Annotated in this window: 71 protein-coding genes, 1 rRNA gene and 2 other annotated features; of the genes, 71 read left to right on the forward strand and 1 reads right to left on the reverse strand. The window is 39.0% G+C overall.

Translation table 11 applies throughout. The annotated features are described in order from the left end of the window. Positions 1-26: 26 nt before the first annotated feature. The 71 genes from rrf (at position 27) to AC1DMU_RS27710 (ending at position 55,523) form a co-directional block, all read left to right on the forward strand. Positions 27-142 (forward strand): 5S ribosomal RNA (rrf, locus tag AC1DMU_RS27360). A gap of 207 nt (positions 143-349) precedes the next feature. Continuing rightward, complete coding sequence (ctsR, locus tag AC1DMU_RS27365; protein ID WP_001244556.1) at positions 350-811, forward strand: transcriptional regulator CtsR; 462 nt, start codon at positions 350-352, stop codon at positions 809-811. A 173-nt stretch (positions 812-984) separates the two neighbouring features. Beyond that, positions 985-1,533 (forward strand): UvrB/UvrC motif-containing protein, encoded by a 549-nt coding sequence (locus tag AC1DMU_RS27370; RefSeq protein WP_088061472.1) that lies wholly within the window; start codon positions 985-987, stop codon positions 1,531-1,533. Positions 1,534-1,537: 4 nt separating this feature from the next. Continuing rightward, entirely contained in the window at positions 1,538-2,602 is a 1,065-nt protein-coding gene (locus AC1DMU_RS27375) for a protein arginine kinase (RefSeq protein WP_088061474.1), read from the forward strand. 22 nt (positions 2,603-2,624) lie between these two features. After that, the gene (gene clpC, locus AC1DMU_RS27380) at positions 2,625-5,060 is read left to right on the forward strand and encodes an ATP-dependent protease ATP-binding subunit ClpC (RefSeq protein ID WP_000971181.1); all 2,436 of its coding nucleotides are present in this window, start codon (positions 2,625-2,627) and stop codon (positions 5,058-5,060) included. A gap of 96 nt (positions 5,061-5,156) precedes the next feature. After that, positions 5,157-6,533: a DNA repair protein RadA gene (gene radA, locus AC1DMU_RS27385; RefSeq protein ID WP_001085205.1), complete on the forward strand. Its 1,377-nt coding sequence runs from the start codon at positions 5,157-5,159 to the stop codon at positions 6,531-6,533. A gap of 3 nt (positions 6,534-6,536) precedes the next feature. Next, positions 6,537-7,610, forward strand: coding sequence for a DNA integrity scanning diadenylate cyclase DisA (gene disA, locus AC1DMU_RS27390; RefSeq protein ID WP_000392165.1), 1,074 nt, complete (start codon positions 6,537-6,539; stop codon positions 7,608-7,610). Positions 7,611-7,771: 161 nt separating this feature from the next. Beyond that, positions 7,772-8,875 (forward strand): PIN/TRAM domain-containing protein, encoded by a 1,104-nt coding sequence (locus tag AC1DMU_RS27395; protein ID WP_000919686.1) that lies wholly within the window; start codon positions 7,772-7,774, stop codon positions 8,873-8,875. A gap of 16 nt (positions 8,876-8,891) precedes the next feature. Next, positions 8,892-9,572, forward strand: coding sequence for a 2-C-methyl-D-erythritol 4-phosphate cytidylyltransferase (ispD, locus tag AC1DMU_RS27400; protein WP_048562648.1), 681 nt, complete (start codon positions 8,892-8,894; stop codon positions 9,570-9,572). A 115-nt stretch (positions 9,573-9,687) separates the two neighbouring features. Then, positions 9,688-10,164, forward strand: coding sequence for a 2-C-methyl-D-erythritol 2,4-cyclodiphosphate synthase (ispF, locus tag AC1DMU_RS27405; protein ID WP_000488386.1), 477 nt, complete (start codon positions 9,688-9,690; stop codon positions 10,162-10,164). Between the two features lie 89 nt (positions 10,165-10,253). Beyond that, a complete protein-coding gene (gene gltX / locus AC1DMU_RS27410) occupies positions 10,254-11,711 on the forward strand; it encodes a glutamate--tRNA ligase (RefSeq protein ID WP_088061476.1) in 1,458 nt (485 codons plus the stop codon). A gap of 47 nt (positions 11,712-11,758) precedes the next feature. Further along, positions 11,759-12,005, forward strand: a binding site (T-box leader). A gap of 146 nt (positions 12,006-12,151) precedes the next feature. Then, entirely contained in the window at positions 12,152-12,817 is a 666-nt protein-coding gene (gene cysE / locus AC1DMU_RS27415) for a serine O-acetyltransferase (RefSeq protein ID WP_088061478.1), read from the forward strand. Beyond that, positions 12,798-14,195, forward strand: a complete 1,398-nt coding sequence (gene cysS / locus AC1DMU_RS27420) for a cysteine--tRNA ligase (RefSeq protein ID WP_000152265.1) — start codon at positions 12,798-12,800, stop codon at positions 14,193-14,195. Before cysE ends, cysS begins: the two co-directional genes overlap by 20 nt. 2 nt (positions 14,196-14,197) lie before the next feature. Then, positions 14,198-14,605, forward strand: a complete 408-nt coding sequence (locus AC1DMU_RS27425; protein WP_000564263.1) for a Mini-ribonuclease 3 — start codon at positions 14,198-14,200, stop codon at positions 14,603-14,605. Then, positions 14,602-15,345 (forward strand): 23S rRNA (guanosine(2251)-2'-O)-methyltransferase RlmB, encoded by a 744-nt coding sequence (gene rlmB, locus AC1DMU_RS27430; protein ID WP_000093757.1) that lies wholly within the window; start codon positions 14,602-14,604, stop codon positions 15,343-15,345. Before AC1DMU_RS27425 ends, rlmB begins: the two co-directional genes overlap by 4 nt. A 3-nt stretch (positions 15,346-15,348) precedes the next feature. Beyond that, the gene (locus AC1DMU_RS27435) at positions 15,349-15,861 is read left to right on the forward strand and encodes an NYN domain-containing protein (protein ID WP_000997888.1); all 513 of its coding nucleotides are present in this window, start codon (positions 15,349-15,351) and stop codon (positions 15,859-15,861) included. A 67-nt stretch (positions 15,862-15,928) separates the two neighbouring features. Continuing rightward, positions 15,929-16,588: an RNA polymerase factor sigma-70 gene (locus AC1DMU_RS27440; RefSeq protein WP_000387198.1), complete on the forward strand. Its 660-nt coding sequence runs from the start codon at positions 15,929-15,931 to the stop codon at positions 16,586-16,588. A 128-nt stretch (positions 16,589-16,716) separates the two neighbouring features. After that, positions 16,717-16,863, forward strand: a complete 147-nt coding sequence (rpmG, locus tag AC1DMU_RS27445; RefSeq protein WP_002070160.1) for a 50S ribosomal protein L33 — start codon at positions 16,717-16,719, stop codon at positions 16,861-16,863. A gap of 32 nt (positions 16,864-16,895) precedes the next feature. Beyond that, positions 16,896-17,075 carry a preprotein translocase subunit SecE gene (gene secE / locus AC1DMU_RS27450; RefSeq protein WP_001241321.1) on the forward strand — a complete coding sequence of 60 codons (180 nt, stop codon included), beginning with the start codon at positions 16,896-16,898 and terminating at the stop codon, positions 17,073-17,075. A 131-nt stretch (positions 17,076-17,206) separates the two neighbouring features. Next, positions 17,207-17,740 (forward strand): transcription termination/antitermination protein NusG, encoded by a 534-nt coding sequence (gene nusG / locus AC1DMU_RS27455; protein WP_000415794.1) that lies wholly within the window; start codon positions 17,207-17,209, stop codon positions 17,738-17,740. Positions 17,741-17,907: 167 nt separating this feature from the next. Then, on the forward strand, positions 17,908-18,333 hold the full coding sequence (gene rplK, locus AC1DMU_RS27460; protein WP_001085872.1) for a 50S ribosomal protein L11: 426 nt from the start codon (positions 17,908-17,910) through the stop codon (positions 18,331-18,333). Between the two features lie 178 nt (positions 18,334-18,511). Beyond that, positions 18,512-19,204 (forward strand): 50S ribosomal protein L1, encoded by a 693-nt coding sequence (rplA, locus tag AC1DMU_RS27465; protein WP_476941653.1) that lies wholly within the window; start codon positions 18,512-18,514, stop codon positions 19,202-19,204. 49 nt (positions 19,205-19,253) lie between these two features. Continuing rightward, positions 19,254-19,397: a sequence feature (ribosomal protein L10 leader region), on the forward strand. Between the two features lie 39 nt (positions 19,398-19,436). Further along, positions 19,437-19,937 carry a 50S ribosomal protein L10 gene (rplJ, locus tag AC1DMU_RS27470; RefSeq protein WP_000048721.1) on the forward strand — a complete coding sequence of 167 codons (501 nt, stop codon included), beginning with the start codon at positions 19,437-19,439 and terminating at the stop codon, positions 19,935-19,937. 67 nt (positions 19,938-20,004) lie between these two features. Then, positions 20,005-20,364, forward strand: a complete 360-nt coding sequence (rplL, locus tag AC1DMU_RS27475) for a 50S ribosomal protein L7/L12 (RefSeq protein WP_000159737.1) — start codon at positions 20,005-20,007, stop codon at positions 20,362-20,364. A 76-nt stretch (positions 20,365-20,440) separates the two neighbouring features. Beyond that, positions 20,441-21,040 carry a class I SAM-dependent methyltransferase gene (locus AC1DMU_RS27480; RefSeq protein ID WP_048543031.1) on the forward strand — a complete coding sequence of 200 codons (600 nt, stop codon included), beginning with the start codon at positions 20,441-20,443 and terminating at the stop codon, positions 21,038-21,040. A gap of 290 nt (positions 21,041-21,330) precedes the next feature. After that, entirely contained in the window at positions 21,331-24,864 is a 3,534-nt protein-coding gene (gene rpoB, locus AC1DMU_RS27485) for a DNA-directed RNA polymerase subunit beta (RefSeq protein WP_000147550.1), read from the forward strand. A 37-nt stretch (positions 24,865-24,901) separates the two neighbouring features. Continuing rightward, positions 24,902-28,513 carry a DNA-directed RNA polymerase subunit beta' gene (gene rpoC / locus AC1DMU_RS27490; RefSeq protein WP_000567950.1) on the forward strand — a complete coding sequence of 1,204 codons (3,612 nt, stop codon included), beginning with the start codon at positions 24,902-24,904 and terminating at the stop codon, positions 28,511-28,513. Between the two features lie 113 nt (positions 28,514-28,626). After that, positions 28,627-28,875 carry a 50S ribosomal protein L7ae-like protein gene (locus tag AC1DMU_RS27495; protein ID WP_000121828.1) on the forward strand — a complete coding sequence of 83 codons (249 nt, stop codon included), beginning with the start codon at positions 28,627-28,629 and terminating at the stop codon, positions 28,873-28,875. Positions 28,876-28,989: 114 nt separating this feature from the next. Next, positions 28,990-29,412, forward strand: a complete 423-nt coding sequence (gene rpsL / locus AC1DMU_RS27500) for a 30S ribosomal protein S12 (protein ID WP_001142341.1) — start codon at positions 28,990-28,992, stop codon at positions 29,410-29,412. 29 nt (positions 29,413-29,441) lie between these two features. Next, positions 29,442-29,912 (forward strand): 30S ribosomal protein S7, encoded by a 471-nt coding sequence (gene rpsG, locus AC1DMU_RS27505; protein ID WP_001137489.1) that lies wholly within the window; start codon positions 29,442-29,444, stop codon positions 29,910-29,912. A 208-nt stretch (positions 29,913-30,120) separates the two neighbouring features. After that, the gene (gene fusA, locus AC1DMU_RS27510; protein WP_000196381.1) at positions 30,121-32,199 is read left to right on the forward strand and encodes an elongation factor G; all 2,079 of its coding nucleotides are present in this window, start codon (positions 30,121-30,123) and stop codon (positions 32,197-32,199) included. Between the two features lie 117 nt (positions 32,200-32,316). Continuing rightward, positions 32,317-33,504 carry an elongation factor Tu gene (tuf, locus tag AC1DMU_RS27515; RefSeq protein WP_001029617.1) on the forward strand — a complete coding sequence of 396 codons (1,188 nt, stop codon included), beginning with the start codon at positions 32,317-32,319 and terminating at the stop codon, positions 33,502-33,504. 398 nt (positions 33,505-33,902) lie between these two features. Then, positions 33,903-34,211, forward strand: a complete 309-nt coding sequence (gene rpsJ / locus AC1DMU_RS27520; protein WP_001040595.1) for a 30S ribosomal protein S10 — start codon at positions 33,903-33,905, stop codon at positions 34,209-34,211. Positions 34,212-34,245: 34 nt separating this feature from the next. Then, positions 34,246-34,878: a 50S ribosomal protein L3 gene (rplC, locus tag AC1DMU_RS27525; protein ID WP_000160209.1), complete on the forward strand. Its 633-nt coding sequence runs from the start codon at positions 34,246-34,248 to the stop codon at positions 34,876-34,878. A 25-nt stretch (positions 34,879-34,903) separates the two neighbouring features. Continuing rightward, positions 34,904-35,527: a 50S ribosomal protein L4 gene (gene rplD, locus AC1DMU_RS27530; RefSeq protein WP_001127258.1), complete on the forward strand. Its 624-nt coding sequence runs from the start codon at positions 34,904-34,906 to the stop codon at positions 35,525-35,527. Beyond that, positions 35,527-35,817 (forward strand): 50S ribosomal protein L23, encoded by a 291-nt coding sequence (gene rplW / locus AC1DMU_RS27535; protein ID WP_001205558.1) that lies wholly within the window; start codon positions 35,527-35,529, stop codon positions 35,815-35,817. The genes rplD and rplW overlap by 1 nt, the downstream gene beginning before the upstream one ends. 28 nt (positions 35,818-35,845) lie before the next feature. After that, positions 35,846-36,676: a 50S ribosomal protein L2 gene (gene rplB, locus AC1DMU_RS27540; RefSeq protein WP_000511583.1), complete on the forward strand. Its 831-nt coding sequence runs from the start codon at positions 35,846-35,848 to the stop codon at positions 36,674-36,676. 60 nt (positions 36,677-36,736) lie between these two features. After that, positions 36,737-37,015, forward strand: a complete 279-nt coding sequence (rpsS, locus tag AC1DMU_RS27545) for a 30S ribosomal protein S19 (protein WP_000124454.1) — start codon at positions 36,737-36,739, stop codon at positions 37,013-37,015. A gap of 17 nt (positions 37,016-37,032) precedes the next feature. Further along, positions 37,033-37,374, forward strand: coding sequence for a 50S ribosomal protein L22 (gene rplV, locus AC1DMU_RS27550; RefSeq protein ID WP_001148024.1), 342 nt, complete (start codon positions 37,033-37,035; stop codon positions 37,372-37,374). Positions 37,375-37,377: 3 nt separating this feature from the next. Beyond that, a complete protein-coding gene (rpsC, locus tag AC1DMU_RS27555) occupies positions 37,378-38,037 on the forward strand; it encodes a 30S ribosomal protein S3 (RefSeq protein WP_000529958.1) in 660 nt (219 codons plus the stop codon). Between the two features lies 1 nt (position 38,038). Beyond that, positions 38,039-38,473 carry a 50S ribosomal protein L16 gene (gene rplP, locus AC1DMU_RS27560; protein WP_000928969.1) on the forward strand — a complete coding sequence of 145 codons (435 nt, stop codon included), beginning with the start codon at positions 38,039-38,041 and terminating at the stop codon, positions 38,471-38,473. Continuing rightward, positions 38,463-38,663, forward strand: coding sequence for a 50S ribosomal protein L29 (rpmC, locus tag AC1DMU_RS27565; protein WP_000855718.1), 201 nt, complete (start codon positions 38,463-38,465; stop codon positions 38,661-38,663). Before rplP ends, rpmC begins: the two co-directional genes overlap by 11 nt. A gap of 20 nt (positions 38,664-38,683) precedes the next feature. Then, positions 38,684-38,947 carry a 30S ribosomal protein S17 gene (gene rpsQ, locus AC1DMU_RS27570; protein WP_000004106.1) on the forward strand — a complete coding sequence of 88 codons (264 nt, stop codon included), beginning with the start codon at positions 38,684-38,686 and terminating at the stop codon, positions 38,945-38,947. 43 nt (positions 38,948-38,990) lie between these two features. Next, on the forward strand, positions 38,991-39,359 hold the full coding sequence (gene rplN, locus AC1DMU_RS27575) for a 50S ribosomal protein L14 (protein WP_000615912.1): 369 nt from the start codon (positions 38,991-38,993) through the stop codon (positions 39,357-39,359). 38 nt (positions 39,360-39,397) lie between these two features. Next, the gene (rplX, locus tag AC1DMU_RS27580) at positions 39,398-39,709 is read left to right on the forward strand and encodes a 50S ribosomal protein L24 (RefSeq protein WP_000558201.1); all 312 of its coding nucleotides are present in this window, start codon (positions 39,398-39,400) and stop codon (positions 39,707-39,709) included. A gap of 26 nt (positions 39,710-39,735) precedes the next feature. After that, complete coding sequence (gene rplE / locus AC1DMU_RS27585; protein ID WP_001080829.1) at positions 39,736-40,275, forward strand: 50S ribosomal protein L5; 540 nt, start codon at positions 39,736-39,738, stop codon at positions 40,273-40,275. A gap of 33 nt (positions 40,276-40,308) precedes the next feature. Then, positions 40,309-40,494, forward strand: coding sequence for a 30S ribosomal protein S14 (rpsN, locus tag AC1DMU_RS27590; protein ID WP_001085700.1), 186 nt, complete (start codon positions 40,309-40,311; stop codon positions 40,492-40,494). A 29-nt stretch (positions 40,495-40,523) separates the two neighbouring features. Then, positions 40,524-40,922, forward strand: a complete 399-nt coding sequence (gene rpsH, locus AC1DMU_RS27595; RefSeq protein WP_000245511.1) for a 30S ribosomal protein S8 — start codon at positions 40,524-40,526, stop codon at positions 40,920-40,922. A 32-nt stretch (positions 40,923-40,954) separates the two neighbouring features. Beyond that, positions 40,955-41,494, forward strand: coding sequence for a 50S ribosomal protein L6 (rplF, locus tag AC1DMU_RS27600; RefSeq protein ID WP_000086550.1), 540 nt, complete (start codon positions 40,955-40,957; stop codon positions 41,492-41,494). A 31-nt stretch (positions 41,495-41,525) separates the two neighbouring features. Further along, positions 41,526-41,888, forward strand: a complete 363-nt coding sequence (rplR, locus tag AC1DMU_RS27605) for a 50S ribosomal protein L18 (protein ID WP_000628818.1) — start codon at positions 41,526-41,528, stop codon at positions 41,886-41,888. Positions 41,889-41,909: 21 nt separating this feature from the next. After that, positions 41,910-42,410, forward strand: coding sequence for a 30S ribosomal protein S5 (rpsE, locus tag AC1DMU_RS27610; RefSeq protein ID WP_000554646.1), 501 nt, complete (start codon positions 41,910-41,912; stop codon positions 42,408-42,410). Between the two features lie 13 nt (positions 42,411-42,423). Further along, positions 42,424-42,606 carry a 50S ribosomal protein L30 gene (gene rpmD / locus AC1DMU_RS27615; RefSeq protein WP_001085232.1) on the forward strand — a complete coding sequence of 61 codons (183 nt, stop codon included), beginning with the start codon at positions 42,424-42,426 and terminating at the stop codon, positions 42,604-42,606. A gap of 33 nt (positions 42,607-42,639) precedes the next feature. Beyond that, positions 42,640-43,080, forward strand: coding sequence for a 50S ribosomal protein L15 (rplO, locus tag AC1DMU_RS27620; RefSeq protein WP_000766083.1), 441 nt, complete (start codon positions 42,640-42,642; stop codon positions 43,078-43,080). Beyond that, entirely contained in the window at positions 43,080-44,381 is a 1,302-nt protein-coding gene (secY, locus tag AC1DMU_RS27625) for a preprotein translocase subunit SecY (protein WP_088061480.1), read from the forward strand. Before rplO ends, secY begins: the two co-directional genes overlap by 1 nt. Positions 44,382-44,437: 56 nt before the next feature. Beyond that, complete coding sequence (locus AC1DMU_RS27630) at positions 44,438-45,088, forward strand: adenylate kinase (protein ID WP_001048998.1); 651 nt, start codon at positions 44,438-44,440, stop codon at positions 45,086-45,088. Further along, positions 45,088-45,834, forward strand: a complete 747-nt coding sequence (map, locus tag AC1DMU_RS27635; protein WP_000582534.1) for a type I methionyl aminopeptidase — start codon at positions 45,088-45,090, stop codon at positions 45,832-45,834. Before AC1DMU_RS27630 ends, map begins: the two co-directional genes overlap by 1 nt. 68 nt (positions 45,835-45,902) lie before the next feature. After that, positions 45,903-46,121 carry a translation initiation factor IF-1 gene (gene infA / locus AC1DMU_RS27640; protein WP_001029884.1) on the forward strand — a complete coding sequence of 73 codons (219 nt, stop codon included), beginning with the start codon at positions 45,903-45,905 and terminating at the stop codon, positions 46,119-46,121. Positions 46,122-46,156: 35 nt separating this feature from the next. Beyond that, positions 46,157-46,270, forward strand: a complete 114-nt coding sequence (gene rpmJ, locus AC1DMU_RS27645) for a 50S ribosomal protein L36 (RefSeq protein ID WP_000868344.1) — start codon at positions 46,157-46,159, stop codon at positions 46,268-46,270. Positions 46,271-46,291: 21 nt separating this feature from the next. Then, entirely contained in the window at positions 46,292-46,657 is a 366-nt protein-coding gene (gene rpsM / locus AC1DMU_RS27650; RefSeq protein ID WP_000090790.1) for a 30S ribosomal protein S13, read from the forward strand. A 24-nt stretch (positions 46,658-46,681) separates the two neighbouring features. Further along, positions 46,682-47,071, forward strand: coding sequence for a 30S ribosomal protein S11 (gene rpsK, locus AC1DMU_RS27655; RefSeq protein WP_000101797.1), 390 nt, complete (start codon positions 46,682-46,684; stop codon positions 47,069-47,071). Between the two features lie 180 nt (positions 47,072-47,251). Then, positions 47,252-48,196 (forward strand): DNA-directed RNA polymerase subunit alpha, encoded by a 945-nt coding sequence (locus tag AC1DMU_RS27660; protein ID WP_000569644.1) that lies wholly within the window; start codon positions 47,252-47,254, stop codon positions 48,194-48,196. Between the two features lie 35 nt (positions 48,197-48,231). Beyond that, positions 48,232-48,594, forward strand: coding sequence for a 50S ribosomal protein L17 (gene rplQ, locus AC1DMU_RS27665; RefSeq protein WP_000331490.1), 363 nt, complete (start codon positions 48,232-48,234; stop codon positions 48,592-48,594). A 103-nt stretch (positions 48,595-48,697) separates the two neighbouring features. Beyond that, complete coding sequence (locus AC1DMU_RS27670) at positions 48,698-49,540, forward strand: energy-coupling factor ABC transporter ATP-binding protein (RefSeq protein ID WP_142291660.1); 843 nt, start codon at positions 48,698-48,700, stop codon at positions 49,538-49,540. Further along, entirely contained in the window at positions 49,516-50,397 is an 882-nt protein-coding gene (locus AC1DMU_RS27675; protein ID WP_000406519.1) for an energy-coupling factor ABC transporter ATP-binding protein, read from the forward strand. Before AC1DMU_RS27670 ends, AC1DMU_RS27675 begins: the two co-directional genes overlap by 25 nt. Next, entirely contained in the window at positions 50,385-51,179 is a 795-nt protein-coding gene (locus tag AC1DMU_RS27680) for an energy-coupling factor transporter transmembrane component T family protein (RefSeq protein ID WP_087983922.1), read from the forward strand. The genes AC1DMU_RS27675 and AC1DMU_RS27680 overlap by 13 nt, the downstream gene beginning before the upstream one ends. A gap of 14 nt (positions 51,180-51,193) precedes the next feature. Continuing rightward, entirely contained in the window at positions 51,194-51,937 is a 744-nt protein-coding gene (gene truA, locus AC1DMU_RS27685; RefSeq protein WP_088061486.1) for a tRNA pseudouridine(38-40) synthase TruA, read from the forward strand. A 152-nt stretch (positions 51,938-52,089) separates the two neighbouring features. Next, positions 52,090-52,527, forward strand: coding sequence for a 50S ribosomal protein L13 (rplM, locus tag AC1DMU_RS27690; RefSeq protein WP_001260795.1), 438 nt, complete (start codon positions 52,090-52,092; stop codon positions 52,525-52,527). A 21-nt stretch (positions 52,528-52,548) separates the two neighbouring features. Continuing rightward, complete coding sequence (gene rpsI, locus AC1DMU_RS27695; protein ID WP_000079986.1) at positions 52,549-52,941, forward strand: 30S ribosomal protein S9; 393 nt, start codon at positions 52,549-52,551, stop codon at positions 52,939-52,941. Positions 52,942-53,103: 162 nt separating this feature from the next. Next, complete coding sequence (locus AC1DMU_RS27700) at positions 53,104-53,532, forward strand: YbaK family protein (RefSeq protein ID WP_001101006.1); 429 nt, start codon at positions 53,104-53,106, stop codon at positions 53,530-53,532. 66 nt (positions 53,533-53,598) lie between these two features. After that, the gene (cwlD, locus tag AC1DMU_RS27705) at positions 53,599-54,312 is read left to right on the forward strand and encodes an N-acetylmuramoyl-L-alanine amidase CwlD (protein WP_000822446.1); all 714 of its coding nucleotides are present in this window, start codon (positions 53,599-53,601) and stop codon (positions 54,310-54,312) included. A 143-nt stretch (positions 54,313-54,455) separates the two neighbouring features. Further along, positions 54,456-55,523: an Mrp/NBP35 family ATP-binding protein gene (locus tag AC1DMU_RS27710; RefSeq protein WP_000256609.1), complete on the forward strand. Its 1,068-nt coding sequence runs from the start codon at positions 54,456-54,458 to the stop codon at positions 55,521-55,523. A 56-nt stretch (positions 55,524-55,579) separates the two neighbouring features. Here AC1DMU_RS27710 and gerD read toward each other — a convergent pair whose 3' ends face one another. Further along, positions 55,580-56,197, reverse strand: coding sequence for a spore germination protein GerD (gerD, locus tag AC1DMU_RS27715; RefSeq protein WP_087983920.1), 618 nt, complete (start codon positions 56,195-56,197; stop codon positions 55,580-55,582). Positions 56,198-56,322: the final 125 nt, after the last annotated feature.

The following is a 56,322-nucleotide window of genomic DNA, read 5'->3' on the forward strand; positions in this document are numbered from 1 at the left end:
AGTTTTGAAGGAATATGCCTTCATAGTTTGGTGATGATGGCAGAGAGGTCACACCCGTTCCCATACCGAACACGGAAGTTAAGCTCTCTAGCGCCGATGGTAGTTGGGACCTTGTCCCTGTGAGAGTAGGACGTCGCCAAGCAACTAAACACGAGTCAAATGACTCGTGTTTTTTCGTATTTTCTTTTATAATCCATAGTAATTAAAAAATGTGTTTAAATAATTATTATTTTGATTAAATACAGGGGAATGTGGCTAGGATAGTGAATAAGCAAAAGAGTTGCAAATTTTATTAATACGTATATAATTAAAGTCAAAGATAGTCAAAGTCAATAAAGGTGGCGGATAAATGAGAAATATATCTGATATCATTGAGCAATATCTAAAGCAAGTTATTGACTTAAGTAATAATAATGTGATTGAAATCAAAAGAAATGAGATTGCGGATCGATTCGAGTGCGTACCATCTCAAATCAATTATGTAATCAATACCCGTTTTACGATAGAAAGAGGATTTGTAGTAGAAAGTAAACGTGGTGGAGGAGGTTACATTCGCATTATAAAAGTCAAACTGCATGACGATATAGACATGATTGATCAAATGCTTCATATGATTGATCATAGCGTTGCGCAAGGGAATGCAGAGAGTATGATTATACGTTTAATAGAAGAGGGAATCATAACAAATCGTGAAGCTAAACTTATGTTAAGTGTACTAGATCGTTCTGTATTATCAATGGATGTTCCTTCTCGAGATGAACTTAGGGCTCGAATATTATGCGCAATGTTAAGAACACTGAAATATAAATAAATATAGCTTTTGTAAAAGAATAATAACTAAGAGATAAGGCAGTTAAATATTGTAGAGGTTTTGAAAAAAGAACACGCACTTTTATTTAAACAAGTAAAGGAAAGTGAACAATCTAGTAATGTATGAAAATTACTATCAGATAGATCGTTCCTATTGTAAAGGTGGGGATAGTGATGACTTGTCAAAACTGTAATATAAGACCAGCAACTTTACATTATACAAAAGTAATCAACGAAAAGAAGACGGAAGTTCATCTTTGTGAGCAATGTGCAGAACAAAGTGGCTATACGTCTTTCTTTCAATCACCGCAGTCTAACTTTTCATTCCATGATTTATTTGCTGGGTTATTACACGGTGAATCAACAATGTTTGAAGAAGGACAAAACGGGCTTTCGAATACAAGTATATTAAGGTGTCCAGATTGTAAGATGACATATGAGCAATTTACAAAGGTGGGACGGTTTGGATGTGCTTCTTGTTACGATACATTTAAGGAACATTTAAAGCCATTATTAAAACGTCTGCACGGCGGACATACAGATCATTGTGGAAAAATTCCGGAACGTATAGAAGGAAATCTTCACTTAAAGAAAGAATTAGATGAACTAAAACTCATTCTGAAACAATACGTACAGAAAGAGGAGTTTGAGAAAGCTGCTGAAGTAAGGGATGATATTCGAGGTCTTGAAAATCAGCTTAGTGAGCATAGAGAGGGGGAATAGTTCTATGTCACTGGACAAAATTATGAATGAAGCGATTAGTCCATGGATGAAGGGGGATGGCCCTGATTCTGATATTGTTTTAAGTAGTCGAATTCGTTTGGCTCGTAATTTTAAAAAATATCAATTCTCTACTATGCAAAACGAAGAAGAAGCTAGACAGATTCATGAATTATTTAAAAAGGAATTTATAAATAAAACGGTAGAACCTTTTGGAGAGTTTGAACTATTAAAAATGAATGAATTAACGCCTCTTCAAAGGAGAGTATTAGTTGAAAAGCATTTAATTAGTCCTAACCTTGCAGGAACAGAATATGGAGCATGTCTATTATCAGAAAGCGAACATATTAGTGTTATGCTTAATGAAGAAGACCACATTAGGATACAGTGCTTATTTTCAGGGTTACAGTTATCAGAGGCTATTCAAAGTGCCAATCAAATAGATAATTGGATAGAGGAAGAGGTTGAATATGCTTTTGATGAATCACTTGGATATATAACGAGCTGCCCTACTAACGTTGGTACAGGATTGAGGGCTTCCGTAATGATTCACTTACCGGGACTCGTTTTAACGAAAAGAATTAGCCGCATTATACAAGTAATTCAAAAATTAGGGTTAGTAGTAAGAGGAATATACGGTGAAGGTAGCGAAGCGTTAGGTAATATATTTCAAGTGTCAAATCAAATGACGCTAGGAAAATCTGAAGAAGATATTATTGCAGATTTAAAAAGTGTCATTCAACAAATCATACAGCAAGAAAAAATAGCTAGAGAATTAATTGTACAAAATTCAAGTATTGAGCTTGAAGATAAGGTTTATCGCTCTTATGGCATACTAGCAAACAGTCGGTTAATTCAATCTGCAGAAGCGGCCACTTGCTTATCAGATGTACGACTTGGTATTGATTTAGGATATATAAAAGGTGTATCGAGAAATATTTTGACTGAGCTAATGGTTCTTACACAACCAGGCATTTTACAACAATATGCAGGCGGACCTTTAGGACCAGAAGAAAGAGATTATCGAAGAGCAACCTTAATCCGTGAGCGATTACGTATTGAAAAAAACTAAGCGCAAGTAGGAGGCGATTTCTATGATGTTTGGAAGATTTACAGAAAGAGCACAGAAAGTATTAGCTTTATCTCAAGAGGAAGCAATTCGTATTGGGCATAATAATATTGGAACAGAACACATTTTACTTGGGCTTGTACGCGAAGGGGAAGGAATTGCAGCAAAAGCGTTAATTGCTCTTGGATTAAGTCCAGAGAAGGTTCAAAAAGAGGTAGAAGCGTTAATTGGACGCGGAACAGAAGCTTCTCAAACTGTACATTATACACCGCGTGCTAAAAAGGTTATTGAGTTGTCTATGGATGAAGCTCGTAAATTAGGTCATTCTTACGTTGGAACAGAACATATCTTACTTGGTTTAATCCGTGAAGGTGAAGGTGTAGCAGCACGTGTTTTAAATAACTTAGGTGTTAGCCTAAATAAGGCAAGACAACAAGTATTGCAACTCCTTGGAAGTAATGAAGCAAGTTCAGGTCACCAAGGTGGTTCTTCAACGAATGCAAATACACCGACACTGGATAGCTTAGCACGTGATTTAACAGTTGTTGCACGTGAAAATCGTCTAGATCCTGTTATCGGTCGTGGTAAAGAAATTCAACGTGTAATTGAAGTTTTAAGCCGTAGAACAAAAAACAATCCTGTATTAATTGGAGAACCTGGTGTAGGTAAAACGGCAATTGCAGAAGGATTAGCACAACAAATTGTAAATAATGAAGTTCCTGAAACATTAAGAGATAAGCGTGTTATGACACTAGATATGGGTACAGTTGTAGCTGGAACGAAATATCGTGGTGAATTTGAAGATCGTTTAAAGAAAGTTATGGATGAAATCCGTCAAGCTGGAAACATTATTCTATTTATTGATGAACTTCATACATTAATTGGTGCAGGTGGAGCAGAAGGTGCAATTGATGCATCTAACATTTTAAAACCATCTTTAGCACGCGGAGAGTTACAATGTATTGGGGCGACAACCTTAGATGAATATCGTAAATATATTGAAAAAGACGCGGCTTTAGAAAGACGTTTCCAACCAATTCACGTTGATGAGCCAAGTTTAGACGAATCAACTCAAATATTGAAAGGTTTACGTGATCGTTACGAAGCGCATCACCGTGTATCTATTACAGATGATGCAATTGATGCAGCTGTAAAGCTTTCAGACCGCTATATTACAGATCGTTTCTTACCAGATAAAGCAATTGATTTAATTGATGAAGCTGCTTCAAAGGTTCGCTTACGCTCTTATACAACACCACCAAATCTAAAAGAGCTTGAAGTAAAACTTGAGGAAATTAGAAAAGAAAAAGATGCAGCTGTGCAAAGTCAAGAATTTGAAAAAGCTGCTTCCTTACGTGATATGGAACAACGCTTACGTGAAAAGTTAGAAGATACGAAGCGTCAATGGAAAGAGCAACAAGGAAAAGAAAACTCAGAAGTGACAGTAGAAGATATTGCAAATGTCGTTTCTACGTGGACTCGTATACCGGTTTCTAAACTTGCACAAACAGAGACTGATAAATTATTAAACTTAGAATCCATTCTTCACAACCGTGTTATTGGTCAAGATGAAGCGGTAGTAGCTGTAGCGAAAGCTGTTCGTCGTGCTAGAGCAGGATTGAAAGATCCGAAACGTCCGATTGGTTCATTTATTTTCTTAGGACCAACAGGTGTAGGTAAAACAGAACTAGCAAGAGCATTAGCAGAATCTATGTTCGGTGATGAGGATGCAATGATTCGCATCGATATGTCTGAGTACATGGAGAAGCATTCGACTTCTCGTTTAGTTGGATCTCCTCCAGGATATGTTGGATATGAAGAAGGTGGACAATTAACAGAAAAGGTTCGCCGTAAGCCATATTCAGTTGTCCTATTAGATGAAGTAGAGAAAGCTCATCCTGATGTGTTTAACATTTTACTACAAGTATTAGAAGATGGTCGCTTAACGGATTCCAAAGGGCGTACAGTTGATTTCCGTAATACAATTGTTATTATGACATCTAACGTTGGTGCAGATGCGTTAAAACGTAATAAACATCTTGGATTTAACGTACAAGATGAGAGCCGCGATTATTCAGATATGAAAGGTAAAGTAATGGATGAACTGAAAAAGGCATTTCGTCCAGAATTCTTAAACCGTATTGATGAAATTATCGTGTTCCATATGCTTGAGAAAAAACATATTCAAGAGATTGTAACACTTATGGTGAATCAGTTAGTGAAGCGCTTAAAAGAGCAAGAGATTGAATTGCATTTAACAGAAGGAGCGATTTCAGCCATTGCTGATAAAGGATTTGACCGAGAATACGGTGCTCGTCCGCTTCGTAGAGCAATTCAGAAACATGTAGAAGATAGACTATCGGAAGAACTTTTAAAAGGTGCTATTGAGAAAGGACAAAAAGTTATCTTTGATGTTGAAGGGGAATCATTTGTCATTCATAGTGCTGAAAAGGTAAAATAAGTATAGACAAACTAAGAGGGCTACGAGATAGCCCTCTTTCTTGTACGAGAAGGATAAACTGTTTATAGATGAAAGTGAAGTGAAATATAAAACGATATGGCTAAAAAGAAAACAAAATTCACATGTCAAGAGTGTGGTTATCAGTCACCAAAATATATGGGGAAATGCCCTGGTTGTGGTCAATGGAATACGCTTGTTGAAGAGATGGAACCGGTTGTATCATCAAGACGCCTTAATTATGCCAATGCAATTCAATCGGAAGTAACAAAACCAAGACGCCTAACAGAAGTAGAAACAAAATCTGAGGCACGTATTGAAACGAAATTCCAAGAGTTTAACCGTGTACTTGGTGGTGGGATTGTAGATGGATCCTTAGTACTTATTGGTGGAGACCCTGGGATTGGGAAATCAACATTGTTATTACAAATTTCATCGCAATTAGCAGATTCTTCATATGATGTACTATACATATCGGGTGAGGAGTCAGCAAAGCAGATTAAACTTCGTGCAGATCGTTTGCATGTAAAGGGTAGTAATCTATTTGTTGTAGCAGAAACTGATCTACAGCGAATTGCAGCGCACATTGAAGAAATGAATCCAGCTTTTGTTGTTATTGACTCTATTCAAACGATACATTTACCTGAAGTGACGTCAGCCCCAGGAAGTGTAGCGCAAGTACGTGAATGTACAGCGGAATTAATGAAACTTGCAAAAACGAAAGGAATTCCTATTTTTATCGTCGGACATGTAACAAAAGAGGGGGCAATTGCAGGACCTCGTATGTTAGAACATATGGTCGATGCAGTTCTTTACTTTGAAGGAGATCGTCATCATACATATCGTATTTTGCGAGCTGTGAAGAATCGTTTTGGCTCCACGAATGAAATGGGTATTTTTGAAATGAAAGAGCTCGGTCTTGCGGAAGTCTTAAACCCTTCTGAAATTTTTCTTGAGGAAAGACCCGTTGGAGTCGCAGGATCAACAGTAGTTGCCTCAATGGAAGGAACAAGACCGGTTTTAGTAGAAATACAAGCATTAATCTCCCCTACTAGTTTTGGAAACCCTCGAAGAATGGCGACGGGAATTGATCATAACCGTGTATCGCTTATTATGGCAGTGCTAGAAAAAAGAACAGGTTTATTATTGCAAAACCAAGACGCATATTTAAAAGTAGCAGGTGGTTTGAAATTAGATGAACCAGCAATTGATTTAGCTGTGGCTTTAAGTATTGCTTCGAGTTTTAGAGATAAATCTACGACACCAACTGATGCAGTAATAGGAGAAGTAGGATTAACTGGAGAAATAAGAAGAGTATCAAGAATTGAACAACGTGTACAAGAAGCAGCTAAATTAGGATTTCAACGTGCTATTATTCCTAGAAAAAATTTGGGAGGATGGACAATTCCGGATGGGATTGAAGTAGTAGGTGTATCTAATTTAGGGGAAGCGCTTCGTTTGACATTAGGAGGCTAGGCTATGGAAGAAAACAAGCAACGTGTCAAAAGTATGATTAATATTTTACAGCTCGTGGCCCCAGGAACACCACTGCGCGAAGGGATAGATAATGTGCTTCGCGCACAAACAGGGGGACTAATTGTTCTTGGATATAATGAACAAATTAAAAGTATTGTTGATGGGGGATTTCACATTAATTGTGCATTCTCTCCTGCTAGTTTATACGAATTAGCAAAAATGGATGGGGCACTTATTTTAAATGAAACTGGAAGTAAAATTTTAATTGCAAATGCACAGTTAGTTCCAGAGGCATCTATTGATTCTATTGAAACAGGTATGCGCCACCGGACGGCAGAGCGTGTAGCAAAGCAGACAGGTAGTCTCGTTGTGGCTATTTCACAAAGACGTAACGTAATTACACTATATCAAGGGAATTTACGTTATACACTAAAGGATATAGGTGTTATTTTAACAAAGGCAAACCAAGCTATTCAAACGTTAGAAAAATATAAGGCTGTATGGAATGATGGTATTACGAATTTGGGCATTCTAGAATTTGAAGAAGTCGTTACAATGTCCGAGGTGGTTCATGTGTTACATAGTGTTGAAATGGTACTGCGGATTAAAAATGAAATATTGAGCTATATTCATGAGTTAGGAACGGAAGGTAGGTTAATTCGTTTACAACTTACAGAACTACTAGCTGATTTAGAGGCAGAGGCAGCGTTATTAATTAAAGATTATTATCAAGAAAAAACACAAGACCATCATCAAATTTTGAAAAAGTTACAAGATCTTGCGAATACACAACTTCTAGAGGATAGCGATTTAGTTAAATTGCTTGGCTATCCAGGACAAATGAGTTTAGAAGAAAGTGTGACGCCGAGAGGATACCGAATCACAAGCAAAATTTCGCGCGTTCCGCCACTTATCATTGAAAATTTAATTAATCGATTTAAGACTTTGCAAGGTGTTTGTCGAGCAACTATTAATGAATTGGATGATGTGGAAGGAATTGGAGAAGTAAGGGCGAAGAAAATACGAGAAGGCTTAAAAAGAATCCAAGAGCATCTCTATATGAGTAGACACAATTAAGAATATTACATTGATTCCATAATATAACGACACTAGAACATTTTTGGTATAAGATATGGTATATTGGTAAATAAAACTATTTATAAAAAAAACACGTCCGCTTTTGCATTCGGCGTTTTGATTAGCGAAACAATGGTTAATAATGAGTAGGAGGTGGTTGGATGTTAAAACGGATTGTACAGCTCTTCTTTCTAGTAATTGGCGGAGCGTTAGGGATTTACTTAATCCCAAAAGTTATTAATGTATTAGACATCGGTGCCGTTCCTTTATTGGAAGGATCGTATGTTCGTGCAATTATTGGTGCAATTATTTTATTTTTAACAACATTTTGGCTTGTAGATTATATTGTTCAACTTATTAAGCATATTGAAGAGGCTCTTGTAAAGGCGCCTGTAGCGGATGTTTTATTTGGTACATTAGGGTTAATCTCTGGTCTTATTGTTGCATATTTAATTTTAATACCAATTCGTGAATTTACAATTCCAGTTATTAGCACAGTGTTGCAAGTGTTCTTTACTCTTTTACTTGGATATTTAGGATTCCAAGTAGGGTTTAAAAAGAGGAATGAATTGCTAGGATTATTTACATTACCACAACGTGGGAAGAAGAAAAATAATAATAGTGAGAACGAAGAAACTGAGGTAGAAGAATCTACAACTCATTGGAAAATTCTCGATACGAGTGTAATTATCGATGGGCGTATTGCTGATATTTGCCAAACAAAGTTTTTAGAAGGAACAATTGTGATTCCACAATTCGTGTTAGAAGAACTTCAGCACATTGCCGATTCTTCTGATGCTTTAAAGCGTAATCGTGGTCGCAGAGGATTAGATATTTTAAATCGTATTCAAAAAGAGATGCCGATTCCGGTAGAAATTTATGAAGGCGATTTCGATGATATTCAAGAAGTGGATAGCAAACTTGTAAAGTTGGCGAAAATCACTGGTGGAACGGTAGTAACGAATGATTTCAATTTAAACAAAGTTTCTGAATTACAAGGGGTAACGGTGTTAAATATTAACGATTTAGCTAATGCAATTAAACCTGTTGTACTCCCAGGTGAAGAACTGAGTGTTTATGTTGTCAAAGATGGAAAAGAACAAAATCAAGGTGTTGCATATTTAGATGATGGCACGATGATTGTAGTAGAAGATGGTAGAGAATATGTAGGTTCACAACTCAATGTGCTTGTTACTAGTGTGTTACAAACATCGGCTGGGCGTATGATTTTCGCCAAACGTAAATTATTAGAAAAAGCATTATAAGTAGAGGATTATTAATATGTATACATTAATTATTCCAGCAGCTGGTCAAGGTAAGCGGATGGGTGCTGGTAAAAATAAGTTGTTCTTACTTATTAATGAAGTACCGATTATTGTGCATACGTTACGTGCTTTTGAAAAAGATAAAGCGTGCAAAAGTATTATTATGGCAATTAACGAAGAAGAACGTCCGTATTTTGAAGAATTAATGCAGAAGTATCCAATTGAAAAGCCAGTACAATTTATTCAGGGCGGAGCCGAAAGACAAGATAGTGTATATAACGCCATTCAGCATACTAGTGATGTTGAGTATGTTCTTGTACATGACGGCGCGCGTCCATTTGTAACGAACAAAGTGATTCAAGATGTATTAACTGCAGCGGAAAAATATGGAGCGTCCATTTGTGCGGTACCAGTGAAAGATACAGTTAAGAAAGTAGAGCAGGGTATCGTTGTCGAAACGGTAGAAAGATCTCAGCTCAAAGCTGTACAAACCCCACAAGGGTTCGCTGTTTCTCTTTTGTTAGAAGCTCATAGAAGTGCAAAACAGGGTTGTTTCCTTGGTACAGATGATGCAAGCCTCGTAGAACGTATCGGGAAGCAAGTAGGTGTAGTAGAGGGGAGTTACTATAATATTAAAGTGACGACTCCAGAGGATTTATTAATTGCTGAAAGTTTCCTTCATGTTCAAAAGAAATGAAAGTGATGATTATAGCGAAAAAAAGCTCGGCAACAGCCGGGCTTTTCTTTATAAGGATAGCGATATAATATAGAATCATAAAGCTCTGTAGTTTAGCTTGAGGAGGATGTAAAAAATGTTTCGAATTGGACAAGGTTTTGATGTACATGAGTTTGCGGAAGGTAGACCGTTAATTATTGGTGGAATTACAATTCCTCATGAGAAAGGATTAATTGGTCATTCAGATGCAGACGTATTGTTACATACGATTGCGGATGCATGTTTAGGTGCAATTGCAGCTGGGGATATTGGAAAGCATTTCCCTGATACAGATCCTGCTTTTAAAGATGCTGATTCAGCTGTATTGCTGCAAAAAGTTTGGGAATTTGTACGTGAACAAGGTTACGAGTTAGGGAATCTAGATTGTACAATTATTGCTCAAAAGCCAAAGATGGCACCGCATATTGAAAGTATGCGTAAACGTATTAGTGAACTATTAGAAACGTCTATTGACAATATCAATGTAAAAGCAACAACAACAGAAAAATTAGGATTTACAGGTAGAGAAGAAGGAATTGCTTCTCAAGCAGTTGTTTTATTACAGAAAAAATAATGGTTTTTAATTCGTAAGATGGATAATCACATTTTTTTGGTGTACAATTATAGAATGTGTTGACATTAAGAATGGAAGGTGTACCAATTATGGAAAAGCAAGTGAGAGTGCGCTATGCGCCAAGTCCAACAGGACACTTACATATCGGAAATGCGCGTACGGCATTATTTAATTATTTATTTGCTCGTCATCAAGATGGTAAGTTTATTATTCGTATTGAAGATACTGATGTGAAACGTAATGTTGCTGGTGGAGAAGAAAGCCAATTAAAATACTTGAAATGGCTCGGTATGGACTGGGATGAAGGTGTTGATGTTGGTGGTGAATTTGGACCATATCGTCAAACAGAGCGTTTAGATATTTATAAAAAATTATATGAAGATTTATTAGAACGCGGTTTAGCTTACAAATGTTATATGACAGAAGAAGAGCTAGAAGCAGAGCGTGAAGGACAAATCTCTCGTGGTGAAACACCGCGTTATGCTGGAAACCACCGTGATTTAACTGAGGAGCAAATGAAGGGATTTGAGGCTGAAGGCCGCATTCCGAGTATTCGTTTCCGTGTACCGGTTGATCGCGACTACACGTTTAAAGATATCGTAAAAGATGAAGTTGCATTCCATTCAAATGATTTCGGTGATTTCGTTATCGTGAAAAAAGATGGAATTCCAACTTATAACTTTGCGGTAGCAGTAGATGATCACTTAATGGAGATTACACATGTACTTCGTGGTGATGATCATATTTCAAATACGCCAAAACAAATGATGATTTACGAAGCTTTCGGTTGGGATATTCCGCAATTTGGTCATATGACTTTAATTGTAAACGAAAGCCGTAAAAAGTTAAGTAAGCGTGATGAATCTATTATTCAATTTATTGAGCAATATAAAGAGCTTGGATATCTTCCAGAAGCGATCTTTAACTTTATTGCACTACTAGGTTGGTCGCCAGTAGGAGAAGAAGAAATCTTCTCTCAAGAAGAATTTATCAAAATGTTCGATGCAGCTCGTTTATCAAAATCACCTGCATTATTTGATTCTCAAAAACTAAAATGGATGAACAACCAATATATGAAAAAGCAAGATTTAGATACGGTGGTAGAATTAAGCTTACCGCATCTAGTGAAAGCTGGACGTATAGGTGAAACTTTAAGCGAACAAGAACAAGCTTGGATTCGTGATGTAATTGCGTTATATCATGAACAAATGAGTTTTGGAGCTGAAATTGTAGAGCTTTCTGAAATGTTCTTCAAAGATCATGTTGATTATGAAGAAGAAGGACAAGAAGTATTAAAAGGTGAACAAGTACCAGAAGTACTTCGTGCATTTGCGGGTCAAGTAGAAGCACTAGAAGCGATGGAACCAGCAGCAATTAAGGCGGCTATTAAAGCAGTGCAAAAGGAAACAGGTCATAAAGGTAAAAACTTATTTATGCCAATCCGTGTTGCAACTACTGGTCAAACACATGGCCCAGAGCTTCCTAATGCTATTGCACTTCTTGGAAAAGAAAAAGTTTTAAATCGTCTTCAAAAAGTAATTGGTTAACATTTTCTAGATTTAGAAATATAATAAGTATACTTAAAACCTAATAAGGAAAAGCGACGAGAAGGAGAAGTAGAAAATCAGGCTTTTTACAGAGAGAACCACCTTTAGGCTGGAAGTGGTTTATAAGCGGATTTTTGAAATGCCCCTTCGAGTCTTCTGCTGAACAGCGAATTGTTTTGTGAAACGTCTTAGGGCGTAAAGTAAGCAGAAGCGGTGTACACCGTTATCATAGATGAGTTTGAGGCTTTCTTTAGCCTAAACAGAGTGGAACCGCGCTTATAAGGCGTCTCTGTCAATATGACAGAGGCGTCTTTTTTATACCGTAAAAATGGGTATGAGTATAAGTTTTATCCCCGTGTATAAAGATTTAGGGGGATAAGTAGGGAGTTAAGGGAGTTAGTTCACTCGAAAAAGCAGCCCATAAAGGGGAGGGAGCGTCGATGTTTAAGAGGCTTCGGGAAGATATTGAAGTCGTTTTTGAACAGGATCCAGCGGCAAGAAGTTATTTCGAAGTCATTTTGACTTACTCTGGATTACATGCAGTTTGGGCCCATCGAATTGCACATGCTTTTTATAAAAAGAATTTCTTCTTTATTGCACGTTGGATCTCACAAGTTAGTCGTTTTTTTACCGGTATTGAGATTCATCCAGGAGCAACAATTGGTCGTCGTTTTTTCATAGACCATGGAATGGGGGTTGTAATTGGAGAAACGTGCGAGATTGGTGATAATGTAACGATCTATCAAGGTGTTACATTAGGTGGTACGGGTAAAGAAAAGGGGAAGAGGCACCCTACAATTCAGGATAATGTATTAATTGCAACAGGTGCTAAAGTACTAGGTTCTATTACAGTTGGAGAGAATTCTAAAATTGGAGCAGGGTCTGTCGTATTAAAAGAAGTGCCTGCACATTCTACAGTTGTAGGTATACCTGGCCGAGTCGTTATTCAAAATGGAGTAAAGATCGGTCAAGAATTAAATCATTCTGACCTTCCAGACCCAATTTTTGATAAGTTAAAGGTCATGGAAGTAGAACTTGATAAATTGAAAAAACAACTTGAAGCAAAGGTAGAAAGGAAGGATAAAAATGACTATTCACATTTATAATACGTTAACGCGTCAAAAGGAAGAGTTTACTCCATTAGAAGAAAATAAGGTAAAGATGTATGTGTGTGGACCTACAGTTTATAACTATATTCACATTGGGAATGCAAGACCACCTATGGTATTTGATACGGTACGCCGTTATTTAGAATATAAAGGGTATGATGTGCAGTATGTATCTAACTTTACTGACGTAGATGATAAATTAATTAAAGCAGCAAATGAATTAGGTGAAGATGTGCCGACAATTGCTGACCGTTTCGTTGAAGCGTATTTTGAAGATGTAACGGCACTAGGTTGCAAACATGCAACAGTTCATCCGCGTGTAACGGAAAATATGGATATCATTATTGAATTTATTCAAGAACTTGTGAATAAAGGATATGCATATGAATCAGAAGGTGATGTGTACTTTAGAACGAAGGAATTTGAAGGATACGGTAAATTATCGCATCAACCAATCGCCGACTTACGTCACGGTGCACGCATTGAAGTAGGAGAAAAGAAACAAGATCCTCTTGATTTTGCTCTATGGAAAGCTGCGAAAGAAGGAGAAATCTTCTGGGAAAGCCCTTGGGGGAAAGGTCGTCCAGGCTGGCATATTGAATGCTCAGCAATGGCGCGTAAATACTTAGGAGATACAATCGATATTCATGCTGGTGGTCAAGACTTGGCATTTCCTCATCATGAGAATGAAATTGCGCAGTCTGAGGCATTAACAGGAAAAACATTTGCACGTTATTGGATGCACAATGGATATATTAATATTAATAATGAGAAGATGTCTAAGTCACTGGGGAACTTCATTTTAGTTCACGATATCATTAAGCAATATGATCCACAGCTAATTAGATTCTTTATGCTATCGGTACATTACCGTCACCCAATTAATTTCAGTGAAGATTTACTACAAAGTACAAATAACGGACTGGAAAGAATTAAAACGGCTTACGGTAATTTAAAACACCGTATGGAAAGTAGTACTGATTTAACAGATCATAATGAGAAATGGTTAGCGGAACTGGAAAAATTCCAGACTGCATTTGAAGAAGCAATGAATGATGACTTCAACACTGCTAATGCAATCACTGAGTTATATAATGTAGCAAATCATGCAAATCAATATTTACTGGAAGAACATACGTCTACAGTTGTAATTGAAGCATACGTAAAACAACTTGAAACATTATTTGATATTTTAGGGTTAGAATTAGCGCAAGAAGAGTTGCTTGATGAAGAAATTGAGGTACTTATTCAAAAGCGCATTGAAGCTCGTAAAAATCGTGATTTTGCGTTATCGGATCAAATTCGCGATGATTTAAAAGACCGTAATATTATTTTAGAAGATACCGCTCAAGGTACAAGATGGAAAAGAGGATAAGAATGATTGATGCAAAGCAATTAAACAGCTTAGCGTTAGCATATATGGGTGATGCGGTATATGAACAATATATCCGCTATCACCTACTTCAAAAAGGGAAAGTTCGTCCTAATCAATTGCATCGATTAGGGACAAGCTTTGTTTCGGCAAAAGCGCAGGCGAAAGTTGTTTATCATTTATTAGAGACAGCATTTTTAACAGAGGAAGAAGAGGCGGTACTAAGAAGAGGGCGTAATGCAAATTCAGGTACTGTCCCGAAAAATACTGATGTACAAACATATCGATATAGTACAGCCTTTGAAGCGCTAATTGGCTATCATCACTTATTAAATAATCGTGAAAGATTAGACGAAATTGTATATAAGGCAATTGCTGTTTTAGAAGAAAAGGAAGGGGGCACATCATCATGAGTAGTGAATATATTATCGGACGTAACCCTGTAATTGAAGCGTTACGCTCAGGAAGAGATATTAATAAAATTTGGATCGCGGAAGGTGCTGCCAAAGGACAAATACAAATTGTACTAGCACTAGCGAAAGAAAATAAGATTATTTTACAACATGCACCAAAGAAGAAGTTAGACCAGTTAGTTGAGGGGAACCATCAAGGTGTAATTGCTCAAGTGGCTGCATATCAATATGCTGAGCTAGAAGATCTATTTAAAGTGGCAGAGAAGCGTAACGAAGATCCGTTCTTCTTAATTTTAGATGAAATCGAAGACCCGCATAACCTAGGTTCTATTATGCGTACTGCGGATGCAACAGGAGCTCATGGAATTATTATTCCGAAAAGAAGAGCTGTGGGACTTACTGCATCAGTTGCGAAAGCATCGACTGGAGCAATTGAATATATTCCTGTTGCACGTGTAACGAATTTATCTCGTACAATCGATGAATTAAAAGAACGTGGACTTTGGATTGCTGGTACAGATGCAAAAGGGAAAACGGATTACCGTAATTTAGATGGTAAAATGCCAATTGGATTAGTAATTGGAAGTGAAGGAAAAGGTATGAGTCGTATTATTGGTGAAAAATGTGATTTCTTAATTACTTTACCGATGGTCGGTAAAGTTACATCCTTAAATGCTTCAGTAGCCGCAAGTTTGTTAATGTATGAGGTATATCGTAAGCGTCACGAAATTGGTAAATAAAAAATGAACGATATTTTAATCGTTGACGGTTACAACATTATCGGAGCTTGGGGAGACTTGAAGAAACTACGGGATGTAGATTTGCAATCATCAAGAGATGCACTGATTGATAAGATGGCGGATTACCAAGGATACACAGGTACAAAGGTAATGATAGTTTTTGATGCTTATACAGTCCAAGGTATTGAAAAAAAGATGAAACAATCGCGTGTGGAAGTCATATTCACGAGGAAGAATCAAACTGCAGATGAAAAGATAGAGCAGCTTGCGATTGAGCTTAGAAATATAAATACGCAAATATATGTTGCGACTTCTGATTATACGGAACAATGGGTTATATTTGCGCAAGGTGCTCTTCGGAAATCTGCACGTGAATTGGAGTTGGAAGTACAAGCGATGGAGCAACAAGTAAGAAGGCGTACACAAGACACAAAAGAAAAGCAACCCGCCATGCGAAAGATATTTAGTAAAGATATTACAGAAAAATTAGAAAAATTAAGAAGAGGAGAGCGTTGAAGCATTGACGCTCTTTATCTTTTTACTGTATAATATTGCTAAATAAATAGCGGTCGGAGGGATCAAGGTGGAAGCAGGCTTCGTAAGTGTAGGCGACGTTACATTTCGTGATTTAGAGGATGAGGCAATCGTTGAGTTAGTTCGAAAAGGTAATACTGACGCTCTAGAATATTTGATTCACAAATATAAGAACTTTGTTCGCGCGAAATCGAGATCTTATTTCTTAGTGGGTGCCGATCGAGAAGATATTGTTCAAGAAGGTATGATTGGATTGTTTAAAGCGATTCGTGATTATAAAGAGGACAAGCTGTCTTCATTCAAAGCATTTGCTGAACTGTGTATCACTCGGCAAATTATTACCGCTATTAAAACAGCAACAAGGCAAAAACATATTCCGTTAAATTCATATGTGTCTTTAGATAAGCCGATTTATGATGAGGAATCTGATCGGACATTATTAGATGTTATTTCGGAAGCGAAGGTAACGGATCCTGAAGAAATGATTATAAGTCAGGAAGAATATACAGACATAGAATCTAAAATATCTGAATTATTAAGCGATTTAGAAAGAAAAGTGCTTTCTTTATATCTAGATGGTCGTTCTTATCAAGAGATTTCGGAACAGTTAAATAGACATGTGAAATCTATTGATAACGCTTTACAGAGGGTGAAGCGGAAATTGGAACGATATATGGAAATGAGAGAGAGTACCACTTTAAATTCATAACAAATGCTACAGGTGTAAAAAATCACCTGTTTTCTTTTTGTAGAGAGTGCAAAAGGCATGTCATTGACATTGTCTTTTGTTGTATGATACATTTTTAGGGACATAATGTTACAAGGTTGGTGTAACTAATGAGGAAAAAAGTTGTACTCTCATGTGAAGAGTGTAAAAATCGAAACTACTCTACGATGAAAGATACGAGCTCAGTAGAGCGACTTGAAATAAAGAAGTTTTGTAAAACATGCAATCAGCATACAGTTCACAAGGAAACAAAATAAATAATTGAAATAATACACTGGAGGTCCCGTAGATGCGTTTAACGAACTTTTTCGGCGATGTAGGTCGCGAAATGAAAAAAGTAAGTTGGCCTAAAAAAGATGAATTACTCCGTTCAACAGCGACTGTTATCGCTACAGTTGTCTTCTTTGCGATTTTCTTCGCAGTGGTTGATATGGGCATTTCTTCTTTAATTCGGTTAATTCTTGGTTAATTCTTGAATAAGAAGCACTTATCCATGATATAATGTTATTTATAAGAACTGTGTAAAGGCCCGGTGAACGGGTTTTTTCATTTGCGCAAAAAAATGTACGTCAGGGAGGGAAGGACGCTCGTCCTAAATGAATGGAAAAAAGTTGGTATGTTGTCCATACTTATTCTGGATATGAAAATAAAGTAAAAGCAAACCTAGAGAAACGTGTAGAATCAATGGGTATGCAAGATAAAATTTTCCGTGTTGTTGTCCCGGAAGAAGTAGAAGTAGAAATGAAAAACGGTAAAGAAAAATTAATGAAAAGAAAAGTGTTCCCAGGTTATGTATTAGTAGAATTAATCATGACTGATGACTCTTGGTATGTTGTACGTAACACGCCAGGTGTAACTGGGTTCGTTGGTTCTTCTGGTTCTGGATCTAAACCATCACCTCTATTAGAAGAGGAAGTGGTTACCATTATGAAGCATATGGGAATGGACAACGAAGTGGTTGATTTCGACTTTGAACTTCATGAGACAGTGCGTGTAAATGAGGGGCCATTCGCAGATTATACAGGTGCTATTGAAGAAATTGATGTGGAGAAGAAAAAGGTTAGCGTGCTTGTGGACATGTTTGGTCGCGAGACTCCAGTTGAGCTTGACTTCCATCAAATTGAAAAATTATAAAATGAAACTTGAAATGAATTGTAAAAAGTGATAATATCTTTTAAGTCAGTACGTCTTCGTTATCGGAGACGTTTTTTGAAAGATTTTATCCTTACAGATAAAATATGACGTGGGAGGGCAAATCACTGTCCAATTGACCACATCACGGACTTAAGGAGGTGTGTCTCGTGGCTAAAAAGGTAATTAAAATGGTAAAGCTTCAAATTCCTGCAGGTAAAGCTAACCCAGCTCCACCAGTTGGTCCAGCATTAGGACAAGCAGGTGTTAACATCATGGGCTTCTGTAAAGAGTTTAACGCTCGTACAGCTGATCAAGCTGGTCTTATCATCCCTGTTGAAATTACGGTATTTGAGGACCGTTCATTCACTTTCATTACTAAAACTCCTCCTGCTGCTGTTCTTCTTAAGAAAGTAGCTGGTATTGAGTCTGGTTCTGGTGAACCAAACCGTAATAAAGTGGCAACTGTTAAGCGTGATAAAGTACGCGAAATCGCTGAAACTAAAATGCCTGACCTAAACGCTGCTAGTGTAGAAGCTGCAATGCGTATGGTTGAAGGTACTGCACGCAGTATGGGCATCGTTATCGAAGACTAATTCGATTTGTTTTTTTTAAAAAGGTTGCGGGTCTGGAATTCCAATTCGCAACCTTTATTATCGTAAATGATTATCGTTTTTAAATAAATGGATGGCGCGCATCCTCAGGTTATACCTGAAAATAAGCGTAAACGTGGGAGGTTATTCCGCTAAAACCACATTCGAGGAGGAAATAAAAATGGCTAAAAGAGGTAAAAAGTACGTAGAAGCTGCAAAGCTTGTTGATCGTGCAACTGCTTACTCTGYAACAGAAGCAGTAGAATTAGTAAAGAAAACAAACACAGCTAAATTTGATGCGACTGTAGAAGTTGCATTCCGTTTAGGTGTTGACCCTAAGAAAGCTGACCAACAAATCCGTGGTGCAGTTGTTCTTCCACACGGTACTGGTAAAGTACAACGTGTATTAGTATTCGCTAAAGGTGAAAAGGCTAAAGAAGCTGAAGCTGCTGGAGCTGACTTCGTAGGCGATGCTGATTACATCGGTAAAATCCAACAAGGTTGGTTCGATTTCGATGTAGTAGTAGCAACTCCTGACATGATGGGTGAAGTTGGTAAACTTGGTCGCGTATTAGGACCTAAAGGTTTAATGCCAAACCCTAAAACTGGAACAGTTACTTTCGATGTAACTAAAGCTGTTAACGAAATCAAAGCTGGTAAAGTTGAATACCGCGTTGATAAAGCTGGTAACATCCACGTTCCAATCGGTAAAGTATCTTTCGAAGATGCTAAATTAGTAGAAAACTTCGGAACAATTGCTGACACTTTACAAAAAGTTAAGCCAGCTGCTGCAAAAGGTACTTACATGAAGAACGTAACAGTTGCTTCTACAATGGGACCTGGCGTACGTGTAGACGTTTCTACATTAGCGTAAAATTTGGAAGTTGACTTCATAAAGAAGTTTTTATATAATCATTTATGTTGTGAATTTAATTAGTGTACCGTAGACAGTAGGTGTCAATAGACTTAATTTCCTACCTAGGTGTTAATATACGAAACGGAATTTTTTTCTGTGACTATATGCCTCCATGTCTACAAGTTGGGCATGGAGGTTTTTAGTGCACTTTCGGTACATCTTCTATATAATCTACAGGAGGTGTAATAACATGAGCAAAGTAATCGAAACTAAACAACAAGTTGTAACTGAAATCGCGGACAAACTTCGCGAAAGTAAATCTACAATCGTTGTTGACTACCGTGGTTTAACAGTTTCTGAAGTAACAGAATTACGTAAAAACTTACGTGAAGCTGGCGTTGAGTTCAAAGTTTACAAAAACTCTTTAACTCGTCGTGCTGCAGAGTCTGCTGAAATGGCTGAGTTAAACGAATTCTTAACAGGACCAAACGCAATCGCGTTCAGTAACGAGGATGTAGTTGCTCCTGCGAAAGTATTAAACGACTTCGCTACAAAACATGAAGCTTTAGAAATTAAAGCTGGTGTAATCGAAGGTAAACTTGTAACACTTGATGAGGTTAAAGCTATCGCTACTCTTCCATCACGTGAAGGCTTACTTTCTATGCTTCTTAGCGTTCTTCAAGCTCCAATCCGTAACCTTGCACTTGCTACTAAAGCAGTTGCAGAACAAAAGGAAGAGCAAGGCGCTTAATTTTTTAAAAGATAATTACTTGTTATCTATAAAACAATACAAACCTATTTAAGGGAGGATATTTACAATGACTAAAGAACAAATCATTGAAGCAGTTAAATCTATGACTGTATTAGAACTTAACGACTTAGTAAAAGCTATCGAGGAAGAATTCGGCGTAACTGCTGCTGCTCCTGTAGCTGTAGCTGGTGGCGCTGGTGAAGCTGCTGCTGAGAAAACTGAATTTGACGTAGTACTTGCAAGTGCTGGCGCTCAAAAAATCAAAGTTATCAAAGCTGTACGTGAAATCACTGGTCTTGGCTTAAAAGAAGCTAAAGAATTAGTTGACAACACTCCAAAAGCAATCAAAGAAGGCGTTTCTAAAGAGGAAGCTGAAGAAATGAAAGCTAAACTTGAAGAAGTTGGCGCTGCTGTAGAAGTTAAGTAATTAACTTTTGATGCTTTAAAAAAAGCTCGCTCTCATGCGAGCTTTTTTTTTAACTGTAAAGAAAAGAGGTGGCCATATGGCAGACCATTATTTTTCTAACGACCCTTCTAGTAAAAGTGATCGTAAACGATGGGAATTTACACTTCGTGGATCTCAATTTACTTTCTTATCTGACCGTGGGGTGTTCTCGAAAAACGAAGTGGACTTTGGTTCTCGTCTTTTAATTGAAGCGTTTCAAGTGCCAGATATTAAAGGTGATATATTAGACGTAGGTTGTGGATATGGACCAATTGGTTTATCGTTGGCGAAAGAGTTTCAAGACCGTAAAGTTCACATGGTGGATGTGAATGAAAGGGCGCTTGAGCTTGCGAAAGAAAATGCCGCTAACAATAGAATTGGAAATGTACGCATTTTTCAAAGTAGCGTCTATGAAAATGTAGATGGTATGTATGCTGCTATTCTATCTAATCCTCCAATTCGTGCAGGTAAAGATATCGTGCATGAGATTTTAGAAAAGGCTGTAGAGTATTTAGTTCCAGGTGGAGAGTTGTGGATTGTTATTCAAAAGAAGCAAGGTGCACCATCTGCACTGAAGAAACTAGAGGAAGTATTTTCTGAAGTCGAAGTTGTAGAAAAGAAAAAAGGATATTATATCATAAAATCAAAAAAACGTTGACGGTTATTTTTGGCTATGTTAACATTATACAATGCCAATATATGATTTTCTGCGTTGAGAAAGATGTATATTTTTGTTTCTCTTGGAAAAGATAGTAAAATCAGCAGATTATGAAACAGAATGATGGTTTTCTTATAGAAGCCATTTTTCTTTTTTGAGCAGGTAGAAAGACTCAACGTATTTATCTTTAAGAGAAAAAACTACGCTAATAGCAGTAGTTGTATTTATTTGTGATTTTGCACAAATTTTTTTGTGCATTTATAATACTCATGATTTGAGGGGTGAAGCAGTTGACAGGTCAACTAGTTCAATACGGACGCCACCGCCAACGAAGAAGTTATGCCCGTATTAGTGAAGTATTAGAGTTACCAAATCTTATCGAAATTCAAACCTCTTCTTATCAGTGGTTTCTTGATGAGGGTTTGCGAGAAATGTTCCAGGACATTTCTCCGATCGAAGACTTTACGGGAAATCTATCGCTTGAATTTATCGACTACAGCTTAGGTGAACCTAAATACTCTGTAGACGAATGCAAAGAGCGTGATGTGACGTATGCAGCACCACTTCGTGTAAAAGTGCGTCTAATCAACAAGGAAACTGGTGAAGTAAAAGAACAAGATGTGTTCATGGGAGATTTCCCACTCATGACAGAGACTGGAACATTCGTAATTAACGGTGCAGAACGTGTTATCGTTTCCCAGTTAGTTCGCTCTCCAAGCGTATACTATAGTGGCAAAGTGGATAAAAACGGAAAACGTGGTTTTACTGCTACTGTAATTCCAAACCGCGGAGCTTGGTTAGAGTATGAGACAGATGCTAAGGATGTTGTATATGTGCGTATTGACCGTACGCGTAAACTTCCTGTAACTGTTTTGTTACGCGCATTAGGGTTTGGCTCTGATCAAGAAATCACCGAGCTTTTAGGTGATAACGAATACTTAAGCAACACATTAGAAAAAGACAACACAGATAGCACAGAAAAAGCATTGCTTGAAATTTATGAGCGTCTACGTCCTGGTGAACCACCAACAGTAGAAAATGCTAAGAGCTTACTTGTGTCTCGTTTCTTCGATCCAAAGCGCTACGATTTAGCAAATGTAGGTCGCTATAAGATCAACAAGAAGTTACACATTAAAAACAGATTGTTTAATCAACGTTTAGCTGAAACATTAGTGGATCCAGAAACTGGTGAAATTTTAGCGGCGGAAGGAACAATCTTAGATCGTCGTACACTTGATCGCATTTTACCTTACTTAGAGAAAAACATTGGATTCAAAACAGCGAAACCAATGGGTGGAGTGGTAGAAGGCGATGTTGAGCTGCAATCTATTAAGATTTATGCTCCTGAGTCAGAAGGCGAACGCGTAATTAATGTAATTGGTAATGCAAATATTACTCGTGATGTAAAACACATCACACCAGGTGATATCCTTGCTTCTATCAGTTACTTCTTCAACCTACTATACAAAGTGGGGGATACAGATGATATCGACCATTTAGGAAACCGTCGTCTGCGTTCTGTTGGAGAACTATTACAAAATCAATTCCGTATCGGTCTTTCTCGTATGGAACGTGTTGTTCGTGAGAGAATGTCGATTCAAGATACAAATGCAATTACACCACAAGCGTTAATTAACATTCGCCCGGTTATTGCATCTATTAAAGAGTTCTTCGGAAGTTCTCAGTTATCTCAGTTCATGGATCAAACAAACCCATTAGCAGAGTTAACTCACAAACGAAGACTATCTGCATTAGGACCCGGTGGTTTAACGCGTGAGCGCGCAGGCTTTGAAGTACGTGACGTTCACTACTCTCACTATGGTCGTATGTGTCCGATTGAAACGCCAGAGGGACCAAACATCGGTTTGATTAACTCATTATCATCGTTCGCGAAAGTAAATGAGTTTGGTTTCATTGAAACACCATACCGTCGTGTTGATCCAGAATCTGGTCTTGTAACAGGGCAGGTTGATTACTTAACAGCAGATGAAGAAGATAATTATGTTGTAGCCCAAGCGAATATGAAATTATCTGAAGAAGGAGAATTCCTTAGCGAAGATATCGTAGCTCGTTTCCGTGGTGAAAACATTGTCACAAATAAAGAACGCATCGACTACATGGATGTATCTCCAAAACAAGTAGTGTCGGCAGCGACAGCTTGTATTCCGTTCTTAGAAAACGATGACTCTAACCGCGCACTTATGGGAGCGAACATGCAACGTCAGGCGGTTCCGTTAATGAATCCGGAATCTCCGATTGTAGGTACAGGTATGGAGTACGTATCAGCAAAAGACTCAGGTGCTGCAGTAATCTGTAAACATCCTGGTGTTGTTGAACGCGTAGAAGCACGTGAAGTTTGGGTACGTCGCTATGTAGAAGTTGACGGTCAAACAGTAAAAGGCGACTTAGATCGTTACAAAATGCAAAAATTCATTCGTTCTAACCAAGGAACTTGCTACAACCAACGTCCAATCGTAAGTGTTGGAAATGAAGTTGTAAAAGGTGAGATTCTTGCGGATGGTCCTTCTATGGAATTAGGTGAACTAGCACTTGGACGTAACGTGCTTGTTGGCTTCATGACTTGGGACGGTTATAACTACGAGGATGCGATCATTATGAGTGAGCGCCTTGTAAAAGATGATGTGTACACTTCTATTCATATTGAAGAATATGAGTCAGAAGCTCGTGATACGAAGCTTGGACCAGAAGAAATTACACGTGACATTCCAAACGTTGGGGAAGATGCATTACGCAACCTTGACGAGCGCGGTATCATTCGCGTTGGTGCGGAAGTAAAAGATGGAGATTTACTTGTTGGTAAAGTAACACCTAAAGGTGTAACAGAATTAACAGCTGAAGAACGTCTATTACATGCTATCTTTGGAGAAAAAGCACGTGAAGTACGTGATACATCACTACGTGTACCACACGGTGGTGGCGGTATTATCTTAGACGTAAAAGTATTCAACCGTGAAGATGGCGATGAATTGCCACCAGGCGTGAATCAACTTGTACGTGCATATATCGTTCAAAAACGTAAAATCTCTGAAGGTGACAAGATGGCCGGACGTCACGGTAACAAAGGTGTTATCTCTCGTATTTTACCAGAAGAAGATATGCCTTACTTACCAGACGGTACGCCAATCGATATCATGTTAAACCCATTAGGGGTACCATCTCGTATGAATATCGGTCAGGTATTAGAGCTTCATCTTGGTATGGCAGCAAGATACCTTGGTATTCACATTGCAACACCAGTATTCGATGGTGCTCGTGAGGAAGATGTTTGGGGCACGATTGAAGAAGCTGGTATGGCAAATGACGCGAAAACAATCCTGTATGACGGACGTACTGGTGAACCATTCGATAACCGCGTATCTGTTGGTGTCATGTATATGATCAAACTTGCGCACATGGTTGACGATAAACTTCATGCTCGTTCTACTGGACCATACTCACTTGTAACGCAGCAGCCTCTTGGAGGTAAAGCTCAGTTCGGTGGACAGCGTTTCGGTGAGATGGAGGTTTGGGCACTTGAAGCTTACGGTGCTGCTTATACTCTTCAAGAAATCTTAACAGTGAAGTCTGATGATGTTGTTGGACGTGTTAAGACGTATGAAGCAATTGTTAAAGGTGAAAATGTTCCAGAACCAGGCGTTCCTGAATCATTCAAAGTATTGATTAAAGAGCTGCAAAGTTTAGGTATGGACGTTAAAATGATGTCTAGCGACGATAAAGAAATTGAAATGCGTGATACAGAAGATGACGATGATCATCAATCAGCAGATAAATTGAATGTCGAAGTTGAGACAACTAAAGAATAATTGGGATAACCTGTAGACTAAAAGGGAGGTAGGCCCCTTGATAGATGTAAATAACTTTGAATATATGAAGATTGGACTTGCTTCACCTGACAAGATTCGTTCTTGGTCATACGGTGAAGTTAAGAAACCAGAAACAATTAACTATCGTACGTTAAAGCCTGAAAAAGATGGCTTGTTCTGTGAGCGTATTTTCGGACCACAAAAGGACTGGGAATGTCATTGCGGAAAATACAAACGTGTACGTTATAAAGGTGTAGTTTGTGATCGATGTGGCGTTGAAGTAACGCGTGCAAAAGTTCGTCGTGAACGTATGGGTCATATCGAATTAGCTGCTCCTGTATCTCATATTTGGTATTTCAAAGGTATCCCGAGCCGCATGGGACTTGTCTTAGACATGTCCCCTCGCGCGCTTGAAGAAGTAATTTATTTCGCTTCTTATGTTGTAACAGAAAGTGGAGATACACCACTTGATAAGAAGCAATTACTTTCTGAAAAAGAATACCGTGCATATCGTGATCGATATGGTAGCACATTCCAAGCTGCTATGGGTGCGGAAGCGATTAAAAAGCTACTACAAGACATCGATTTAGATAAAGAAGTAGACTTCTTAAAAGAAGAATTAAAAACAGCGCAAGGACAACGCCGTACTCGTGCTATTAAACGTCTAGAAGTATTAGAAGCATTCCGTAACTCTGGAAATCACCCATCTTGGATGATCCTAGATGTTCTTCCAGTTATCCCGCCAGAACTACGCCCAATGGTACAGTTGGATGGTGGACGTTTTGCTACTTCTGACTTAAACGACTTATACCGTCGTGTAATTAACCGTAATAATCGTTTAAAACGTCTATTGGACTTAGGTGCACCAAGCATCATCGTTCAAAACGAAAAACGTATGTTACAAGAAGCTGTAGACGCATTAATCGATAATGGTCGCCGCGGCCGTCCAGTTACTGGACCAGGTAACCGTCCATTAAAATCACTATCTCACATGCTTAAAGGTAAACAAGGACGTTTCCGTCAAAACTTATTAGGTAAACGTGTTGACTACTCTGGCCGTTCTGTAATCGTTGTAGGACCGAACTTAAAGATGTACCAATGTGGATTACCGAAAGAAATGGCGCTTGAATTGTTTAAGCCTTTCGTTATGAAAGAGTTAGTTGGAAAAGGTTTAGCACACAACATTAAGAGTGCTAAACGTAAAATTGAGCGTGTACAACCTGAAGTTTGGGACGTTTTAGAATCTGTGATCAAAGAGCATCCAGTACTTCTAAACCGCGCACCAACACTTCACCGTCTTGGTATCCAGGCGTTTGAACCTACATTAGTAGAAGGTCGCGCAATTCGTCTTCACCCACTTGTATGTACTGCATACAACGCGGACTTTGACGGTGACCAAATGGCAGTTCACGTACCGTTATCATCAGAGGCACAAGCAGAAGCTCGTATTCTTATGTTAGCGGCACAAAACATCTTGAATCCAAAAGACGGAAAACCAGTTGTTACTCCATCTCAGGATATGGTATTAGGTAACTACTACTTAACACTTGAGCGTGAAGGCGCAATCGGTGAAGGTATGGTCTTCAAAGATGCAAACGAAGCAATACTTGCATACCAAAATGGATATGTACATCTGCACACACGTGTTGCAGTTGCTGCAAGTTCGGTAAATAATGTAACGTTTACTGAAGAGCAAAAGAGTAAGCTTCTATTAACAACAGTTGGTAAATTAATATTTAACGAAATCTTACCAGAGTCGTTCCCTTATATTAATGAACCAACAAACTCAAACCTTGAAAAAGAAACACCAGCGGAATATTTCGTTGAAAAAGGTGCGAACATTAAAGAAATTATTGCTAGTCGCGAAGAAGTGGCGCCATTTAGCAAGAAGATTCTTGGTAACATCATTGCGGAAGTATTCAAACGTTTCCAAATTACGGAAACATCTCGCATGCTTGACCGTATGAAAAACTTAGGATTTAAGTACTCTACAAAAGCTGGTATTACAGTTGGGGTATCTGACATTCTTGTATTAGGCGAAAAAGATGAAATTCTCCATGAAGCACAAGCAAAAGTAGATAATGTAATTAAACAATTCCGTCGCGGTTTAATCACGGAAGAAGAACGTTACGATCGCGTTATCTCTATTTGGAGTAATGCAAAAGATGTTATCCAAGGAAAACTGATGAAATCCTTGAATAAACGCAACCCAATCTTCATGATGAGTGATTCAGGTGCCCGTGGTAACGCATCGAACTTTACTCAGCTTGCTGGTATGCGTGGTCTGATGGCCAATCCATCTGGTCGTATTATCGAACTTCCAATTAAATCAAGTTTCCGTGAAGGTTTAACAGTACTTGAGTACTTCATCTCTACGCATGGTGCGCGTAAAGGTCTTGCCGATACAGCACTTAAAACTGCCGATTCTGGTTACTTAACACGTCGTCTTGTAGACGTTGCACAAGATGTAATTGTCCGTGAAGATGATTGTGGAACAGATCGTGGTCTATTAATTGGTGCGATTAAAGAGGGTAATGAAGTAATTGAGTCATTATATGATCGTCTTGTTGGACGTTTTGCAAGAAAAACTGTAAAACATCCTGAAACAGGTGAAGTATTAGTTAGTGAAAACCAACTAATTACTGAAGATATCGCGCATATCGTTGAAAATTCGGGTGTTGAAACTGTAAACATTCGTTCAGCGTTCACGTGTAACACTCGCCACGGTGTATGTAAGAAGTGTTACGGTCGAAACTTAGCAACTGGTACAGACGTAGAAGTAGGAGAAGCGGTAGGTATTATCGCAGCTCAATCTATCGGTGAGCCAGGTACACAGTTAACGATGCGTACGTTCCATACAGGTGGGGTTGCCGGAGATGATATCACTCAAGGTTTACCTCGTATCCAAGAGATCTTCGAAGCTCGTAACCCGAAAGGTCAGGCAGTTATCAGTGAAATTGATGGTGTTATCGCAGCGATTAACGATGTTAAAGATCGCCAAGAAGTAGTTGTACAGGGTGAAGTTGAAGCTCGTACGTATGCTATTCCTTACGGTGCACGTCTGAAAGTAACTCTAGGACAGCCAATTAGCCACGGTAAAGAGTTAACAGAAGGTTCTATTGATCCGAAAGAATTACTAAAAGTAACGGACATTACGGCGGTTCAAGAATACTTACTACGTGAAGTTCAAAAAGTATACCGTATGCAAGGGGTAGAAATTGGTGACAAACACGTAGAAGTAATGGTACGTCAAATGTTACGTAAAGTTCGTGTAAGTGATGCGGGTGAAACAGATGTATTACCAGGAACACTACTAGATATCCATCAGTTTACTGATGCGAATGCGAAGGTGTTACTGAAAGGTAAACAACCAGCAACGGCTAGACCTGTTCTACTTGGTATTACAAAAGCTTCACTTGAAACTGATTCATTCTTATCTGCAGCATCGTTCCAAGAAACGACACGTGTCTTAACTGATGCAGCGATTAAGGGTAAACGCGATGAGCTTCTAGGATTGAAAGAAAATGTTATTATCGGTAAACTTGTTCCTGCTGGAACAGGTATGAATCGTTATCGCAAAGTGGATCTTGTAAAAACAACACAAGGTGACATGAATGTAGAAAACGATGAAGTTTATGTGGAACAGTAAAATTTTCCGTCGTAAATTTTGTATAAAAACAGTTAATCCTAGTTGACATTGTATGAGTCAAAATGTTACTATAATCAAGGTTGCTCCTGAACGATGCTTTGGAGGATATTTATATGTCTTATCAAAAAGTGTCAAATGCTGAAAATGTAGTCGTTGGTCATAAACGCACATTGGAGGCAATCAAAAATGGTATAGTTAAAGAAGTTGTTATTGCGGAAGATGCTGATATGCGGTTAACCCATATGATCATTCGTACCGCCTTGCAACATAACATACCCATAACCAAAGTTGAATCAGTTCGTAAGCTTGGAAAAGTTTCGGGGATTCAAGTGGGAGCTTCAGCAATAGGAATAATAAGTTAAAACTGTTTTTGTGAGGAGAGAGCATTTGCTCTTCCTTGCAAAAACTTTGTTTTCAACTAATAATGAACCACCTGGATATGTGGTCATACAAACATGCGAAGGGAGGATAATCAAATGCCTACTATTAACCAATTAGTGAGAAATGGTCGTACTGATAAAGTATGGAAATCTAAATCACCTGCGTTAAACAAAGGGTTCAACTCTTTAAAGAAAAAATCAACTGATATCTCTGCACCTCAAAAACGTGGTGTATGTACTCGTGTTGGTACAATGACTCCAAAGAAACCTAACTCAGCGTTACGTAAATACGCTCGTGTACGTTTAACAAACGGTATCGAGGTTACAGCTTACATCCCAGGTATCGGTCATAACCTACAAGAGCATAGCGTAGTATTAATTCGCGGTGGTCGAGTAAAGGATTTACCAGGGGTACGTTACCACATCGTTCGTGGTGCGCTTGATACAGCTGGTGTTGACAAACGTATGCAAGGACGTTCTAAATATGGTACTAAGCGACCAAAACCTGCTAAAAAATAATAAACTTATAATGAAAGGAGGAACTCAATATGCCTCGTAAAGGACCTGTTGCGAAACGTGACGTGTTACCAGATCCAATGTACAAGTCTAAGCTAGTAACACGCCTTATCAACAAAATGATGGTTGACGGTAAAAAAGGTAAATCTCAAACAATTCTTTATAACGCTTTCGATATCGTTCGTGAACGTTCAGATAAAGACCCTATGGAAGTATTCGAGCAAGCTCTTAAGAACATCATGCCTGTTCTTGAAGTACGTGCTCGTCGTGTTGGTGGTGCTAACTACCAAGTTCCAGTTGAGGTTCGTCCAGAACGCCGTACAACTTTAGGTCTTCGCTGGTTAGTAAACTATGCTCGTCTTCGTGGTGAAAAAACTATGGAAGAGCGTCTAGCTTACGAAATCTTAGATGCAGCTAACAATGCTGGTGCATCTGTTAAGAAACGTGAAGACACTCATAAAATGGCAGAAGCTAACAAAGCATTTGCTCATTACCGTTGGTAGGATTCAACGTAAAATAAATGTAAGCATAAACCGCTTTATTTGTCGCTTATGGAAGTGTGGAGAGGGAGAATGCCTCTCCCTTTCGTTGGGCGCTCGTTTTACATAATGAGGGTACTGGACATACTGACATGTGTAACAATATAAAGTGGCTTTTTTGCTACTTAAAATAAAAAAATCCAATCCATATATGGAAGGAGCAAGACACCAAATGACAAGAGAGTTCTCTTTAGAAAACACTCGTAATATTGGTATCATGGCTCACATCGATGCTGGTAAAACAACAGCAACTGAGCGTATTCTGTATTATACAGGACGTATTCATAAAATCGGTGAAACTCATGAAGGTGCATCTCAGATGGACTGGATGGAGCAAGAGCAAGAGCGTGGTATCACAATTACTTCTGCTGCAACTACAGCTCAATGGAAAGGTCACCGTGTAAACATCATTGACACTCCAGGACACGTAGACTTCACAGTAGAAGTAGAACGTTCTTTACGCGTACTTGATGGTGCGGTAGCAGTACTTGATGCACAATCTGGTGTAGAACCACAAACAGAAACTGTTTGGCGTCAGGCTACTACTTACGGTGTACCTCGTATCGTATTCGTTAACAAAATGGATAAGATTGGTGCGGATTTCTTATACTCTGTAGGAACAATCCACGATCGTTTACAAGCAAACGCACACCCAATTCAGTTACCAATTGGTGCTGAAGATGAGTTCAATGGTATCATTGACCTTGTTGAGGAATGTGCTTACATGTACGGTAACGATTTAGGAACAGACATCGAGCGTGTTGAAATTCCTGAAGAGCATAAAGAATTAGCTGCAGAATACCGTGGAAAACTTATCGAAGCGGTAGCTGAGCTTGATGAAGAAATGATGATGAAGTACCTAGAAGGTGAAGAAATCACTGTAGAAGAGCTTAAAGCTGGTATCCGTAAGGCTACAACTTCTGTAGAATTCTTCCCAGTAATCTGTGGTTCTGCATTCAAAAATAAAGGTGTTCAAATTCTGTTAGACGCAGTTATCGACTACCTACCATCTCCATTAGACGTACCAGCTATTAAAGGTACTCTTCCGGATACAGATGAAGAAATCGAACGTAAGTCTAGCGATGAAGAACCATTCGCAGCTTTAGCATTCAAAATCATGACTGACCCTTATGTTGGTAAGTTAACGTTCTTCCGTGTGTATTCTGGTGTGTTAAACTCTGGATCATACGTGAAAAACTCAACTAAAGGTAAGCGTGAGCGTGTAGGTCGTATCCTACAAATGCACGCTAACAGCCGTGAAGAGATTTCAACAGTTTACGCTGGTGATATCGCTGCTGCTGTAGGTTTAAAAGATACTACTACTGGTGATACTCTTTGTGATGAGAAGAGTCTTGTTATCCTTGAGTCTATGGAATTCCCAGAGCCAGTTATCTCTGTAGCTATCGAACCAAAATCTAAAGCTGACCAAGATAAAATGGGTACAGCATTATCTAAGCTTTCTGAAGAAGATCCAACATTCCGTGCTCACACTGACCAAGAAACTGGCCAAACAATCATCGCTGGTATGGGTGAACTTCACCTTGATATCATCGTTGACCGTATGCGCCGTGAATTCAAAGTGGAAGCAAACGTTGGTGCTCCTCAGGTAGCATACCGTGAGACTTTCCGCGCTGCTGCGAAAGTTGAAGGTAAGTTCGCTCGTCAATCTGGTGGTCGTGGACAATTCGGTCACGTTTGGATTGAGTTTGAACCTAATGAAGAAGGTAAAGGTTTTGAATTCCAAAACAAAATCGTCGGTGGTGTAGTTCCACGTGAATACATCCCAGCTGTTGGAGCGGGTCTTGAAGACTCACTTAAAAATGGTGTACTAGCTGGTTATCCACTAGTTGACATCAAAGCTGCGTTAGTTGACGGATCTTACCATGATGTCGATTCATCTGAGATGGCGTTCAAAATCGCTGCATCTATGGCACTTAAAGCTGCAGTTTCTAAATGTAGCCCAGTAATTCTTGAGCCAATGATGAAAGTTGAAGTTGTAATTCCTGAAGAGTACATGGGTGACATTATGGGCGACGTAACATCTCGTCGTGGACGTGTAGAAGGTATGGAAGCTCGCGGTAACGCACAAGTTGTTCGTGCTATGGTTCCACTTTCTGAAATGTTCGGTTATGCAACGGCATTACGTTCTAACACTCAAGGACGCGGAACATTCTCAATGACATTTGATCATTATGAAGAAGTACCGAAGTCTGTTTCTGAAGAAATTATTAAAAAAAATAAAGGTGAATAATTGATTTTTATCGATTGTTCAAGTATAACTACTTATGTAAGCTTAGAAAGTGGGACGTAAGTTTCACTTTCTAGTCTAAATATAAAATAACCTATATAAACTAAGGAGGAATTTAGAATGGCTAAAGCTAAATTCGAACGTTCTAAACCCCATGTTAACATCGGTACAATCGGCCACGTTGACCATGGTAAAACTACATTAACTGCTGCGATCACTACAGTTCTTGCAAAAGCTGGTGGTGCTGAAGCACGCGGATACGATCAAATCGACGCTGCTCCAGAAGAAAGAGAGCGCGGAATCACAATCTCAACTGCACACGTTGAGTACGAAACTGAAACTCGTCACTATGCACACGTTGACTGCCCAGGTCACGCTGACTATGTTAAAAACATGATCACTGGTGCTGCTCAAATGGACGGCGGTATCTTAGTAGTATCTGCTGCTGATGGCCCAATGCCTCAAACACGTGAGCACATCCTTCTTTCTCGTCAAGTAGGTGTTCCTTACATCGTTGTATTCTTAAACAAATGCGACATGGTAGACGACGAAGAATTATTAGAATTAGTAGAAATGGAAGTTCGCGACCTATTATCTGAATACGGATTCCCAGGCGACGATATTCCTGTAATCAAAGGTTCTGCTCTTAAAGCTCTTCAAGGAGAAGCTGATTGGGAAGCAAAAATCATTGAATTAATGACTGAAGTTGATGCTTACATCCCAACTCCAGAACGTGAAACTGACAAACCATTCTTAATGCCTATCGAGGATGTATTCTCTATCACAGGTCGTGGTACAGTTGCAACTGGTCGTGTAGAGCGCGGAATCGTTAAAGTTGGTGACGTAGTAGAAATCATCGGTCTTGCTGAAGAAAATGCTTCTACAACTGTAACTGGTGTAGAGATGTTCCGTAAACTTCTTGACCAAGCTCAAGCTGGAGACAACATCGGTGCTTTACTTCGTGGGGTTGCTCGTGAAGACATCCAACGTGGACAAGTTCTTGCTAAAACTGGCTCTGTAAAAGCTCACGCTAAATTCAAAGCTGAAGTTTTCGTATTATCTAAAGAAGAAGGTGGACGTCACACTCCATTCTTCGCTAACTACCGTCCTCAGTTCTACTTCCGTACAACTGACGTAACTGGTATCATCCAATTACCAGAAGGTACTGAAATGGTAATGCCTGGTGACAACATCGAAATGACTATCGAACTTATCGCTCCAATCGCTATCGAAGAGGGAACTAAATTCTCTATTCGTGAAGGTGGACGTACAGTAGGTTACGGTGTAGTTGCTACTATCGTTGAGTAATCTTAACTGATATAAAAAAACCAAGGGATTTTCCCTTGGTTTTTTTGTTTGTATTTATATAAGGAATGAAATGATTTTTTTATGTTTTGACGAGTTTCTTCTATAGTAATACAAAATCAATAAACTAAAATCCAGAAACTGTAAAACAGATTCTGTGAGATGAAAACTTGAAATTCTTTAAAGTGCCATGTATAATAGCAAAAGTAGAGAAAAGCAGATGCAAACAAAAAGATGCTTGCATCTAGACGAATAACATTGTATAATAGACAATGTTGGTCTTTGACTGCGATGAAGTGGAAGGTTGCTGACACACCCGGCCGCTTTGCCATGGCATGGTGTGGGGAAATTTCCATGGAGAAGGTCTATTTTAGAAATAGGCGAACGAAGGAGGGAAAATAATGGCAAAAGAAAAAATTCGTATCCGTTTAAAAGCTTATGATCACCGTATTCTTGATCAATCAGCTGAGAAAATTGTAGAAACAGCTAAGCGTTCTGGGGCAACAGTTTCTGGTCCGATCCCATTACCAACTGAGAAGACTATTTACACAATTCTTCGTGCTGTTCATAAGTACAAAGATTCTCGTGAGCAATTCGAAATGCGCACACACAAACGTTTAATCGATATCGTGAGTCCTACTCCACAAACAGTAGATTCATTAATGCGTTTAGACTTACCGTCTGGTGTAGATATCGAAATCAAACTATAATTCATATAACTTAAAAATGTAGGAGGTGTAACTCATGACCAAAGGAATCTTAGGAAGAAAGATCGGTATGACTCAAGTATTTGCTGAGAACGGTGAGTTAATCCCAGTAACAGTTATCGCTGCTAATCCAAACGTTGTTCTTCAAAAGAAAACAACTGAAACTGATGGCTACAATGCAATCCAGTTAGGATTTGAAGATAAACGTGAAAAGTTAACTAACAAACCTGAACAAGGCCACACTGCTAAAGCATCTACAACTCCTAAGCGCTTCATTCGCGAAATCCGCGATGCAGACGTGGACGGATTAGAGGTTGGTCAAGAGGTAAAAGTTGAAGTTTTCGCTGCAGGTGAAATCGTTGACGTAACAGGAATTTCTAAAGGTAAAGGTTTCCAAGGTGTTATCAAACGCCACGGACAATCTCGCGGACCTATGTCTCATGGTTCTCGCTATCACCGTCGTCCAGGTTCAATGGGCCCAGTTGCTCCGAACCGTGTATTCAAAGGCAAAAAACTTGCTGGACGTATGGGTGGAGACCAAGTTACTATCCAAAACTTAGAAATCGTTCAAGTTGACACTGAGCGCAACTTATTACTAGTAAAAGGTAACGTTCCAGGTGCTAAGAAATCTCTTGTAGTTGTTCAAGGCGCTGTGAAGGTTAGCAAATAATTCACAATAGGAAGGAGGAATTCCAATGCCAAAAGTTACTGTATATAACCAAACTGGTTCACAGGTTGGTGAAATCGAATTAGCTGAAGCTATTTTCGGTATCGAACCAAATGAAGCTGTACTTTTCGAAGCTGTAATGATGCAACGTGCATCTTTACGTCAAGGTACACACAAAGTAAAAACTCGTTCTGAAGTTCGTGGTGGTGGTCGTAAACCATGGCGTCAAAAAGGAACTGGACGTGCTCGTCAAGGGTCTATCCGCTCTCCTCAATGGCGTGGTGGTGGTACGGTATTCGGACCTACACCAAGAAGCTATGCGTACAAACTTCCTAAGAAGGTTCGTCGTTTAGCAATCAAATCTGCATTAGCTACTAAAGTAGTTGAGAACAACATTGTAGTTCTTGAAGACCTAGTGTTAAATGCACCAAAAACAAAAGACATGCTAGCAGTACTTAAAGGATTAACTGTTGAGAAGAAAGCTCTTATCGTAACTGCTGATGCAAACGAATCTGTAGAGTTATCTGCTCGCAATATCCCTGGAGTAACAGTAATCACTGCTGATGGCGTAAACGTTTTAGACGTGCTTCATCATGATAAGCTAATCATGACAAAAGCGGCAGTGGAAAAAGTAGAGGAGGTGCTTGCATAATGAGAGATCCTCGTGATATCATTAAGCGCCCAGTTATCACTGAACGTTCTATGGAAATGATGGCTGAAAAAAAATACACGTTCGATGTGGACGTTAAATCTAATAAAACAGAAGTTAAAGATGCTCTTGAAGCGATCTTTGGTGTTAAAGTAGAAAAAGTGAACATCATGAACTACAAGCCGAAAGCAAAACGCGTTGGTCGTCACGCTGGTTTTACTAGCCGTCGTCGTAAAGCAATCGTTAAGCTAACTGCTGACAGCAAAGAAATCGAAATCTTCCAAGGTGTTTAATTCTTACTAAAGAAGGAGGGAAATTGAGATGGGAATTAAAAAGTATAATCCAACTACTAACGGTCGTCGTAATATGACTACGAATGATTTCGCTGAAATCACGACTGACAGACCAGAAAAGTCATTACTTGCTCCTTTAAGCAAGAAGGCTGGTCGTAATAACCAAGGTAAAATTACTGTACGTCATCAAGGTGGCGGACATAAGCGTCAATACCGTATCATCGACTTTAAGCGTAACAAAGATGGAATTCCAGGACGCGTTGCTACGATCGAATACGATCCAAACCGCTCTGCGAATATCGCATTAATTAACTACGTTGACGGTGAAAAACGTTACATTCTTGCTCCTAAATCTTTAGAAGTAGGTATGGAAGTTATGTCTGGCCCAGAAGCTGACATCAAAATCGGTAACGCATTACCATTAATCAACATTCCAGTAGGTACTGTTGTTCATAATATCGAGCTTAAGCCTGGTCGTGGCGGACAATTAGTTCGTTCTGCTGGTACTTCTGCTCAAGTACTTGGTAAAGAAGGTAAATACGTACTTGTACGTTTAACTTCTGGTGAAGTACGTCTTGTATTATCTGCTTGTCGCGCTTCAATCGGTCAAGTAGGTAACGAACAGCATGAACTTATCAAAATCGGTAAAGCAGGTCGCTCTCGCTGGTTAGGTAAACGCCCAACAGTTCGTGGTTCTGTAATGAACCCGGTTGATCACCCACACGGTGGTGGTGAAGGACGTTCTCCAATCGGACGTAAGTCTCCAATGTCTCCATGGGGTAAACCAACTCTTGGATTCAAGACTCGTAAGAAAAACAAAGCGTCTGACAAATTCATCGTTCGTCGTCGTAAAAAATAATGGGATTGTAGTACGGTTCATTTCTAGAACCGTACGCCAATCACGAAGGGAGGCACCAAAATGGCTCGTAGCTTAAAAAAAGGACCATTTGTCGATGATCACTTAATGAGCAAAATGGAAAAATTAGTTGCATCTGAGCAAAAACAAGTTGTTAAAACTTGGTCTCGCCGTTCAACAATCTTCCCTCAGTTCATCGGACACACAATCGCTGTATATGATGGTCGTAAACACGTACCTGTGTACATCACTGAGGATATGGTTGGCCATAAGTTAGGTGAATTCGCACCAACTCGTACGTATAAAGGTCACCTTGCTGACGATAAGAAAACTAGAAGATAATGAGAGGAGGCACTTCAATGCAAGCTAAAGCAGTAGCGAGAACAGTTCGTATTGCTCCTCGTAAAGTTCGTTTAGTAGTAGACTTAATCCGAGGTAAGCAAGTGGGTGAAGCGATTGCTATCCTTAACCACACACCAAAAACTGCTTCTCCAGTTGTAGAGAAAGTTTTAAAATCTGCAATCGCAAATGCAGAGCACAATTATGAGATGGATATTAACAACCTAGTTGTTGAAAAAGTTTTCGTTGACGAAGGTCCAACGTTGAAACGTTTCCGTCCACGTGCAATGGGTCGTGCAAGCCAAATTAACAAACGCACAAGCCACATTACAGTTGTGGTATCAGAAAAGAAGGAGGGATAATCGATGGGTCAAAAGGTTAATCCAATTGGTCTTCGTGTCGGCGTTATCCGTGACTGGGAATCTCGTTGGTTCGCAGAGAAAGATTATGCTACATTACTACATGAAGACATCAAAATCCGTGAGTACATTACTGTACGCTTAAAAGATTCTGCTGTTGCTAAAGTAGAAATCGAACGTGCAGCAAATCGTGTAAATGTTACAATTCACACTGCAAAACCTGGTATGGTAATTGGTAAAGGTGGTACTGAAGTTGAAGCACTTCGTAAAGCTCTTAACCAATTAACAGGCAAGCGTGTACACATCAACATTTTAGAAGTTAAGAGAGCTGATCTTAACGCTAAATTAGTAGGCGAAAACATCGCTCGTCAATTAGAAAACCGTGTATCATTCCGTCGTGCACAAAAGCAAGTTATTCAACGTGCTATGCGTGCAGGTGCTAAAGGTATTAAAACACAGGTTTCTGGTCGTCTTGGCGGAGCTGATATCGCTCGTGCAGAATCTTACAGTGAAGGAACTGTTCCACTTCATACACTTCGCGCTGATATTGACTATGCAGCAGTTGAAGCTGATACAACATACGGTAAATTAGGCGTAAAAGTATGGATCTACCGTGGAGAAGTCCTTCCTACAAAAAAGAAAGCTTCTGAGGAAGGAGGAAAATAATATGTTAATGCCAAAACGCGTAAAATATCGTAGAGAGCATCGTGGTAAAATGCGTGGTCGTGCAAAAGGTGGAACTGAAATTGCTTTCGGTGAATTCGGTTTACAAGCACAAGCTGCTTCATGGATTACAAACCGTCAAATCGAAGCTGCTCGTCGTGCAATGACTCGTTACATGAAACGTGGCGGTAAAGTATGGATTAAAATTTTCCCTTCTAAACCTTACACTGCAAAACCTCTAGAAGTACGTATGGGTTCCGGTAAAGGGGCACCAGAAGGCTGGGTAGCAGTAGTAAAACCTGGGAAAATTATGTTCGAAATCGCGGGTGTATCTGAAGAGGTAGCACGCGAAGCATTACGTCTTGCAGCTCACAAGTTACCTGTGAAATGTAAATTCGTAAAACGTGAAGAAAATGGTGGTGAATCTAATGAAAACTAATGATATTCGTGAATTAACCACTGCCGAAATCGAAACAAAAGTTAAAGCTTTAAAGGAAGAATTGTTCAATCTTCGCTTCCAACTTGCTACAGGACAATTAGAGAATCCAACTCGCATTCGTGAAGTGCGTAAAGCAATTGCTCGTATGAAAACTGTAGTTCGTGAAAGAGAGATCGGAATTAATCGATAAATTGAGGGGAGGTTTGCATAGTGAGCGAACGTAACCAACGCAAAGTTTATACTGGTCGTGTTGTGTCTGACAAAATGGACAAAACGATTACAGTTTTAGTTGAAACTTACAAAACTCATTCCTTGTACGGAAAACGTGTTAAGTATTCTAAGAAGTACAAAGCCCATGATGAGCAAAACCAAGCGAAACTTGGCGATATCGTTAAAATCATGGAAACTCGCCCGCTTTCTGCTACTAAGCGTTTCCGTTTAGTTGAAATCGTTGAAGAAGCGGTTATTATCTAAATAGACGAATCGGAATTTTTAGTCCGAAGGGAGGTTTCATAACATGATCCAACAAGAATCTCGTTTGAAAGTTGCTGACAACTCTGGTGCACGTGAACTTTTAACAATTAAAGTATTAGGCGGCTCTGGTCGTAAATATGCTAACATTGGTGACATTATCGTTGCTACGGTAAAACAAGCAACACCAGGTGGCGTTGTTAAAAAAGGTGACGTTGTTAAAGCAGTAGTGGTACGTACGAAGAGCGGAGCTCGTCGTCCGGACGGTTCTTATATCAAATTTGATGAAAACGCAGCGGTTATCATCAAAGACGATAAGAGCCCACGTGGTACTCGTATCTTCGGACCAGTAGCTCGTGAATTACGTGATAGCAACTTCATGAAGATCGTTTCTTTAGCTCCAGAAGTTCTATAATTTAAGGTATTGCCTTGCTAAGGAGGTGCAGAATTAAGATGCATGTAAAAAAAGGTGATAAAGTACAGGTAATCACTGGAAAAGACAAAGGAAAACAAGGCGTTATCCTTGTGGCTTTCCCAAAGCAAAACCGTGTTATCGTTGAGGGTGTTAACATCGTTAAAAAACACTCTAAGCCATCTCAATTAAATCCACAAGGTGGAATTATTACTAAAGAAGCACCTATTCACGTTTCTAACGTTATGGTTTTAGATCCGAAAACAGGTGAACCTACTCGCGTAGGCTTCAAAGTAGAAGATGGTAAAAAAGTTCGTATTGCAAAAAAATCTGGTGAATTATTAGATAAATAATTTTCTTAAGAAAGGAGGTCACTTCATTGAATCGCCTTAAAGAGAAGTTCCAAAAGGAAATTACTCCTGCTCTAGTGAGCAAGTTTAACTATAAATCTGTGATGGAAGTACCGAAAATCGAAAAGATCGTAATCAACACTGGTGTTGGTGACGCGGTATCTAACTCAAAAGCTTTAGACAATGCAGTAGAAGAATTAACACAAATCGCAGGTCAAAAACCTGTTGTAACTCGTGCTAAAAAATCAATCGCTGGTTTCCGTCTTCGTGAAGGTATGCCAATCGGTGCGAAAGTAACTTTACGCGGCGAGCAAATGTATGAGTTCTTCGACAAATTAGTATCAGTTTCTTTACCACGTGTACGTGATTTCCGTGGTGTTTCTAAGAAATCATTCGATGGTCGTGGGAACTACACATTAGGTGTTAAAGAGCAACTTATCTTCCCTGAGATCGATTATGATAAAGTAAGCAAAGTCCGCGGTATGGACATCGTAATCGTTACTACAGCGAAAACTGATGAAGAAGCTCGTGAACTTTTAACACAATTCGGTATGCCATTCCAAAAATAATGGAAACCAACGCTAAGTAGAGGAGGCGAAAACGTGGCTAAAAAATCTATGATAGCGAAACAAAAGCGTACTCCTAAGTTTAAAGTACAAGAGTATACACGTTGCGAACGCTGCGGTCGTCCGCATTCTGTATACCGCAAATTTAAGCTTTGCCGTATTTGTTTCCGTGAACTTGCATATAAAGGTCAAATTCCTGGTGTTAAAAAAGCTAGTTGGTAAAACCCACAAATGGGAAGGAGGTAAAACACATGGTGATGACAGATCCAATTGCAGACATGCTTACTCGCATCCGTAATGCGAACATGGTACGTCATGAGAAATTAGAGGTTCCTGCTTCTAAAATCAAAAAAGAGATCGCTGAACTTTTAAAACGTGAAGGTTTCATTCGTGATGTAGAATACATCGAGGATAACAAACAAGGTATCCTTCGTATTTTCCTGAAATATGGTGCAAACAATGAACGTGTAATCACTGGATTAAAACGTATCAGTAAACCTGGCTTACGCGTTTACGCTAAAGCTGATGAAGTACCACGTGTACTTAACGGATTAGGTATCGCTCTTGTTTCTACATCTAAGGGAGTAATGACAGACAAAGACGCTCGTCAATTACAAACTGGTGGAGAAGTAGTAGCATACGTTTGGTAATATATATTTAAAACGAACGGAGGTGTGACCACATGTCTCGTATTGGTAAAAAGATTCTTGAAATCCCTGCAGGTGTTACTATTACAATTGCAGAAGACAATACTGTAGCAGTAAAAGGCCCTAAAGGTGAATTAACTCGTAAATTCAATGCTGATATGTCTATCAAAATTGAAGAAAATACACTAACAGTTGAGCGTCCATCTGAACAGAAGGAACACCGTGCATTACACGGTACAACTCGTGCTTTAATCGGAAACATGGTTGAAGGTGTAACTACAGGTTTCGCACGCGGACTTGAATTAGTCGGTGTTGGTTACCGTGCTCAAAAACAAGGAGATAAACTTGTATTAAGCGTAGGTTATTCTCATCCAGTAGAAATGACTCCGGAAGCAGGTCTTGAAGTTGAAGTACCTGTACCAACTAAAATCGTAATCAAAGGTATCGACAAGCAACGTGTTGGCGAATTTGCTGCTAACATCCGTGCTGTACGTGCTCCTGAGCCTTATAAAGGTAAAGGTATTCGTTACGAAGGCGAAGTTGTTCGTCGTAAAGAAGGTAAAACTGCTAAGTAAACCCGTTAGGTGAGAGAAAGGAGTGACAAGAATGATCACTAAAGCTGATAAAAATGCGACTCGTAAGAAAAGACATGCACGTGTACGTGCTAAACTTACTGGTACTGCAGAACGTCCACGTTTAAACGTGTTCCGTTCTAACCAACATATTTACGCTCAAGTTATTGATGATGTAAATGGTGTAACGTTAGTAAGTGCATCTACTCTTGATAAAGACCTTGCTCTTAACGGTACTAGCAATACTGAAGCTGCTACGAAAGTAGGAGAATCAGTTGCTAAGCGTGCTGTAGAGAAAGGCGTTAAAGAAGTAGTATTCGATCGCGGTGGTTACTTATACCATGGCCGTGTTAAAGCTCTAGCTGAGGCTGCTCGTGAGGCTGGATTACAATTTTAATGGTCAAAGGAGGGAAAATTGATGCATCGCATTGACCCAAGTAAATTAGAACTTGAAGAACGTGTAGTTACGATAAATCGTGTCGCGAAAGTTGTTAAGGGTGGTCGTCGTTTCCGCTTTGCTGCACTAGTTGTAGTTGGCGATAAAAACGGTCATGTTGGATTCGGTACTGGTAAAGCACAAGAGGTACCAGACGCAATCCGCAAAGCTATCGAAGACGCTAAGAAAAACTTAATCGCTGTACCATTAGTTGGTACAACAATTCCACACACAATCAACGGTCATTTTGGAGCTGGTGAAGTATTCTTAAAACCTGCTGCTGAAGGTACTGGTGTTATTGCTGGTGGACCTGTTCGTGCGGTACTTGAATTAGCTGGTGTACAAGATATTCTTTCGAAATCTCTTGGTTCTAACACACCAATCAACATGATTCGCGCTACTGTGAACGGATTAAGCGAACTTAAGCGCGCTGAAGATGTTGCAAAATTACGCGGTAAATCTGTAGAAGAGCTACTAGGTTAAGGAGGGAAAACAAATGGCGAAAAAGTTAGAAATTACCCTCACTCGTAGTGTAATTGGTCGTCCACAAGATCAACGTGCGACGGTAGAAGCTTTAGGTCTTAAAAAGTTGAATTCAACTGTAGTTAAGGAAGAAACTCCTGCTATTCTTGGTATGATCAACAAAGTTTCTCACCTTATAACTGTAACAGAAGCTTAAGGATAACTCATTAATATAAGGAGGTGCCTGGGAATGAAACTTCATGAATTAAAACCTGCAGAAGGTTCTCGTAAAGTACGTAACCGTGTCGGTCGTGGTATCGGTTCTGGTAACGGTAAAACTGCTGGTAAAGGTCATAAAGGACAAAACGCACGTTCTGGTGGCGGTGTTCGTCTTGGCTTCGAAGGTGGTCAAACTCCATTATTCCGTCGTTTACCAAAACGCGGCTTCACAAACATTAACCGTAAAGAGTTTACTATTGTAAACTTATCAACGTTAAATCGTTTTGAAGATGGTACAGAAGTAACACCTGAATTATTGCTGGAAACTGGCGTTATCAGCAAGTTAAACGACGGTGTTAAAATTCTTGCAAGCGGCGCAGTAGAGAAAAAATTAACTGTTAAAGCGCACAAGTTCTCTTCAAGTGCTAAAGAAGCAATTGAAGCAGCTGGCGGATCAGTTGAGGTGATCTAATGTTTCGTACAATCTCCAACTTTATGCGCGTTGCTGAGATAAGACGTAAAATATTATTCACTTTAGCGATGTTAATCGTATTCAGAATTGGCACGTTTATCCCAGTGCCATTTACAAATGGAGACGTACTGAAAGCACAAGATCAATTAAATGCCTTAGGTATCCTAAATACATTTGGCGGTGGCGCCTTGAAAAACTTCTCCATCTTCGCGATGGGAATCATGCCGTATATTACAGCATCCATCATCGTGCAATTATTGCAGATGGATGTTGTTCCTAAATTTTCGGAATGGTCGAAGCAAGGTGAAATGGGCCGTCGTAAACTAACGCAATTCACGCGTTACTTTACAATTGTTCTTGCGTTTATTCAGGGGTTTGGTATGTCAATTGGTTTTAACGGTATGGTAGGTGGGCAATTAATTTTGAATCCTGGTTGGAGCACTTATTTATACATTGCTACGGTACTGACTGCTGGTACTGCATTTTTAATGTGGTTAGGTGAACAGATTACAGCTAAAGGTGTAGGTAATGGTATTTCCATCCTTATCTTTGGCGGTATTGCCGCAGCGATCCCAAGTGTTATATCTCAAGTGTATCAACAACAGTTTCAAAATATCGGAGATCAATTGTTCATGAGTATCGTTAAAGTTGCATTGATCTTACTAGCTGTGCTAGCGGTTATTGTTGGTGTTATTTTCATTCAACAGGCTGTTAGAAAGATCCCAATTCAATATGCGAAGCGTGTAACAGGAGGGAATGGGAATCATGCTGGAGCACAAAACACACATTTACCCCTTAAGGTAAATAGTGCGGGTGTTATTCCAGTCATTTTTGCTGTTTCATTCTTAATTACGCCTCCAACTATTGCACAGTTCTTCCCGAATCATGATATATCGCAGTGGATCATTGCAAACTTTAACTATTCTCACCCAGTGGGAATGATCATATATGTTGCGCTCATTGTAGCCTTCACATATTTCTATGCGTTTGTTCAGGTTAATCCAGAGCAAATGTCAGAGAATCTAAACAAACAAGGTGGATATGTTCCAGGTATTCGTCCGGGTAAGAATACGGAACAATATCTAACAAAAATCTTGTATCGTTTGACCTTTGTAGGATCAATTTTCCTAGCAGCGATTGCAATCTTACCAGTTATCTTTACGAAATTGGGAAATCTTCCTCCATCTGCACAGATTGGTGGAACGAGTATGTTAATCGTTGTCGGCGTTGCTTTAGAAACAATGAAGCAGCTAGAAAGTCAACTGGTAAAACGCCATTACAAAGGGTTTATCAAGCAATGAGTAAGTGGGAAGAATTGTCTTCCCTACATGCTCATGTACTCTGAGGGGGAACAAGGATGAACTTAATTTTAATGGGGCTTCCTGGTGCTGGTAAAGGTACACAAGCCGAACAGATTGTTGCCAAGTATAACATCCCTCACATTTCAACAGGAGATATGTTTCGTGCAGCTATGAAGGCTGAAACTGAAATGGGTCTACAAGCAAAATCTTTTATTGATAAAGGTGCACTTGTTCCAGATGAAGTTACAATCGGAATCGTTCGTGAACGTTTAAGTCAAGAAGACTGCGTAAGAGGTTTCTTACTAGACGGTTTCCCACGAACTGTTGCACAAGCATCAGCTCTTGAAGAGATTATGAAAGATCTTGGTAAAAAAATCGACTATGTTTTAAACATTAATGTGGATTCAGGGTTGTTATTAACACGCCTTACAGGCCGTCGCATTTGTAAAGAGTGCGGTGCGACTTACCACTTAGAATTCAATCCACCAGCAAAAGCTGATGTGTGCGATAAATGTGGTGGCGAATTATATCAACGCTCTGATGACAATGAAGAAACTGTGGCAAATCGTTTAGATGTAAATATTAAGCAAACAAAACCTTTGCTTGATTTCTACGAGGAGCTTGGTTACTTACAAAGCATTAATGGTGAGCAAGATATCAATAAAGTATTTGCTGATATCGATGTTCTCATCGGAGGCTTAGCGTAATGATCATCTGCAAAACTCCTCGCGAGATAGAAATCATGCGAGAAGCTGGCAGGATCGTTGCTTTAACTCATCAAGAGTTGAAACAGCATATTACTCCAGGAATTACAACGAAAGAGCTCGATCAAATAGCGGAAAAGACGATTCAAAAATATGGTGCTACGCCATCTTTTAAAGGATACAACGGATTTCCGGGGAGCATATGTGCTTCTGTAAATGAAGAGCTTGTACACGGAATTCCAGGGAAGCGCAAGCTCGAAGAGGGCGATATCATCAGTATCGATATTGGTGCGAAATACAATGGGTACCATGGAGATTCTGCATGGACGTATCCAGTTGGAAACATTTCTGAATCTGTTCAAAAGCTACTTGATGTCACAGAAAAATCGTTGTATCTTGGTCTAGAACAAGTAAAACCAGGCGAAAGATTATCAAATATCTCACATGCGGTTCAAACCCATGCTGAAGAGAATGGGTTCTCGATCGTTAGGGAGTATGTTGGTCACGGAATCGGGCAAGACTTACATGAGGACCCTCAAATCCCGCACTATGGTCCACCAAATAGAGGCCCTAGATTAAAGCCGGGAATGGTCATCTGTGTTGAGCCGATGGTGAATCAAGGAAGACGATATGTAAAAACACTATCTGATGACTGGACAGTGGTAACGGTAGATGGTAAATGGTGTGCACACTTTGAGCACACGATTGCTCTTACAGAAGCAGGATACGAAATCCTTACCACTTTATAAGTAGCTGGCTCTCCGGGATTTCAGAGCAGTGTAAAATGTTACTGATTTGAAGAAGGGAGAACTATTGAATGGCTAAAGATGATGTAATTGAAGTCGAAGGTACCGTTCTTGAAACGTTGCCAAATGCTATGTTCAAAGTAGAATTAGAGAATGGGCATGTCGTATTGGCTCACGTTTCTGGTAAAATCCGTATGAACTTCATTCGTATTTTACCAGGAGACAAAGTTACGGTAGAATTATCTCCGTACGATTTAAATCGTGGTCGTATTACGTACCGTTTTAAATAATATAGCACTCCGTAATCTTTAAGGAGGTTCGAGACATGAAAGTAAGACCGTCAGTTAAACCAATCTGCGAAAAATGTAAAGTTATTCGTAGACGTGGAAAAGTAATGGTTATTTGTGAAAACCCTAAACATAAACAAAAACAAGGTTAATCAGAAGGAGGTGCATTCAGAATGGCACGTATCGCAGGTGTAGATATTCCTCGAGACAAACGCGTTGTTATTTCTTTAACTTACGTATTCGGCATTGGTCGCACAACTGCTGAAAAAATTCTAACTGAAGCTGGTATTTCTTCAGAAACACGAGTTCGTGATTTAACGGAAGACGAACTAGGACGTATCCGTGATATCATCGATCGTATTAAAGTTGAGGGAGACCTTCGTCGTGAAGTATCTCTTAACATTAAACGTCTAATGGAGATCGGTTCTTACCGTGGTCTTCGTCACCGTCGTGGTTTACCAGTTCGTGGTCAAAACTCTAAAAACAATGCTCGTACACGTAAAGGTCCACGTCGTACAGTAGCAAATAAAAAGAAATAATAAGTAAAGGAGGTTGAACTAACAATGGCACGTAAAACAAACACTCGTAAAAAACGTGTGAAAAAGAATATTGAAGCTGGTATAGCTCATATTCGTTCTACTTTCAACAACACAATCGTAACACTTACAGATACTCATGGTAACGCACTTTCTTGGTCTAGTGCTGGTGCACTTGGTTTCCGTGGATCTCGTAAGTCTACTCCATTCGCTGCGCAAATGGCTGCTGAAGCTGCTGCTAAAGTTGCAATGGAGCACGGTTTAAAAACTTTAGAGGTTACTGTTAAAGGTCCTGGTGCTGGTCGTGAAGCTGCAATTCGTGCTCTTCAAGCTGCAGGTCTAGAAGTAACAGCAATTAGAGATGTTACTCCAGTTCCTCATAATGGATGTCGTCCACCAAAACGTCGTCGTGTGTAATTTTTCTGTATAGAATTTTCCCTTTTGTCTATAATGGATATGATGCATTATCGAGAAATTTCGTACAGAAACATCGCTTGTTGTGCACAATCGGGAACTGCCTAAGGGGGACTTTCGGTTAGACAGGGGGTATCCCTTTGTTTAACCGGGGTTTCGACGTTTTGAAGGAGGGTTTAGTTAATGATTGAAATCGAAAAGCCGAAAATCGAAACGGTTGAACTTAACGAAGATGCTAAATATGGTAAATTCGTAATTGAACCGCTTGAGCGTGGATATGGTACTACTTTGGGTAACTCCTTACGTCGTATTCTTTTATCCTCACTCCCTGGTGCCGCTGTTACTGCTATCCAAATCGATGGCGTATTACATGAATTTTCAACAGTTGAGGGCGTAGTAGAAGACGTTACGACGATCATCTTAAACTTGAAAAAGTTAGCTCTTAAAATCTACTCTGAAGAAGAGAAGACGTTGGAAATTGATGTGCAGGGCGAAGGTATTGTCACAGCTGCTGATATTACTCATGATAGTGATGTAGAAATCTTAAATCCAGATTTACACATTGCAACGTTAGCAAAAAATGCGCATTTCCGCATGCGTTTAACTGCAAAGCGTGGCCGTGGGTATACGCCAGCTGATGCAAATAAAAGCGAAGATCAACCAATAGGAGTAATTCCTATTGATTCTATTTATACTCCAGTATCACGTGTGACTTACCAAGTGGAAAAGACACGTGTCGGACAAGTGGCTAATTATGATAAGCTTACGCTTGATGTATGGACGGATGGAAGCATCGGGCCAAAAGAAGCTATCTCTTTAGGTGCCAAAATCTTAACTGAGCATTTAAATATCTTTGTTGGTTTAACTGATGAAGCACAAAATGCTGAGATTATGGTCGAGAAGGAAGAAGATCAAAAAGAGAAAGTTCTTGAGATGACTATCGAAGAACTAGATCTTTCTGTTCGTTCTTATAATTGCCTAAAACGTGCAGGAATTAATACTGTACAAGAGCTTGCGAACAAAACAGAAGAAGATATGATGAAAGTTCGTAACTTAGGACGTAAATCCTTAGAAGAAGTTAAACATAAGCTTGAGGAATTAGGTTTAGGTTTACGTAAAGACGACTGAGGATTTAAACCCATCAACAAAGGAGGGAACTACGAATGGCATACAGAAAATTAGGCCGTACAAGTGCGCAACGTAAAGCTATGTTACGTGATTTAGCTACTGATTTAATTATCAACGAGCGCATCCAAACGACAGAAACTCGTGCAAAAGAACTTCGTTCTGTAGTGGAAAAAATGATCACTTTAGGTAAACGCGGAGATCTTCACGCTCGTCGTCAAGCAGCAGCTTTCATTCGCAATGAAGTAGCTAACGCTGAGACTGGTCAAGATGCACTTCAAAAATTATTCGCTGATGTAGCTCCACGCTATGCTGAGCGCCAAGGCGGATACACTCGTATTGCAAAAATTGGTCCACGTCGCGGAGACGCAGCACCAATGGTAATTATCGAGTTAGTATAATGATAATTAAAAGGGCAGGACAGTTCTTTTCAAGAAACTGGTCATGGCCCTTTTTTTTAAATATAAAAATAGGCTAACTTGGCGAAGGAAAGGGTGCCTTGTATTGAAAAAAGAGAAACTTCGGACAGAAAATATATCATTTCAATATCCTGGGGCAGCCACTTATGCATTAAAAGATGTTTCATTTGCCTTGTATGAGGGAGAATGGGTATCTGTTATTGGACAAAACGGTTCAGGGAAGTCTACACTTGCAAAATTATTGAATGGTTTGTTTTTGCCGGAAGCAGGGACTATTACAGTAAATGATACAATGGTTTTATCAGAGGAAACGGTATGGGATGTTCGAAAACAAATTGGGATGGTATTTCAAAATCCAGACAATCAATTTGTTGGAACGACAGTGCAAGACGACGTTGTTTTTGGCTTAGAGAATATCGGAATGCCAAGAGAGCAAATGGTAGAAAGATTAAATCAGGCTCTCAAACTTGTCCGTATGGAAGATTTTCTTAATGATGAACCTCATTCGTTATCTGGTGGGCAAAAGCAGCGAGTGGCAATAGCAGGCGTTTTAGCACTTCAGCCATCTATTTTGATATTAGATGAAGCAACGTCAATGTTAGATCCTCAAGGGAGACGTGAAGTAGTAGAAACGGTTAGACAACTTGTTAATCAAAAAGGTATTACCGTGTTATCAATTACGCACGATTTAGAAGAAGCGGCACAATCAGATCGTGTCATTATTTTAAACAAGGGAGAAATATTAGAGGAAGGGATTCCAAAGCAAATCTTCAAGTCCTCTCATATGCTCCAAGAAATTGGATTAGATGTACCATTTTCAGTGAAAATAGCAGAATTATTAAAAAGAAATGAAATTCTCTTGCAAAATACGCATCTTACAATGGAAAGCTTGGTGAACGAACTTTGGAGATTACATTCCAAAAAGTAGAACATCGTTATCAATATAAAACTCCATTTGAAAGACGCGCACTTTATGATGTAGACGTGTCGTTTCCAAGTGGGGGCTATTATGCCATTATCGGTCATACTGGTTCAGGTAAGTCGACGATGATTCAACATTTAAATGGTTTATTGCAGCCGACGAATGGCACAGTTCAAATTGGTGAACATTTCATTTCGGCAGGAAAGAAAGAAAAAAAGCTAAAGCCACTACGTAAAAAGGTAGGGGTTGTCTTTCAATTCCCAGAACATCAGTTGTTTGAAGAGACTGTGGAGAAGGATATTTGTTTCGGCCCTACTAATTTTGGGGTATCTGTAGAAGAAGCGAAGCAAAAGGCAAGAGAGGCAATTGAACTTGTAGGGTTAGAGCCAGAACTGTTAACACGTTCACCGTTTGAGTTAAGTGGTGGGCAAATGAGGCGTGTTGCGATAGCGGGTGTATTGGCGATGGAACCCGAAGTGCTTGTATTAGATGAACCTACAGCAGGACTAGATCCAAAAGGGCAGAATGAACTTATGGAGATGTTTTATAAGCTGCATAAGGAAAAAGGTCTTACAGTTATCCTAGTAACACATAATATGGAGGATGCTGCTAAGTATGCAGAGCAGATTGTAGTCATGCATAAAGGAACGGTCTTTTTGCAAGGAAGTGCAGAGGAAGTATTTTCACATGCTGATGAACTAGAGAAAATTGGCGTGGATCTTCCTATGTCTTTAAAGTATAAACGTGCAATTGAAGAGAAGTTTGGCATTTCAATCCCAAAGGCTACCTTATCTTTAGAGGATCTTACTCATGAAGTTGTGCAGGTGTTACGAAAAGGTGGTCATGAATCATGCAGCAGTTGATTATTGGAAGATATATTCCAGGGAAGTCTCTTATTCATCAACTTGATCCACGTACGAAGCTGCTGATTGTCTTTTTATATGTATTTGTTGTTTTCTTAGCAAATAATGCGATTTCATATGGATTTTTATTTTTATATGCACTCATTGCTTTATTTTTTGCAAAAGTGCCGATTCGTTATGTACTTTCGGGCTTAAAACCAATTCTATGGATTTTTCTTTTTACATTTTTCCTGCATATTTTTACAAATAAAGAAGGGGAAGTACTATTCCAGCTTGGTTGGTTTTCGATACATGAAAAAGGATTAGAGCAAGGGATATACATTTCTATACGATTCTTCGTTATTATTTTAATGACGACATTATTAACGTTAACGACGACACCTATTGAGATTACAGATGGTTTGGAGACGTTATTAAAGCCGTTGAAACGTATAAAAGTTCCTGTTCATGAAATCGCATTAATGATGTCAATTTCTCTTCGTTTTATTCCGACATTAATGGATGAAACGAGTAAAATAATGAAGGCACAATCTTCACGCGGTATTGATTTCGCAGGAGGACCGATAAAAGATAGGATGAAAGCTATTATCTCACTACTCGTTCCTCTATTTATCAGTGCTTTTAAGCGTGCTGAGGACTTAGCAATTGCTATGGAAGCACGTGGGTATCAAAATGGTGAAGGACGTACTAAATTTAGGCAACTACGCTGGAAAACAAGTGATACAGTAACGATAATAAGCTTACTTTGTTTAGCTTGTATTTTGGCATGGGTGCGATCGTAATGGAGAATAGAGAAATGGATAGAATAAAATGTACGGTTGCATATGATGGCATGCATTTTTGTGGTTATCAAATTCAGCCGCAGCATCGTACTGTTCAACAAGAGATTGAGAAAGCTTTGCAGAAATTGCATAAAGGAGCGCTTGTTCGTGTTCAGGCATCGGGCAGAACGGATTCTACCGTTCACGCTAAAGGACAAGTCATACACTTTGATACACCGTTGTCGCTTGAAGAGTGGCAATGGAGTAATGCATTAAACACAATGTTGCCAGATGATATTGTTATCAGACAGGTAGAGAAAAAAACAGAAGAATTTCATGCGCGTTACGGTGTCGAGAGAAAAGAATATCGTTATCGTGTATTATTATCAAAGACTGCGGATGTATTCCGTAGAAATTACGTATATCAATATCCATATCCGCTCGAAATAAGCTCTATAAGAAAGGCGATTCCTTATTTTATTGGAACGCATGATTTCACTTCTTTTTGTTCGGCAAAAACTGACAAAAAAGATAAGGTGCGAACGATTTATGAAATTGAGTTAATTGAGCAAGGCGATGAATTAATTTTTCGTTTTGTAGGTAATGGATTTTTATATAATATGGTCAGAATTATTGTTGGTACGTTACTTAGCGTAGGGCAAGGAAAGCTTGATCCTGATAGCATTCCAGAGATTTTAGCGAAACAAAATCGTCAGTTTGCTGGAAAGATGGCTCCAGGTCATGGACTTTACTTATGGCAGGTAAACTATAACAACTAATCCTGGTGTAACATTTGCTTGACATTAGAAACTCAAAAGTATATCATAACATATGGTATTGTTTCTAAAACCACGATTAGCCCCGGAAGGAAATCGTGTTTAAGATAAACAATAGATTTTTTCTATGGAAAAGATAACGAGGAGGGAAACACATGCGTACGACTTTTATGGCAAAAGCTAACGAAGTTGAGCGTAAATGGTATGTGGTTGATGCTGAAGGTCAAACTTTAGGTCGCCTATCTACTGAAGTAGCATCTATTTTACGCGGTAAAAACAAACCTACATTTACACCACACGTTGACACGGGTGATCATGTAATTATTATTAACGCTGAAAAAATTCATTTAACAGGTAATAAATTAAACGATAAAATTTACTACCGTCACACTAACCACCCAGGTGGACTTAAACAAAGAACAGCTCTAGAAATGCGTACAAACTACCCTGTACAAATGTTAGAGCTTGCAATTAAAGGGATGCTTCCAAAAGGACGTTTAGGACGTCAAGTATCTAAGAAATTAAACGTGTATGCTGGAGCAGAGCATCCACACCAAGCACAAAAACCAGAAGTTTACGAACTTCGCGGATAATCAATTAAAGGAGGGCTTACTTTGGCACAGGTTCAATACTATGGCACTGGACGTCGTAAGAGTTCAGTAGCGCGCGTACGCCTAGTTCCAGGCGAAGGACGCGTTATCATTAACGGTCGTGATTTTGAAAACTATATCCCATTTGCTGCATTACGTGAAGTAGTGAAACAACCTCTAGTTGCAACAGAAACTTTAGGTAACTACGATGTACTTGTAAACGTAAATGGTGGTGGATACACTGGTCAAGCTGGTGCTATTCGTCACGGTATTTCTCGCGCTTTATTAAAAGCTGATCCAGAATACCGTCTAACACTAAAACGTGCAGGTCTATTAACTCGTGACGCACGTATGAAAGAGCGTAAAAAATACGGTCTTAAAGGCGCACGTCGTGCACCTCAGTTCTCAAAACGTTAATTTTTGCGAACTACAAACCCCAACCATTTTGGTTGGGGTTTTTTTATGTTTCATTCCTCTTTTGTAATTTTTGTAGTTTGGAATATTTTAGTGCTATTCTCTCGCGTATGCTTCTTCTTTAGAAGTTTAGACTAATACGTATTAGGGAGGTTTATAAGTACTATGAATGTCATTGTCAGCTTACAAGAAAAACAAAAAGAAAAGCAGTTGAAATATGAACGGAAGATGCTGCGAGAATTATCATTAAAAACATTACGTTCAAATATTAGGGATGCCTTTCAGATGCAGGAACTTCATCGTCAGTATGAAGATTACTGTATTGAATTAGGGATAGAATCGTATTTATTAGGAGCGAGATACAGTAAGTTTGGTTATTATGGTGAATCATTCTTTGATGTGAAATATAGAGCCTTAGAAGAAGAGCAACAATTAACGGAAACACTATTCCAATTTTTAACGAGCATGACTATGCGGGAAATTAAGTTACAAGATGAGGAATTACTTTTTGAATCTTGCCAGCAGTTTATCGGCTTATGGTGGCAGGAAGGATATGAAAAAGGTGAAAGAAGATATCGATTAAAGCTTCATTAAGACAAGCATAAACTTTCCTCTTGTCCCATATAAGTAATTAGAGGGACTAGCTGGAGGAGGAAAGGTATGAAGAGAATTCGAATTATCTCTTTTGCACTCGCTGCGGTTGTTTTGTTTTTTTTAGTCAAACAAGAATTTCAAATTACAAAATCGTGGCGAGCTTGGAATTTACCCTTATCAGGGAAAGTGATTGTATTAGATGCTGGGCATGGTGGGCCAGACGGAGGGGCTGTTGGTGGAAAAGATATTATAGAAAAAGATATTACGCTTGAAATTACAAAGAAGGTACAAGATTATTTACAAGAACAAGGTGCACTAGTTATTTTAACACGTGAGGGAGATTATGATTTAGCTCAGAAAGATACAAAATCATATAGTAGACGTAAAGCAGAAGATTTAAAAAAGCGTGTAGAGATTATTAATAAGCCTGATGTAGACTTTTTTGCGAGTATTCATTTAAATGCTTTAACTAGTAGTGGATCGAAAGGCGCACAAACGTTCTACTATCGTTCTTCGGTTGAAAATGAACGTGCTGCGAAATTTATACAAGCTGAATTGAGAACGAGTTTAGAGAATACGAATCGTTCTGCTAAAACAATTTCTCATGTGTATTTATTGAAGTATGCGAAAACACCAGGTGCTCTAATTGAAGCTGGCTTTTTATCGAATGTAAACGAAAGGTATATGTTAAATTCGGAGAAATATCAGCAAAAGGTAGCGGCTGCAGTATATCGTGGTATATTACGTTATTTCACGGAAAAAGGGAATCCTCCAGAATAAGGAGGATTTTTTGAGTTTCTCTCGTTAACGAAGTTTTCCGAAAATATGTTATACTGGAAATGTAAACGCATTTATTTCAAAAATAAAGAGAGATAAATTTAATTAACATTACGTTATTTTTCATACAGGGGGCTGGGCTAACTATGGTAACGAAAGAGCAAGTAGTGGAAGCGTTAGAAGGGATTGTAGATCCGTTTTTACATAAAACGTTAAAAGAAACAGGTGCAATTAAAGAGGTAACAGTTAAGCCTGAGAAGGAACATGTAAGTGTTAAAATTGCAATTGTAAAAACCGGTACAGCGGAACAAATGCAATTGCAATCTGGAATTGTAAAATTAGTAAAAGAACTAGGAGCAGCAACAGTAGGGCTTCGCTTTGCAGAATTTACAGAAGAGGAATTAGCTCAGTTTGCACCGGAACAGGAAGAAGAGCAAACTGAATCTTTATTGTCACCAAATTCAAAAACAACATTTTTAGCAGTGGCGAGTGGAAAAGGTGGAGTCGGAAAATCAACAGTTTCTGTTAACCTTGCTATTGCTTTAGCTCGTCTAGGTAAAAAGGTTGGTATCATTGATGCTGATATTTATGGTTTTAGCGTACCGGATATGATGGGGATAGAAAAACGTCCTGTTGTAAGAGGAGATAGAATCATTCCAGTGGAGCGTCTAGGTGTAAAGGTAATTTCAATGGGATTCTTTGTAGAAGATAATGCACCGGTTATTTGGAGAGGCCCTATGCTTGGGAAAATGTTAAATCACTTCTTTACAGAAGTAGAGTGGGGCGATTTAGACTATTTAGTTTTAGATTTACCACCGGGTACAGGTGATGTTGCGCTAGACTTACACTCAATGTTGCCAGCTTGTAAAGAGATTATTGTAACAACGCCACATCCAACAGCGGCATTTGTGGCAGCGCGTGCTGGAGCCATGGCTTTACGTACAGAACATAGTATTCTTGGTGTTGTTGAAAATATGGCGTATTTTGAAAGTAAAACAACTGGTGAAAAAGAATATGTGTTTGGAAGAGGTGGAGGAGATAAATTAGCTACAGAACTTCAAACAGAAGTACTTGGCCGAATCCCGCTTCAACAACCTGATTGGAATAAAGATGACTTTGCGCCTTCAGTATATGAAGATACACATACGACGGGTCTTATTTATCGTACGATAGCTGAGACAGTAATTGATAAAATAGCTGTCGCGCAAAAATAAAATAATAATGAGTGGACGATACATATATTGTCCACTCATTATTATAATTATTATTTTTACTGTTGCTCCTTTTTACCGTCTTGGGAACCACCTTCACCGCCTGCTTCTTTTTTATCAGATCCACTTTTTTCGGCCTTTTGTACACCTTTACTAATAATATCAATCATCTTAGCTTGGAAGAGTGGGCTTTCAGCAGTTTCTGTTAGTACTTGTTGTAAATATTGGCGGTATTCTTTGCTCTTCATTGTTTGTAACATTATTTTTTCTACTTCAGGGTTTTTCATAATTTCTATAACGCCTGCTTGGTATTCAGGGTCTTTTAGTAATGTTTTCATTAAGGTTGTTTGTTCTTTCCCCATACTTTTAGCGAATTTCGATGAGAACTCAGGGTCTTTAAAGAGCTTTTCCCAGAATTGTTGCCCTTTGTCGGATACCATTGCATCTTCAATCGTTTTCTTTACTACTGTTTCATCTAGTATGAGTGCTTGTTTCATTTTTTCATCAGTTAACACATCTTGAATGGCTTTCTTACCTTGATCGGTTTTTAAAATATCAACAATCATTTTCTTCGTTTGATCATAATCAAGTTCGGACTTTGCTTCTTTTCCTTGTGCACATGCTACAAGTACAAGAAATAGAAAAGAAGAAGTCAAAACGAGCAGCATCCGTTTCATAAGTTGGAACTCCTTTCAACACAGTTCTCTCTTTTTAATATAAATATCTTTAAGGAATTTATACATGAACATGGCTAGCTTTTTGAAATTGTCATTGATACAATTTAAATAGAAATATAAGGATA

It is taken from the genome of Bacillus sp. 01N45 (genome assembly GCF_056399205.1).

Coding starts and splice junctions, on each gene's coding strand:
- rplM (WP_001260795.1), top strand. CDS start 52,090: ATGCGTACGACTTTTATGGCAAAAGCTAACGAAGTTGAGCGTAAATGG.
- rplV (WP_001148024.1), top strand. CDS start 37,033: ATGCAAGCTAAAGCAGTAGCGAGAACAGTTCGTATTGCTCCTCGTAAA.
- AC1DMU_RS27370 (WP_088061472.1), top strand. CDS start 985: ATGACTTGTCAAAACTGTAATATAAGACCAGCAACTTTACATTATACA.
- rplR (WP_000628818.1), top strand. CDS start 41,526: ATGATCACTAAAGCTGATAAAAATGCGACTCGTAAGAAAAGACATGCA.
- rpsH (WP_000245511.1), top strand. CDS start 40,524: ATGGTGATGACAGATCCAATTGCAGACATGCTTACTCGCATCCGTAAT.
- radA (WP_001085205.1), top strand. CDS start 5,157: ATGGCTAAAAAGAAAACAAAATTCACATGTCAAGAGTGTGGTTATCAG.
- rpsC (WP_000529958.1), top strand. CDS start 37,378: ATGGGTCAAAAGGTTAATCCAATTGGTCTTCGTGTCGGCGTTATCCGT.
- rplX (WP_000558201.1), top strand. CDS start 39,398: ATGCATGTAAAAAAAGGTGATAAAGTACAGGTAATCACTGGAAAAGAC.
- rplQ (WP_000331490.1), top strand. CDS start 48,232: ATGGCATACAGAAAATTAGGCCGTACAAGTGCGCAACGTAAAGCTATG.
- AC1DMU_RS27495 (WP_000121828.1), top strand. CDS start 28,627: ATGTCTTATCAAAAAGTGTCAAATGCTGAAAATGTAGTCGTTGGTCAT.
- nusG (WP_000415794.1), top strand. CDS start 17,207: ATGGAAAAAAGTTGGTATGTTGTCCATACTTATTCTGGATATGAAAAT.
- map (WP_000582534.1), top strand. CDS start 45,088: ATGATCATCTGCAAAACTCCTCGCGAGATAGAAATCATGCGAGAAGCT.
- AC1DMU_RS27425 (WP_000564263.1), top strand. CDS start 14,198: ATGATTGATGCAAAGCAATTAAACAGCTTAGCGTTAGCATATATGGGT.
- rpsK (WP_000101797.1), top strand. CDS start 46,682: ATGGCACGTAAAACAAACACTCGTAAAAAACGTGTGAAAAAGAATATT.
- truA (WP_088061486.1), top strand. CDS start 51,194: ATGGATAGAATAAAATGTACGGTTGCATATGATGGCATGCATTTTTGT.
- rpmC (WP_000855718.1), top strand. CDS start 38,463: ATGAAAACTAATGATATTCGTGAATTAACCACTGCCGAAATCGAAACA.
- rplC (WP_000160209.1), top strand. CDS start 34,246: ATGACCAAAGGAATCTTAGGAAGAAAGATCGGTATGACTCAAGTATTT.
- gerD (WP_087983920.1), bottom strand. CDS start 56,197: ATGAAACGGATGCTGCTCGTTTTGACTTCTTCTTTTCTATTTCTTGTA.
- rplL (WP_000159737.1), top strand. CDS start 20,005: ATGACTAAAGAACAAATCATTGAAGCAGTTAAATCTATGACTGTATTA.
- rplW (WP_001205558.1), top strand. CDS start 35,527: ATGAGAGATCCTCGTGATATCATTAAGCGCCCAGTTATCACTGAACGT.
- AC1DMU_RS27395 (WP_000919686.1), top strand. CDS start 7,772: ATGTTAAAACGGATTGTACAGCTCTTCTTTCTAGTAATTGGCGGAGCG.
- AC1DMU_RS27700 (WP_001101006.1), top strand. CDS start 53,104: ATGAATGTCATTGTCAGCTTACAAGAAAAACAAAAAGAAAAGCAGTTG.
- secE (WP_001241321.1), top strand. CDS start 16,896: ATGCGTTTAACGAACTTTTTCGGCGATGTAGGTCGCGAAATGAAAAAA.
- disA (WP_000392165.1), top strand. CDS start 6,537: ATGGAAGAAAACAAGCAACGTGTCAAAAGTATGATTAATATTTTACAG.
- rpmJ (WP_000868344.1), top strand. CDS start 46,157: ATGAAAGTAAGACCGTCAGTTAAACCAATCTGCGAAAAATGTAAAGTT.
- rplO (WP_000766083.1), top strand. CDS start 42,640: ATGAAACTTCATGAATTAAAACCTGCAGAAGGTTCTCGTAAAGTACGT.
- AC1DMU_RS27680 (WP_087983922.1), top strand. CDS start 50,385: ATGCAGCAGTTGATTATTGGAAGATATATTCCAGGGAAGTCTCTTATT.
- cysS (WP_000152265.1), top strand. CDS start 12,798: ATGACTATTCACATTTATAATACGTTAACGCGTCAAAAGGAAGAGTTT.
- rpmG (WP_002070160.1), top strand. CDS start 16,717: ATGAGGAAAAAAGTTGTACTCTCATGTGAAGAGTGTAAAAATCGAAAC.
- AC1DMU_RS27480 (WP_048543031.1), top strand. CDS start 20,441: ATGGCAGACCATTATTTTTCTAACGACCCTTCTAGTAAAAGTGATCGT.
- rpsG (WP_001137489.1), top strand. CDS start 29,442: ATGCCTCGTAAAGGACCTGTTGCGAAACGTGACGTGTTACCAGATCCA.
- infA (WP_001029884.1), top strand. CDS start 45,903: ATGGCTAAAGATGATGTAATTGAAGTCGAAGGTACCGTTCTTGAAACG.
- cysE (WP_088061478.1), top strand. CDS start 12,152: ATGTTTAAGAGGCTTCGGGAAGATATTGAAGTCGTTTTTGAACAGGAT.
- rpsE (WP_000554646.1), top strand. CDS start 41,910: ATGCATCGCATTGACCCAAGTAAATTAGAACTTGAAGAACGTGTAGTT.
- clpC (WP_000971181.1), top strand. CDS start 2,625: ATGATGTTTGGAAGATTTACAGAAAGAGCACAGAAAGTATTAGCTTTA.
- rpsJ (WP_001040595.1), top strand. CDS start 33,903: ATGGCAAAAGAAAAAATTCGTATCCGTTTAAAAGCTTATGATCACCGT.
- cwlD (WP_000822446.1), top strand. CDS start 53,599: ATGAAGAGAATTCGAATTATCTCTTTTGCACTCGCTGCGGTTGTTTTG.
- AC1DMU_RS27630 (WP_001048998.1), top strand. CDS start 44,438: ATGAACTTAATTTTAATGGGGCTTCCTGGTGCTGGTAAAGGTACACAA.
- rpsM (WP_000090790.1), top strand. CDS start 46,292: ATGGCACGTATCGCAGGTGTAGATATTCCTCGAGACAAACGCGTTGTT.
- gltX (WP_088061476.1), top strand. CDS start 10,254: ATGGAAAAGCAAGTGAGAGTGCGCTATGCGCCAAGTCCAACAGGACAC.
- ispF (WP_000488386.1), top strand. CDS start 9,688: ATGTTTCGAATTGGACAAGGTTTTGATGTACATGAGTTTGCGGAAGGT.
- rlmB (WP_000093757.1), top strand. CDS start 14,602: ATGAGTAGTGAATATATTATCGGACGTAACCCTGTAATTGAAGCGTTA.
- rplP (WP_000928969.1), top strand. CDS start 38,039: ATGTTAATGCCAAAACGCGTAAAATATCGTAGAGAGCATCGTGGTAAA.
- fusA (WP_000196381.1), top strand. CDS start 30,121: ATGACAAGAGAGTTCTCTTTAGAAAACACTCGTAATATTGGTATCATG.
- secY (WP_088061480.1), top strand. CDS start 43,080: ATGTTTCGTACAATCTCCAACTTTATGCGCGTTGCTGAGATAAGACGT.
- rplJ (WP_000048721.1), top strand. CDS start 19,437: ATGAGCAAAGTAATCGAAACTAAACAACAAGTTGTAACTGAAATCGCG.
- AC1DMU_RS27435 (WP_000997888.1), top strand. CDS start 15,349: ATGAACGATATTTTAATCGTTGACGGTTACAACATTATCGGAGCTTGG.
- tuf (WP_001029617.1), top strand. CDS start 32,317: ATGGCTAAAGCTAAATTCGAACGTTCTAAACCCCATGTTAACATCGGT.
- AC1DMU_RS27710 (WP_000256609.1), top strand. CDS start 54,456: ATGGTAACGAAAGAGCAAGTAGTGGAAGCGTTAGAAGGGATTGTAGAT.
- ispD (WP_048562648.1), top strand. CDS start 8,892: ATGTATACATTAATTATTCCAGCAGCTGGTCAAGGTAAGCGGATGGGT.
- rplD (WP_001127258.1), top strand. CDS start 34,904: ATGCCAAAAGTTACTGTATATAACCAAACTGGTTCACAGGTTGGTGAA.
- rplF (WP_000086550.1), top strand. CDS start 40,955: ATGTCTCGTATTGGTAAAAAGATTCTTGAAATCCCTGCAGGTGTTACT.
- rplN (WP_000615912.1), top strand. CDS start 38,991: ATGATCCAACAAGAATCTCGTTTGAAAGTTGCTGACAACTCTGGTGCA.
- rplB (WP_000511583.1), top strand. CDS start 35,846: ATGGGAATTAAAAAGTATAATCCAACTACTAACGGTCGTCGTAATATG.
- AC1DMU_RS27660 (WP_000569644.1), top strand. CDS start 47,252: ATGATTGAAATCGAAAAGCCGAAAATCGAAACGGTTGAACTTAACGAA.
- ctsR (WP_001244556.1), top strand. CDS start 350: ATGAGAAATATATCTGATATCATTGAGCAATATCTAAAGCAAGTTATT.
- rpmD (WP_001085232.1), top strand. CDS start 42,424: ATGGCGAAAAAGTTAGAAATTACCCTCACTCGTAGTGTAATTGGTCGT.
- AC1DMU_RS27375 (WP_088061474.1), top strand. CDS start 1,538: ATGTCACTGGACAAAATTATGAATGAAGCGATTAGTCCATGGATGAAG.
- rpsL (WP_001142341.1), top strand. CDS start 28,990: ATGCCTACTATTAACCAATTAGTGAGAAATGGTCGTACTGATAAAGTA.
- rpsS (WP_000124454.1), top strand. CDS start 36,737: ATGGCTCGTAGCTTAAAAAAAGGACCATTTGTCGATGATCACTTAATG.